The sequence below is a fragment of the Caballeronia sp. DA-9 genome (genome assembly GCF_051615025.1).
In the GTDB taxonomy this organism is placed as follows: Bacteria; Pseudomonadota; Gammaproteobacteria; order Burkholderiales; family Burkholderiaceae; genus Caballeronia; species Caballeronia sordidicola.
On the sequence record NZ_CP195131.1, the window covers coordinates 683,504 to 739,415 of the forward strand.

Genomic DNA, 55,912 nt, shown 5'->3' on the forward strand with positions numbered 1-55,912 from the left:
GCGCGGCAGGACGTCGAGAAGATGAAGTCGCGCGCGGATGCGCGCAGCGGACATGCGCCAGTCGCCGCTGCGGCAATGCGCTGGGGCGAACCCATCATCCAGAGCACGATTACGCGGATCTCGCCCGACGGGCCGATGTATCGAGGCGTCCTGGCCGTCGACCTGGCGCGCTCGGGCATCACGTTCGAGGAGGTTGCAGGGCTGCTGTGGAAAACCGGCGCGTCGGGCGCGCTCAACTGGCAGCCTTGCCAGCGCACGACGCGCTTCGCCGAAGCCTACGCGCGCAACGGTCTTGTCGATCCGCGCCGGGAGTTGTTGCGCTATCTCGCGGACATCGTCCTGCGTTTCGGCGACGAACATCTGCGCAACGCAGTCGATCCGGGAGCGCAACTGGCCGAGTCGAGCCGGATGATCGCGACCATGGCGCAATGCATCGCGCACCTCAAGCGTCAGCCGGCCTCCACTTCCACTTCCGCGCAGAGCCAGCGTGGCTGCGGCATTGCCGAGCGGCTGCTCGTTGCGCTCGGTGGCGACCCAAGCGCGCAGCATGTGGCCGCGCTCGACGCGGCGCTCGTGCTCTGTGCGGACCATGAGCTGGCCCAGGCGACTTTTGTCGCGCGGATCGCCGCATCGGCGGGGGCGGACATTGGCGAATGCATTGCCGCAGCGGTTCTGACGCAAACGGGACTGACATCCGCGCGCTCGTATCAAAGCGCCGAGGATCTGCTGCGCGCCTGCCGTACCCCGGCGCAGACGCAGCGGCTTTTCGACGCCGAATACGCCGCGCATCGCAACCTGCCGGGTTTCAATCACCCGCTTTATCCGGACGGCGATCCGCGCGCCCGTTATCTCATCGATATGGTTCGAGGTCTTGGCGGCAGGCAGTCCGTCGTGGCGCCTCTGCATGCGGCCCTCGCCATGGCGGCGCAACACGGCTGCCTGCCGAGCCTCGAAATCGGGCTGACAATGCTTGCAATCGTCATGGGCTTGCCGCGCCGCAGCGCCTACGCGCTTTTCATCATTGCGCGATGCGCAGGGTGGATAGCGCACATTATCGAGCAGCGCGAGTCGGGTGCGTTGATTCGTCCGCGTGCCGACTATTCGCCGGGCGCACAGCCGGAACCACGGCCCGGCTCTCAGCTCTTGCCCTTGCCGCCGATCACGGCCGGCAAGCCGGCTGTCAGCGTGAGACGCATCACCTTGTCGCGCTTCATTACGGGTAATCGCTGACCCGCACCGGCTCGCATCATCCGCCATGCATCCACCGGTCAAGTTGATTCAACGATCAACTATTGTGGGCCGTTCTGCCCGTCGCTAGACTGATTTCAAGGTCAATGGGCAATGCGCGCGCAATGCGATCAGGCAAACCCTGCAAAGCCGATCATAAGCATCCCTATATTTATAAAGTTCCACGGACCGTGTTTGCAGAAATGGTGCCGACGCGCATGGGGACGACCAGGAGGAAGACAACGATGAGCTATTTTGGCAGGACGATTGCCGCGGACCTGACAGCACTTAGGGCCGACGAGGCGCATCACATGGCGCCGCCTATCACCGCCGGGCTCGTCACGGCGCGATTCGACCGGTTGCCCATGACGGCGACGCTCTGGAAGCTGCTGACGCTCGTCGCACTGGGAGGCTTCTTCGAACTGTACGATGTTTATTTCGCCGGCTATATTGCGCCCGGATTGTTTCACTCCGGCATCCTCACGCCCACCACCAAAAGTTTCTTCGCCATGAACGGCCTCGCGGGCTTCCTCGCGTCGCTGTTCATCGGGCTCTTCATTGGGACAATCGTGTTCGGCGGTCTCGCCGACCGCTTCGGCAGAAGGCGGGTGTTCGCCGCGTCGATGCTGTGGTACTGCGTCGCAACGGTCGTGATCGCGTTTCAGGACACGGCGCTCGGCCTGAACATCTGGCGGCTTGTCTGCGGGATCGGCGTTGGCGTGCAGTACGTGACGATTGACTCATACGTGTCCGAACTCACTCCCAGGCGCGCGCGCGGGATGGCGTTCGGTCTCGTGTATGGCATCGCCCAGATCTGCGCGCCGTTGATCGCGTTTCTTGCCTGGGTGCTCGTGCCGATGTCGCCGCTTGGCTTCGACGGCTGGCGCTGGGTGATCCTGATCGGGTCGAGCGGCGCGCTCTTCGTGTGGTTTCTGCAATTGCGCTTGCCAGAGTCGCCGCGCTGGCTCGTGCAGAAAGGCCGTCTGGAGGAAGCCGAGCGCGTCATGCACGATCTGGAGACGCGCGTTGCCCGCGAGTATGGCCAGGCTCTGCCGCCGCCTGAGGAGAGCGCCGCGGCCAACGAGGGATCGGGCACACTGCGCGAGTTGTTCGGTCCGGTTTATCGCAGCCGCACGATCATGCTGATGGTGGTCAATTTTTTCCAGACCATCGGGTACTACGGCTTTGTTAGCTGGATTCCCACCTTGCTGATAGCCAAGGGCATCATGATTACGCGCAGCCTGGAATATACGTTTCTCATCGTGTTGCTTTATCCCATTGCGCCGTTCATCGTGATGCTTGTTGCCGACCGTTTTGAGCGCAAGTGGCAACTGGTCTGGAGCGCGATCTCCGTCGCGGTCATTGGCGTCGTATTTTCGATGTTGAAGCTGCCGGGATGGCTGGTCGCGGTCGGTATCGTGCAGACGCTTGTCGTCAACTGGCTGTCGACCATCGTGCACACCTATCAGGCCGAGTTGTTCCCGACGCGTATCCGGTCGGGCGCGGTGGGCTTCGTCTATTCGTGGAGCCGGCTGTCGTCCATCTTTGTTGGTTTCTTCATCGCGTTCTTCTTGCGGGAATTCGGCGTGGAGGGCGTGTTCATGTTCATTGGCGGTGCGATGGCGATCGTGGTCGTTGCAGTTGCATTGTTTGGCCCGCGCACTACGGGTCTGGCACTCGACGACATCGCACGTTAGATATTGAAAGGATGGATCGGTACTATCCGCTTCAGCAAGTCATCGTGCACGGGCCAGCGCTCTTTGTGCGACGTGACTTGCAGGCGCGGGCCTCGCTTAAAGCGCCACCTCACATTATTCAAGGTTGCGTATGAGCACTTACGTGTTGTTGGCTTGCGGGTTCGGAATAGGCCTGGCGATAGCGATCTGGGGTGTACTCGATACCCGGAAGCATTCCCGCCACGAAGCGGCGGAAAATCAACGCCGCCGCTAGGACGTTGATGCTGCCCGGTCATTCAGCGGCAGCAGTACGCCGCGATTACAAAGCCCTTGTTCAACGCCTCATTCGCTAAAACATGACGAGCTTGTCATTTTCGCGTCAGCTTGAGGTCAGCACGCGTCCGTCAAAATGAGCGCAGGGTTATCGTGCGTTGCAAGCCAATAACAACTGTGGGCTGCATTTTTCGCATAAAGGCGGACCATCATGAAAGCACTGATCTTCGCCACGCTGGCCGTCGCCTGGGCGGCGCCCGCCGTGTCGTTTGCACAAACGGCAGAGCCGGTGACGCGCGCTGAAGTGCAGGCGGATCTGGTTCAACTGGAAAATGCGGGGTATCGCCCGATTTCCGAGGACGCTTTCTATCCTTCAGACATCCAAGCCGCTGAAGCGCGCGTGCATGCTGGCCATGGCGGTACCAGTGCATATGGCGGCGTGACGGATACAGGAACATCCATGTCCGCGGCGCCCGTTGCCAGCCCTCCCGGCAATCAATAGCCACCGACCCGCGCGAAGCCTGCGGCGAATCGCTTACCTGTACGACGGGATCAGGACGCGTCGGCCCAAACCTTTGCGGCGTTCACAGCGCGATGCCAGCCATGCATATGGCGCTCGACGTCTTCGGCGGAGAGCGCCGCCGAGAAACGCCGGTCCAGTTTCCATTGGCTTTGCAGTTCATTCACGTCTTTCCAGTAACCCACGGCGAGTCCAGCCAGATACGCCGCACCGAGCGCGGTTGTCTCGCTGACTTGCGGGCGCACCACGTCAACGCCCAGCATATCGGCCTGGAACTGCATCAGCAGATCGTTGGCCACCGCACCGCCGTCCACGCGCAACTCGCCGATGCGCATGCCGGAATCGGCTTCCATTGCCTTCAACACGTCGATGGATTGATACGCGATGCTTTCCAGCGCCGCGCGCGCGAGGTGCGCGGAGGTCGTGCCGCGCGTCACGCCGAACAATGTGCCGCGAGCGCGGGCATTCCAGTGCGGCGCGCCGAGACCGGCAAACGCGGGCACGAGATACACGCCGTCGCTATGTGGAACGCTGCGAGCGAGCGTCTCGATTTCGTTTGCAGTCTTGATGATGCCGAGTCCGTCGCGCAGCCATTGCACCACGGCGCCGCCAATGAAAATGCTGCCTTCCAGCGCATAGTTGACCGTGTCGCCGATCTGCCAGGCGATGGTCGTGACAAGATTATTGCTTGATTCAATCGGCTTCTCGCCAGTGTTCATCACGAGGAAACAACCGGTTCCGTAGGTGTTCTTCACCATGCCGGACTGCGTGCACATCTGTCCGAACAGGGCTGCGTGCTGGTCGCCGGCAATGCCGCCAAGCGGTATCTTCGATGCAAACACCGTGGTCTTGGTCGGCCCATAGACTTCCGACGACGGCCGCACTTCCGGCAGCATGCTGCGCGGAATGTCGAGGGCATCGAGCAGTTCGCCGTCCCACTCGAGCGTATGGATATTGAACAGCATGGTTCGCGATGCGTTGGTCACATCGGTGATATGCATGCTGTGTTTCGTAAAATTCCAGACGAGCCAGCTATCCACCGTGCCGAACGCGAGCCGCCCATTTTTGGCTTTTTCGCGTGCGCCTTCCACGTTGTCGAGGATCCAGCGGATCTTGGTCGCCGAGAAGTACGAGTCAACAGGCAACCCGGTCTTGGCGCGCACCTTCTCTTCAAGCCCTTGCGCCTTGAGCTGATCGCAGAAGTCGGCGGTGCGGCGATCTTGCCAGACGATCGCGTTATAGATCGGATGACCGGTCTCGCGATCCCAGACGATCGTTGTCTCACGCTGGTTAGTGATGCCAATGGATGCAATCGATGCGCCGTTCAACCCGGCGCGCGTCACGGCTTCCGCTGCGACGCCAGCCTGTGTAGACCAGATTTCCTGCGGGTCATGTTCGACCCAGCCCGGCTGCGGATAGATCTGCGCGAATTCCTTCTGCGCCACCGATACCACGTTGCCCTGCCGGTCGAACACCATGGCGCGCGAACTGGTCGTACCTTGATCGAGCGCGAGGATGTATTGCTCCTGCATTGTCTTCTCCACTGTCTTGGACCATCGCCGGGTCTTGTGCCGCGATCTTAACGCCTTGTTGTTTTGCCTATCGATTCGCTCCTGCCTGTCGAGGCGCTGAATTCCACGGCGCGTGTCGGCAAAAGAAAACTTGGAAAGCCAATAATGTTCGCATTCGAATGCTAATGAACATATTCGAAAATGTAAAGCCGCTTCCAATTGCCCTTGAGTGAACCCGGCGACGAAGCAAAAACGCCGGCCGCATGCTGGGCATGCGGGCCGACGTTAGCCAGGAAGAGGGTGAACCGGTTCAGCAACCGGGCGTTATTCATCTATTGTTTTACCTGATGCATGATGGATGACCAATTGAAGAACAGGCCAAAGCTGATTACCCGGAAGCCGCGTCTGAATAGGCGGCCCGCAATGCGGCGATGTCGAACTTAACCATCTTTATCATGGCGTCAGCAACGCGGTTTGCTTTTGCCTTGTCGGGGTCCGTCATCATGTTGATGAGATCGTCTGGAACGATTTGCCATGAGACGCCGAAGCGGTCTTTAAGCCAGCCGCACGCCACCGGCGAACCGCCGCCCGCAAGAAGCGCGTTCCAATAAGGGTCGAGTTCTTCCTGATCACCACAGCTCACCATGAGGGACACCGCGGGGTTGAACGGCTCGGGCTTTCCGGAACTCATGGCAATGAACGACTGCCCAAAGAGAACGAATTCGACAATGGTGGTGGAACCGTCGCTTAGCACCGCGGTGACCCGCGTGATGCGCGAGTCGGGAAAAATATCGGTATAAAACGCGGCGGCTTCTTCGGCTTGCGTGGAATACCAGAGAAAGGGCGTGATCTTCTGGATTGTCATGGCGAATCTCCTGTCAATGTTCGAACAATGCGGGGAGCGAACCGCGTCGCACTATGGGGACGACGAAGGACAGCCATCGAAATCGACACGCCCGAAAGAAAAGGATTCGTTTTGTCTCGAAGTGGGTGATCGACCCGCATCACATCACGACCTCTCAGCTTACAGGTGGAAAGATGAAAATCGAAGGCCATTGTCACTGCGGTGCAATCGCATATGAAGCCACCGTCGATCCGCAAAAGGCGGCCTTGTGCCATTGCACCGATTGCCAGACACTCTCCGGTGCGCCTTTTCGCGCAAGCGTTCCGGCCTTGGCGGACGACTTCCGCATTCTGCGCGGCCATCCGAAGGTGTACATCAAGACAGCGGAATCCGGCGCTCGACGCGCTCAGGCATTCTGCGCCGATTGCGGCACGCCAATCTACGCCGCAGCCGCCGACAACCCGGCTCAGTTCAATCTTCGCCTCGGCGCGATCGCGCAGCGCGCCGAGATCCCCGCGCTCAGGCAGGGCTGGTGCAGCTCGGCGCTTGCATGGGCGCGCAATATAGAAGCGCTGCCGGAATCACGGCAGCGCTGACGGTCGAATCGCTCTTTCCACGCGCGGCGAACCCGGCGGTGTTCAGTCCTGGCGCGCCAACCGCAGCGCATACGTGAACCGGTCGGCGGGAAATACGCTGATGGTCGCCTCGAACACGAGACCGCGCTGATCGACGTAATGACGCACGATCTCGAGCGCGTGAGAATCGGGTGCGGCGGCAAGCGTCCCGGCAACACGTTCCGGTACGCCAACCGCGCGAATTTCCTGGCGGACTTCCTGGACCGCTCGCCCACAACGCTCTTCCACCATCTCGCAGATCAGACCAGTGTTCTTGCGCAGTTCGCGCCGGATGGCTGCGCCGGCAACCGGATCCAGATACACGTCGGTCCAGCAGATCGGCCGGTCGGCCTTGGCGGGATCGACCCGCAGCATTTCAATGCGCAACCATCGCGAGCCGGTTTCCACGCCAATTCGCGCCGCAAGCGCGGGACTCGCCGAAATCTCGCCGATGGACTGGACGTGCCGCTCGGTGAGGACGGCGAACTGCATCAGGTCCTCGACATTCGACATGGACTGCTCGAAAGCGAGGCGCGGCTTCGACGCCTCCACGCGAATGCCCGCGCGTTTGCGCCGGGAGATCAGCCCCAGGTCCTGCACCTTCTGCAACGCTGAGCGCACGGTCGCGCGACTGACGCCGTATTGTGTGGAGAGATCCATTTCGCTCGGCAGCGCGGCGCCGATGGCAAACGTCCCGTTGCCAATCGCTTCGATCAATTGATCTGCCAGTTCCACGTACCGCGGTTTCATAAACCTTTCCTGTTTTTCCTATTGTTCGACGTATGGCTGCGAAGCTGAGCGCGACATCGTATCTTGGCTCGTGCCGGGTTGCCAAGGCATCTCGGCCGGAACGCCGGAAACGCGACGGAAGCATCGCGTAAACCCGAAGTTGACGCGTTTGCGTTACCTTTAATATAGTCCGTACATATTGAAAATGTACGGACTTAATAGGCGGATTGAACGCGCGTGTTGAAATGCGTCCGATCCGTACAAAACGGAGACCGAAATGGCGGTTCAAACGAATATGTCGCATCCCGCAGACGACGGAACGTCGGAGGCCAGGCCCCGTCAGCCGTTCTATGCGCGGCTGGGTTTCCAGATTGTCGTGGGGATCGTGCTTGGTCTCGCGCTGGGGTTCATTGCGCCGCATCTCGCGGTGCAAATGAAGATTCTCGGCGATATCTTCCTGCGGCTCATCAAGATGATTGTCGCGCCGCTCGTGTTCCTGAACGTCGTGCTGGGCATCGCCGCGGCCGGCGACCTGAAGAATGTCGGGCGCATCGGCTTGCGCGCGCTGATCTACTTCGAGATTGTCTCGACTATCGCGCTCATTATCAGCATGGTGATCGCCAACCTCTCGGGCGTCGGCGCGGGCATGCATCTGGTGCAGAGCCCGGAAGCTGCGGCGGCGGCGCACGAGACGTATGGCAAGGCTGCGTCGGTATCGTTCGAACACTTCCTGCTCACGTTGTTCCCCGACAACTTCATCGGCGCGTTTGCCAACGGGTCGCTCTTGCAGGTGCTTGTGATCTCGATCGGTTTTGGCGCCGCCGTGCTCATGCTCAACACGGAGCAGCGCGCGAGCGTGGAACATGCGCTGTCGCGGATGTCCGACTGCTTCTTCAAGTTCGTCGACGTGATCATGAAGTTCGCCCCGCTCGGCGCATTCGGTTCGATCGCGTTTGCAATCGGCAGCAGCGGCATGAGCGCGGTGATTTCTTTGGGCTATCTGCTGATCGTGATGTATCTGTCGCTGGCGTTCTTCGTGGTCGTGGTGCTTGGCCTCGTGCTGCGTCTTTATGGCTTCAACGTGTTCCGCTTCCTGCGTTATTTCAAGGAAGAAATCTTCCTGTTGTTCGCCACGGCGTCGTCGGAAAGCGCATTGCCGCGACTCTTCGAGAAACTCGAACGGCTTGGCTGCTCGCGTCAGTCGGTCGGATTGATCCTGCCTACAGGCTATGCGTTCAATCTCGACGGCACCGCCGTGTACATGTCGCTGTGTGTGATGTTTCTCGCAAACGCCTATGGTGTGCCGCTCGACTTGCATCAGCAGTTTGGCTTGCTGTTGCTGATGCTCCTGACATCGAAGGGCGCGGCGACCGTTTCTGGCGGCACGTTCATTGTGTTTGCCGCGACGGTCACGGCGTCGGGCCTCTTGCCCATAGAAGGATTGCCGATCCTGTTCGGCATCAACCGCTTCACTTCGCAGGCGGTGTCGATCTGCAACTCCATGGGCAACAGCGTGGCGACGCTCGTTATCGCAAGGTCGACCGGCGAGTTCGACGAAAGCGCCGCACGCAGCGAGTATCGGCGCGTGTTTGGATCGAGCGACGGCAAGGTCATCTAAAGTCATCCTAAGGAATAGTCATGCGTATTACCGCCATCAGGGAAATCTCCGTTCCGCTGGAAGGAAACGTAGCGAACGCGCTGGTCAGCTTCGCCGAGCACGATGTGTCGCTTGTCGCGCTCGAAACGGATGTGATCAGGAATGGCCGGCCTGTTACCGGCTATGCGTTCGATTCCATCGGCCGGTATGCGCAAGGCGGCATCCTGCGCGAGCGGATCATTCCGCGCCTCAAGGCTGCGTCGGCCACGGCGCCCGAGTCGCTGCTCGACGCGTCGGGCGATAGCTTCGATGCCGCCAAAGTCTTGCGAACGATTCTGCGCAACGAGAAGCCCGGCGGCCATGGCGACCGCGCGGCAGCGGCAGGCGCGATCGAGCTCGCGGTATGGGACCTCAATGCCAAGCTCGCCGATGAACCCGCGCATGTCACCATTTCGAGGCACTTCGGACGGCAGGGCAAGCATGAAGGCGTAAACGTGTACGCGGCCGGAGGCTATTACTACCCGGACGAAAGCACGGAGCGTCTCGCCGATGAATTCCGCGCTTATCGCGAACTCGGTTTCGACGCCTTCAAGATGAAGATAGGCGGTGCGACGCTCGCGCAGGACACGGCGCGCATCGAGGCCGCGTTGAAGGTTGCGGGCGAGGGTCAGCGTCTCGCGGTCGATGCCAACGGACGTTTCGACCTGAGCACGGCGCTCGCTTACGCCGAGGCTATCGCGCCATACGATTTGCGCTGGTACGAAGAGATTGGCGACCCGCTCGACTACGACCTGAATCGGCAAGTAGCGCAGGCCTATGAAGGACGTATCGCAACCGGAGAAAACCTGTTCTCGGTACAGGATGTAAACAATCTGATCCGCTTTGGCGGCATGCGAAAGGACAAGGACATCTTTCAGATGGACGCCGGTCTCGCTTACGGACTGACCGAATACGCGCGGATGATCGACGCAATGGAAAGCCAGGGTTTCGATCGCGCTCAAGCGTTTCCTCACGGCGGCCATCTGATCAATCTGCACATAGCGGTCGGCCTCGAACTTGGCGGATGCGAGGCCTATCCCGGCGTATTCCAGCCGTTTGGCGGTTATCCAGCCGGCTGCGGCGTGGGCGGCGGCCTCGTGCGCCCGACCGATGCGGCAGGCTTTGGACTCGAAGAAAAAGAAGCGGTGCGGCCGTGGCTCGCGCGCCTGGATCATTAAAAGGAACCCTTGATGTCTACCACCGTATTCGATTCCGCTCTTTTTCGCGACATGTTCGGCACGCCGGAAATGCGCGAGGTGTTCTCTGACACCGCGTATCTTGCACGCTGTATCGATACTGAAACGGCGCTCGCGCGCGCGCAGGCCAAAGCGGGTTTGATTCCCGCGGAAGCCGCGCGCGAGATTACTGCCCGCGCCGATTTTTCGCGGCTCGATCTGGAGGCGCTGCGTCACGAAACGGAGATCGTTGGTTATCCTATCTTGCCGCTGGTCAAGCAGGTCAGCGCCATGTGCGGTGATGCCGGCGGCTATCTGCACTGGGGCGCGACCACGCAGGACATCATGGATACCGCGACCGTGCTGCAATGCGCGAAGGGCGTGGCGATCATCGAACGTCAGCTCGACGAAGTGCGCGGCGCACTACGCGATCTCGCCAGCAAACACGCCGATACAGTGACGGCCGGCCGTACGCATTTGCAACACGCGTTGCCGGTCACTTTCGGCTTTCGTGCAGCAGTCTGGCTCTCTGCGTTGAACCGCCATGCCGAGCGTCTGGCTCAGGCGAAACCGCGGGCGCTGATGGTGCAGTTTGGCGGCGCGGCGGGAACGCTTGCGTCGCTCAACGACCCTGAGCGTGCGCTCGAAACGCGTCGCCTGTTCGCCGAAGAACTGGGTCTTCGCGATCCGGAAATCACCTGGCACGTCGCGCGCGACGGGCTCAGTGAACTGGTCTCGCTGTTGGCGAGCATCGGCGGCTCGCTGGGGAAAATCGCGCTCGACGTGATGATGATGGCGGCATCGGAATTCGGCGAAGTAGCCGAGCCCTTCGTGCCGGGACGCGGCGCAAGTTCGACCATGCCGCAAAAGCGCAATCCGATCTCAAGCGAACTGATGTTCGCCGCCGCGAAAATGCTGCGCGAGCGCGCGGCGTTGATGCTTGACGGCATGATGCACGATTTCGAACGCGCGACGGGTCCATGGCATCTTGAATGGAGCGCGGTGCCCGAGAGCTTTTTGCTGTGCGCCAGCGCGTTGCATCAGGCGAACTTCATGCTGCGCGGCCTCGTGGTCGACGCCGCGAAGATGCGCAAGAACCTGGATCTCACGGGCGGCCTGATCGTGGCCGAAGCCGTGATGATGGGCTTGGCTCCGAGCATCGGGCGGCAGCACGCGCACGATGTGGTCTACGACGCGTGCCGCATCGCAATCGAGAACAACCGTACGTTGTTCGACGTGCTGATGGAGAACGCGAAGATTCGCGATGCATTTGGCGAAGCCCGGCTGCGTGAACTTACCGATCCGGCAAACTATCTGGGTGCTGCCGCGATAATGGCGCGCTCGGTTGCGAATGCCACGAATGTGTAAGGCACGGGATTTTGTGATCCGGACCTTTCTTGCAAGGCATATGCGCGAGTCGTATGTGGCGAGGTAATGCGGAATAATAAAGCGCGTTCGCCCGTTTAATCCATGTAAGCCCGGCACGAGCGGCATATGCTGAAGCGCCATCGAGGCGCTTGTTAACCGTTCGTTACCCGTCGGGTTCCTTGCTGGAGACAACGATCATGCGTAAAGCGTTTTGCCTTGGAATGGTGCTGGCGTGCGCGAGTTTAGCCGCGTCGGCGCCGGTATTTGCACAAAGTTGCTGACCTATCCGGTTGCGCAATATCCGTATGTCGACCCTTGGTACGTGGGTCCGCCACTCTTCATTGGCGCGGGCGTGAGCTTTATTTTTGTCGACCGTTTTCACCACTTCCATCGATACAACCATTTCAATCAAATGGGCCACTATCACGTTGGCGGTTCGTATGCCGGCGGCTTTCATGGTGGCTTTCACGGCGGCGGCCATATGCATGGATACGGTGGAATGGGGCATCGTTGAGCGAATGTATCGCAGTTTTCGTGCGCTATTTTTCTTTGGCCAGAAAATAGCGCACGATGATCCACGCAAACGCTCAAACCTCAGTACAAAGCCATTAACGATTCCACCCCGCGCAAAGTATTGCGTTGACGCCACTGCAATGAATCCAGATTGGTGATGCGCAATGCCGGCAGCCGTGAAACGAGTGTGCCAAGGCCGGTTTCCAGTTCGAGTGTTGCAAGCCGCGCGCCGAGGCAATGGTGAATGCCCGCTGCAAAGGACAATAGCTTGCCCTGCGCCGGACGTTCTATATCCAGTTGATCCGGCTTGCTGAACTGCCCGGGATCGCGATTGGCCGAACCCACCATCATGAACACAATCGTGCCTTGCGCAATCGTCACGCCTGCCGCCTCCACGTCTTCGAGCGCCGTGCGCACGATCATCTGCACGGAACTGTCGAACCGCAGGCATTCGCTCACAGCGTTGGGCACCAACAACGGATCACGTTGAAGCAGCGCAAGTTGCTCTGGTTGCCGATGCAATGAAATCAGCGCGTTGCCGAGCATGTTCGATGTCGTTTCGTGGCCGGCCACAAACAGCAGCAGCACGTTCGAAATGATTTCATCGTTGGAAAGCGACTCGCCGGCTTCCTCTGCACGAACCAGAGCGGAGACCAGATCATCGCCGGGTTTCGTGCGCCGTTGCTCGACCACGCCCGCGAAATAGTGCTGCAATGTGAGCGTGGCTTCGTTTGCCGCCGCGAGACGTTCGGCGTCCATGGGTGCGCTGTCAAGTGCATTACCTAGAAGGCTTGCCGCAGAGCCTAACCTCACACCGTCTTCCACGGGTACGTCGAGCAAGCGGCAGATGATGTTCACCGGTAAAGGCAACAGATAGTCGCTGACGAGATCGAACTCCACGCCGGGATTGAGCGAGTCGACCAGCGTATTCGCGGTGCCTTGCGCAATGTCGCGGAGCAAACCGATCTGCCGTGCGTTGAACGCCTTCATCAACAAACCCCGCAAGCGCGTGTGCATGGGAGGGTTCATCATCAGGAACATACGGCTTAGCGCCTGGAATACAGGCTGTTCGCGGCCGCTTTCGCCGTACCGGGCGACCACGCTCTGCATGTAGGTCTTGCCCATGCGCCGGTCGTGCAGCATCGCTTCGATGATCGCGTAGCGCCCCGTTAACACAACGTTGGGCGCCAGCGGAACCAGCGCGCCCTCGGCGCGAAGTTGTTCGTAGAACGGGTAAGGGTTTTCGAAGAAGGCGGGGGAAGAAAGGTCGCTGAATTTCATGTGGAATGGTGATGAGTGTGGGGAAGGCATACGCCTTGACAACACCCGTAATGCGGATTTATTCCGTTCCGAGATCATTTGGTGCCGCGTGTCGGGGCCGTTTCATCCTGGGCCTGCGCGCAGCCACGCCCTGACGATAAACAGCAGGCGTATCGTCCATTTTTGCGGCTTCCGACCGGCGCATACGCGCCTCTTCCCGAAGGCTCTCGACCAGCGCACGCGTGGTCGCGCGATCAAGTACGGCCTTCCTGACGAGCAGGCCGAGCTTGCGATTCACCGGCTGACCCGGCAGCGCCATGCGTTGAACCAATGGTACGTGTTGCAGCATCAAAAGGTCTCCCGGTACGACCGACCAACCGAGTTCCTCAGCGACCATCTGCACAATCACGGCAGGTTCGTCGAGTTCTATGCCTTCGCGCACCACCAGTTTCTGCCGGCGCAAGAACGTATTGACGAGTCCACCGCCATAAGAGCGCCGATCATAGCGAATGAAGGGCAAGTCGAGTGCCCATTCCCTTAGCGAACCTGTTGCCGCTTTCGGCGCAATCGCGACGTACACATCGTCCAGTAGCGGAATCCAGACGAGATTGGCGGGAATACCGAAATTCGGCTTGATCATGGCGGCAATATCGAGCTCACCGGCATCGACTTGCGCGAGCAATTGAATAGAGGTGCCCGGCGTGACCTGGATATTCGTGGCCGGGCAACTTTCGGCGAAACCGCGTAGAGCCTTGGGCAACAAGCCGGATTGAACGGTGGAAATCGCGCCGAGAGTGAGGGTCGACGCCTGTGGCACCGCGCCGGCTTTCATGTCGTCGTAGCGCGCGACGAGCTCGCGGGCATGACTGACCAGCGCCCGTCCACGCTCGCTGAGTTGCACGGCTTTGCCGCTGCGCTCGAACAACATGCATCCGAGATCCGATTCCAGCCGCTTGATCTGCATGCTGACCGCCGACTGCGTCAGGCCGAGCCGCTCTCCCGCGCTGGAAAACGAGCCCGTTTCAGCTGCGGTGAGGAAAGTGGCGAGGTAGCGGAGCATAATGAAATTAATTGATGCCTAGGCTAAAAAATATGCGTTTCTCATTCGTTATTTTTATCTTAGCATCATGGTCATTGCCTGAATTTCCATACGACCCAATACACCTACCTGCAAGGCTCCCAAATGACTGCACCCGTGTTGTTTCACCTGGCATTTCCCGTCAACAGTATTGCCGGCGCACGGCAGTTCTACGGCGAACTCCTCGGCTGTCCCGAAGGGCGGAGTTCAGAGAGCTGGGTAGACTTCGATTTCTACGGGCACCAGATCGTGGCCCATCTTTCGCCGGAAGAGACCGGTCACAAATCGACGAGCGAAGTCGATGGTCATGACGTGCCCGTCCGTCATTTCGGCGCGATCCTGCCCATGCCCGAATGGAAAGCGCTGGCCGAGCGGCTTCGTGCGCAGGACGTCAAGTTCATCATTGAGCCGCAGATCCGTTTCCAGGGATTGCCGGGCGAACAGGCAACCATGTTTTTTCTCGATTCTTGTGGTGGAAATGCGCTTGAGTTCAAGGCGTTCGAAGACATGGGCCAGGTTTTTGCAAAATAAGCGCTGGTACGACAAGCCCATTTTATTTAGCGAAAATCCGTGTTTCTCCATTAATTTTCGATTTATTTAGCGGGCACCATAGGGTTGCCAAGCGGGCTAGGGCACGCGGCGCATCCTATGCAACAATGACAACAACCGCAAGAAAGCCACTGATCCCCGCATTGACCGGCGTTCGCTTTCTGGCGGCCTTGAGCGTTGCGCTCTATCACTTGTCGGAAAACATCGCCGCGACGCTTGCGATCTCGCCCAAGCATTTTTATGAAAACGCCGGCGATCCCGTGGAATTGTTCTTCATTCTCTCGGGATTTATCCTGACCTACACCCACCCGGAAGTGAATGGCGCGCAACGCCCCGCCATACGACAGTTTTATTTTTCCCGATTCGCGAAGATCTACCCGATCTATTTGCTTGGCTGGATTGTGTTTGCGCCGCTGATTTATTCCAATCTCGTGGCCTTGCATGGACACGGCGCCGGCACTTACGCGCGGCTCGCGTTTTATGGACTGGTTTCGCTGACGCTTTTGCAAGCATGGACCACGACCACCGCCAATGCGTGGAATACGCCAGGATGGTCGCTGTCGGCGGAGGCCGTGTTTTATGCGGCCTTTCCATTCCTGTTCACTTATTTGAGGAACCGGCGCGTCGCCGTGCTTTCCGGCTTGATCGCCGTGTGCTGGGTGATTTCCGTCGTTCCGACCTTGACGCTTTCATTCTTGCCGCCGGCGTTGCAAAACGAGCATTGGCCCAAGGAACTCGTCAATTTCATCCCGGCGCTTCGCATCGGAGAATTTATCGCCGGAATTTGTCTGGCGCGATTGTTCCTGAGAAACGCTAAAGAGAAAACGTTGGCCTTCGATCTGGGTGCGCTTGGCGCTTTGGCGGTTTCGGCAGCCGTGATCGTTGTATCGAATCATCTGCATGCGAAGGTGTTGCTGTTTCCCGCGTTCATGCTGCTGCTCTACTGCCTCGCTTGCGCCAAAGGGCCGCTTAGCGCTCTGCTGGGCAGCAAGCCGATGGTGTTACTGGGCGAGGCGAGCTTTGCGTTCTACATATTGCACGTACCGCTATTCAGATACGCGAGGATGGTGTTCCCTGATGTAGCCACGTCGCCTTTGCAATTCGCGGCGTTTCTTATTGGGCTCACCGCCATATCGATCATCTGTTTCCTGTCGATAGAAAAGCCGCTTTGCGCATACCTGCGCAAAGCCTACAGGACGTCGCGTTCGCCAAGTGCGAGAGGCCAGCCTGAACATGCGCACTGAGCTCAGGCGGCCTTAGGCATCTCGTTTACTCAGTTGCGCTTCAAGGCAGCGTCACTGGCACGGGCCGCGTCAGCAGGTCGATATATAGATTGAAGAAGCGGTTGTTGTCGAACTGCGTCACGTAAGTGATCTTTTGCGGAGACGCCCCCGCGACAGGGTTTTGATAAACCTTCACCTGACCCTGGGTTTCGCCGCTGCTGGTATCGATGTCGAGGTATGCGCTCTTTGTCTGCGTTGCGTAAGTCGGATCGGTAAAGTAGGCGATCGTCAGCGTATCGAAGATATCGGTGTTGGTACTGAATGCGTTTGCGTTGGCTATTGCATATGCTCGGGTGACCGCGGTCTGCTTGTTCGGATTGTTTGCGATCTGGTCGTAGACGCTTTCAGTGAGCGGCACGGTGTCGGTGACATCGAGCGGAATCACGGATTGGGGAATCGACGTCTGCAACACGGTGCGCACCGCAAGCGGATCGAACCACCAGTTCAGCTCGCCTACGGCGTTGGCGTTGCCCGGTACAGCCATCGCGCCGCCCATGTAGACAATCTGCTTGATCAAGGACGCGATTTCCGGCGCTTTCTGCAAGGCGAGCGCGAGATTGGTCGGCGGGCCCACTTCGAGAATGGTGACCTGATTGGGATACTTCTTGACCGTGTCGATTATGTAGTCGGACGCATTCTCTGCTTGCAGCTTCGTGCTGGTTGCGAAGCCATCTGGCGGAGCGGTCAACTGCGACGCCTGAGTCGGTTCTGGCCGCATCCACGCGCCGAAATATCCGTTCGGATTCGCCGCTTGCTGCGCCCGGATGCTGGCAACATTGTATTGCAGCGGATAGTTCGCACCAGCGTAAACGCCCACCGTGTTCTGCACGCCCATGCGCTCGACCGCCTTGAGTGCATCTGCCTGTTCCTGCAGCAGCCAGTCATTTCCGGTCACGACCGTGAGGCCCAGCAAGTTGACCTTGCCTTGCGCCATCAATTGCGTGGTCATGGCGAAAAGCTGGCCATCGTCGCCCATGGTGTTGAAATCCGAATCCATGATCACCTTGGGCGCGTTCGATAAAGGTGAGGAATTCGAATTGTCGTTGTTGCCGCCGCATGCGGCGAGCGCCATGGATGTCATGAGGATTGCTATAGACTTTGAGTGCATTGCTGTTCCCATTCGAGTTGGTGGATAACGAACAACGACTGCAACATGGCGCCATGCGGCAGCTTCGCATTTCACGTGTGCTGCCTGCTCAGGCAGGCGGCACACGTCCGGCGTTTGATCTACATCTATACCAAGCGCTTGCTGACAAGAATCGGGTTGCGTCAGGATGCGCTGTCTACTTCCTGGCGCGTGGGAATGGACGGTTGAGCGCCCGCGCGCGTCACCGAAATAGCAGCGGCGCGCTGCGCCAGATCAATTGCGGCTTCCACCGGCTGGCGCGCTGCCAGTTGTGCGGCGAATACCCCAATGAACGTATCGCCTGCGGCGGTCGTGTCCACTGCGTCGACCTTGGGCGCGGGGAAATGCGTGCCTTCGCCGCCTTCCGGCAACAAATACGCGCCTTGCGAACCCAGCGTGACGATCACGTTGCGCGCGCCGGCGCGTTGCAGTTCCTTTGCCGCGCGCCGTGCGCCGCTTTGCGATTCGACTGGCAATCCCGCGAGGATCGCCGCCTCGACTTCGTTCGGAACCAGATAGTCGACAAGCGGCAGCCACTCGGCCGGCAGCGGGCCGGTCGCGGGCGCCGGGTTCAGCACGGTCAGCTTGCCGAAGCGCTTGGCGCTCACCAGCGTTGCATACACCGAATCCCAGGGGATCTCGAGCTGGCACACCACGACATCGGCTGACTTGATGACCGCTTCGTGCCGCTTGACCATTTCAGGCGTGACTTGTCCGTTGCTGCCCGCGACCACCACAATGGTGTTCTGGCCATCGTCCGCAACGGTCACCATCGCAACGCCGGTGGGCAGCGACGGATCGATCTCGATCGCGCCGCAGTCGATGCCTTCCGTTTCAAGTCCCGCAAGCCGCACCTTTCCGTTTGCATCGGCGCCGACACAGCCCGCCATGGCCACGCGCCCGCCAATGCGAGCGGCCGCGACCGCCTGATTACCGCCCTTGCCGCCGGAATGTTCGGAAAACTCATGGCCGCCAATGGTTTCGCCCGGTCGCGGCAGATGAGGGGAGCGCGCCACGAGGTCGGTATTGATACTGCCGACAATAAGGATCAGCCCTTGCTTTGTTTCTTTCGACATCGACTTGTTCTCCTGCCCGCGTCACAAGACGCGGCGTTTGCTGCGATACGTATCCAGCACGACGGCGACGACGATCACCGCGCCCGTGATGATCCGCTTGGTCGGCTCGTTTGCGCCGATCTGCGCAAGACCCGCGGCAAGCACGGAAATGATCAGGACGCCAAAGAAGGTGCTGATGACCGAACCGCGCCCACCCATCAGGCTCGTTCCGCCAATCACGACCGCCGCGATCACCTGCAGTTCGATACCCGAGCCAGCGTTGGGATCGGCGGCTTCGAGGCGGGAAATCTGGAACAATGCCGCGAGGCCGGAGAGTAGCCCCATGAGCGCGAACACGATGATCTTGTAAGGGCGCGGATTGACGCCCGCGAGCCGCACCGCTTCTTCGTTCGTGCCAATGCCGACCAGATAGCGGCCGAACACGGTGCGCGTCAGCACCAGTTGCGCCACGACCATCACGACTATGGCAATCAGGAACGAAGGCGAAATGCCGAAGGCGATCGGGTTCGACAGGAAGTCGAAGGCATCACCAATGTACGCGGTGCGCGAATTCGTCATTTGATACGCAAGACCGCGTGCGGCCTCGAGCACGCCGAGCGAAACAATGAACGAAGGAATGCGCCAGCCCACGGTGACCGCGCCGGTCACGCAACCGGTCAGCGTGGCGCCCGCCATGCCGAGCAAGGCTGCGGGCAGCGCCGGCCAGTGCCATTGCAGCGCGGCGACGCTGGTCAGGGCCGCGCCGAGCGCCAGCACCGAGCCCACTGACAAGTCGATGCCCGCAATGATCAGCACGAAGGTCATGCCCACTGACATCACCACAAGATCGGGAATCTGGTTCGCGATAGTGCTGAAGGTGTCGTAAGTGAGGAAGTGCGAACTCAGCACCGAGAAAAGCGCGATCATCGCAATCAGCGCGCCGAGCAGGCCAAGGTAATTCGAAAACCCGAGGCGCGTGCCGATCGGCTTTGCGCTTTTGGGCGGCTCCGTCTGCGTCTTCGGTGTGGTGGTCTGAGTGGTCATGCTAATGCTCCGTAATATGTGCTTCTGGCGTTCTGGTGTCTGGCTCGGCAGGTTCGGTGAGAATTTTATCGCGGCCTGCATACCCCGCGAATGCCGCGGCTAGCAGTGCATCCTGCGACCAGTCATCGCGCTCGAAGATGCCCGTCATGCGTCCCGCCGACATTACTCCTATGCGGTCGCAAATGAGCATTAATTCGCGCAGATCGCTCGATACCACGACCAGCGCGCGGCCCTCGCGCGCCTGCGCGCCCATCAATGCATAGATGTCGAACTTCGCGCCAACGTCGATACCGCGCGTGGGTTCGTCGAAGAGCAACACGGTGCAGTCGCGCGCGAGCCAGCGCCCGATCACAACCTTCTGTTGATTGCCGCCCGACAGTTCGGACACAGGTTGCGCCGCGCTCGACGTGCGTATGCGCATTGCCGTGATCTGCTTTTGCGCCAGTGCGTTTTCGCGCCGCGCGTCGACCACGCCATGCTTCGATACCGCGCCGACATTGCCAAGCGAAATGTTCGCGGCAATAGGCTGCGGCAGTAACAAACCTTCGCCCTTGCGGTCTTCGGTAATCAACGCAATGCCCTGGCCGACCGCATCCGAAGGCGATTTCACATTGACCTTCGCGAGCGCGCCGCCGTGGCGCGCAACGAACACCTCGCCGCTATCCGCGCGGTCTGCGCCATAAATCAGCCGCATGAGTTCGGTGCGCCCGGCGCCGATCAACCCGCTGATGCCGAAAATTTCCCCGGCCTTCACTTCGAACGATACGTCGCGCACCACGTGGCCGCGCGTCATGCCCCGGACCTTGAACGCAGTCGCGCCGATCCGGCGTTCGCCCAGATCGATGCGTTCGCCAATGTCGCGCCCAACCATCAGTGTGACGAGTTTATCGCTCGTCAGATTGTGCATTGCGTCAACATGCACGAGGCGGCCGTCGCGCAGCACCGCTGCACGCTCTGCAATGCGCGCCAGTTCTTCGAGCCGGTGCGAGATATAAACCAGCGCAACGCCACGCGACTTCAAACGCTCGACCTGCTCGAACAGCAGATCGACTTCGCGCGCGGTCAGCATGGCCGTGGGTTCGTCGAGGATCAGCACGCGGCAATCGCCAATCAGGTTGCGCGCGATTTCGACCATCTGCTGATGACCTATGCCAAGCTCGCCAACGAGCGTATCCGGGGCGATTGCATCGAGGCCGACTTGCGCCATGGCATGACGCGCGTCTTCACGCAGCTTCGCGCGATCGATCCAGCCAAGACCGCGTTGAGGCAAGCGGTTGAGAAAGAGGTTTTCCGCCACCGATAACGTGGGCAAGAGGTTCAGCTCCTGCATCACCATGCGCACGCCGAGCGCTTCGGCGTCGCTGCGGGTCGCGGGTGCATAGGCGGCGCCTGCAAGTTGCATTGAGCCGGTAGTGGGCGTGACCAGGCCGCTGATGATCTTCGACAGGGTGCTTTTACCGGCGCCATTCTCGCCGGTCAGCGCGAGCGCTTCGCCGGGACGCAGATGCAGCGACACATCCATGAGTACCGGTTCGACATAAGTCTTGCCTATGCCATGGATGGTCAGCACCGGAGATGCATCGGCGCCATTGGCAGCATTGGCATTAGGGGCGGTTGAACTTGGCATCGCTTTGGAAAGACCGGAAGGTGCTTGAGGGTGAACGTTGAAGCGTGCGGTCATGCCGCAGGACGTCGGATCGTCCTGCGGCCCGCCATGTTGGCGGTGATACTTTTGCGTGGCGCTTACTTCTTGCCCGTCACGAGATCCACAGGCGTCTCAACAACGCTCGACAACGCCGACTGCTTCTGATGCGCTGCAAGCGCCTTCAACGCGGTATCGATACCGAAAACCGCCTGCTTTGCAGCGTACTGGTCGGCGGTGGCGAGCACGCGGCCGTCGGCGAGCATCGGCTTGATGGCGTTGATGTTGTCGTAGCCCACGACCTGCACCTTGCCCGCTTTGCCCGCGGCGCGCACAGCCGATACCGCGCCGATCGCCATGTTGTCGTTGCCGCACAGCAGCGCCTTCACGTTGGGATTCGCGTTCAGGATCTGCGAGGCCACCGCATTGCCCTTGTCGATTTCCCAATCGCCCGATTGCAGCGCCACCACCTTCATGCCGCCAGCTTGCATGGCTTGCTTGAAACCCGCCGTGCGCTGCTGCGCATTGGTCGTGGTCGAGACGCCTTCGATAATGCCCACCTCATCGCCGGACTTGAGTTTCTTCGCCAGATATTCGCCCACCTGACGCGCGCCCTTTGCATTGTCCGGGCCGACAAACGGCACGTTCAGGTCTTTCGACTTGAGCACGTCCGAGTCGAGCTTATTGTCGATATTCACCACGATGATCCCGGCGTCGACCGCTTTCTTGATGACCGGAACCAGCGCCTTGGAATCCGCCGGCGCGATCACGAGGGCCTCGACCTTCGAGACGATCATCTGCTCGACAATGCGGATCTGGTTCGCGGTATCGGTTTCGTCCTTGATGCCGTTCGTGATGAGGGTGAACTTGTCGGTGTTATGCGCCTGATAATCCTTCGCGCCGGTTTCCATGGTCAGGAAGAACTCGTTCGCGAGCGACTTCATCACGAGCGCGACGGTGGGTTTTTTCGCCGTCTGAGCGAATGCCGATGAAACGGGCAGGAGCGAAGCTGCAGCAAATACTGCGGTTGCGGCGAGCACGCGGCGTCGGGCTTGATTGGGTTTGCGGGTCATGGAGTCTCCGGAGTCCGCTCTTCGGTCCGCCGTGCGGCAGCCGCGAGTCGTTTGGTCGTTAAATCGTTAATCGCTGGATCGCGAGATTTGCTCATTCGCCAACTTATTCGCCGCTTCAGGCGAGCACGCGGAACAAGCAATCTGAAAGGAAACCCAGGGTGGCATTTCCTTTGCCGCGAAGTGTCTGAAAGACCTTGGTCAAGCCATGAAGAGAAGAGGCAAGGACGGTCTATCGAGGTCTAATGCTATCCTCGCGAATCGCGATATGCTACCTCTAAAATTGAAAGCGGGCGTTTCGAAAATGGAACACGTTGACTGGGACGATCTGCGCATCCTGCTTGCCATTGCGCGGGAAGGAACCATGCGGGCCGCAGCTTTGGCGTGCGACCTGAGCGCCGCCACGCTCTCGCGCCGGCTCACCGAACTCGAACGAAGATTAGGTGAACCCCTGATTGACCGCGTGCCGTCCGGCTGCACTGTGACGGCGTTCGGGCAGCAGGTCGTGACGTGGGCGGCGCAAATGGAAACCCTGGCGCATCAGATTGAACGCGCTGGCGACGTGACCGGTTCGCATGGACTTGAAGGGACGGTGAGGATCAATGCCGTCGAATGGATGTCTTATATCCTGATGAAGCTGCTGGGCTCATTTCAGGAGCGGTTTCCGGGACTGGCAATCGAGGTGCTCACGTCGCAGCGCCCTTATAACCTTGCGCGTCGTGAAGCGGATATTGCAATCTGGTCGGAATGCCCGGACGAAGGCGATCTCTATGTGCGGCGCATTGGCAAGGTGCGCTTCGGGCTGTATGCATCGCGTGATTATTATTTGCGCCACAAGGTCGCGATCAAGAAGAGGGAGTGGAACAAGCTGTCGTTCGTGGGTTACGACGAGCGACGTGACGACCATCCCGCGGCGCGATGGCTGAAGAGCTTGCCAGGCGCACCCGAGCCGACTCTCAGATGCAGCTATCTCCTTGGCGTATTCGACGGCGTGCTGGGAGGCTCGGGCCTGGGCGTGCTCGCGCAACTCGCCGGCGATACAACCAGCGACCTAGTCTGCGTCGAACCGCATATCCGCGAACTCGATCAGGACGTGTGGATGGTGCTGCATCCGGCGCTTCGCGGGAGCGAGCGCATACGGGCGGTATCGAATCTGGTTGCGGATATTTTTCGATGATCTAGGCAACCGCCTTCTGCACCGCCTTGCCGCCCACAAGGCAAACAACCAGCGTTGCGATGACGAGCGCGCACAACGCAAGCCGCAAGCCGAGAAAACCTGCTGCAAAGCCGATCAACGGCGGTCCGACCAGGAACCCGGCGTAACCAGCGGTTGCCGCCATCGACACGCCTACAGCCGGCGTGGAAGTCGAGCGTCCGGCTGCGCTGAAGATAACCGGCACGATGTTCGCAAGGCCAATGCCCACGAGCGCGAAACCCACGCAAGCGCTCACCACGTTCGGATAACCCAGCACCAGCGCCAGCCCGAGCGCCGCGATCAAACCGCCGATTGCCACCACGACGCTTGACCCGAGCCGGCGCACGGAGACATCGCCGACCACCCGGCACGCCGCCATCGCGAACGCAAACGACGAATAACCGAGCGCCGCGGCGCTTGCCTGTGTGTCGAGTGCGGAGCGCAGGAACACCGCGCTCCAGTCGGCGACCGCGCCTTCGACCAGCATGCAGAGAAACGCAAGGCCGGCGAGCTTCATGACGGCGCCGCTGGGCAGGATAAAACCGCTGACCGCTTCTTTCACGCGAGGTCCGATATCCCTGAGCGCGAAGAGGGCGCCGCTCAAAATCAGCACCGCGATCACCGCGTCGGGAATCAGGAGGCCGCCAGCCGTACCTACGCCGTTGGCCTGAAGCGCCGCGCCGGATGCCGCGCCGAGCAGGCCACCCACGCTCCACGCAGCGTGAAACGACGACATGATCGGTGCATGCCATTCGCTTTCTATGGCGCTGGCGTGTCCGTTCATCGATACATCGAGTGCGCCGTTTGCCGCGCCCAGTACAAAGAGCACCGCGCATAACAACGCGAAGTCCGGCACGAATGCGGGCAAGGGTAGCGCGATCACGAATGCCACGCCAAGCAGCGCGGTCACGCGGCCACTGCCAAAGCGCGGCGCAAGGCGGCCCGCCAGCGGCATGGCGACAATCGCGCCCAGGGCAAACGCGAACAATGCGAGGCCGACCGCGGTATCACTCAGGGACAAGGCTTCCTTGATACGGGGAACCTCGACGGCCCACGCGCCTATTCCCAGTCCATTGGCAAGAAACACTGCTGTAGTGGCGACGCGTTCGGAGACAGGTTTCACGATGGTTTTCATGAGCGCGCCACCATCACGTTGCCGCACAGGCTTTCAAATGCGCCAACGCGTTCGGCGGGTGCATCGGCTTCCAGAATCAGGTAGTCGATACCCGACGCGGGCGCGACAAAGTAGGGTGCTGCAGTCATCAGTTTCTCCGATGTCAGGGCGATGGCGACCTGTCCGCTCGACTTCACCATGGCGCGTTTTAGTTCGGCTTCCTCAGCGTCGAATGCGGCGACGCCTTCCGATGGTTCCATTGCGCAGGCGCCCAGGAAGCATAGATCGGCCTTGATCTGCTGGACCTGCAGCAAAGCGGTGGAACCGGTCGATCCCGCGCCGCGCGGATTCATGCGTCCGCCGATCAGGATGACGTCGATACCCTCGCGATCCATCAGCCGCGAGCAGGCGTCGGGCGAGTTCGTCACGACCGTGAGGCTGGCGTCATTGGGAAGTGCGGCGGCTATTGCCACGTTGGTCGAGCCGGCGTCGAGTAGGATGATCTGCCCCGCCCGGACAATGCTTGCAGCCGTTGCCGCGAGCAGCGCCTTGCGGTCGCTAGCTTCGCGCATGCGCGTGGACGATGCGGGCGACACGAGCAGCGCGCCGCCATAGACGCGCTTGCAATGGCCGGCGTCGGCGAGGTCGCGCAAGTGGCGGCGAATGGTGTGTTCCGATGTGCCGAATTCCGCGGCCAGATCCGCGGCAAGCACGCGGCCGTGCGAACGCAGCCGCTCCAGTATCAGGCTGGCGCGTTCGTCGGGGAGAAGGGTGTCGGTGGCGTCGCGGCGGGTTCTTTGCATCGTTTGCTCGGTGTTTGCTCGTTCGATCTAATCGATCGCAAATGAGCATAATGTATCGTAAACGAGCAGAAGAGTACAAATTTTTTTGAGATTGAAATACCACCCGGCCTCGGGAATGGCCAGGCCGCGCGCCTGTCGGGGTTAATTCCGGCGCGCGCCCGGCAGACGGGATTGCCCTCAGGCAGAAGCGCGCAGCGTCCGGGCGGCCGCCACCATGTTCGTCAGCGCCGGAATGACCTCTTCCCACTGGCGCGTTTTCAGCCCGCAGTCCGGATTCACCCACAACCGCCGCGCCGGAATGCGCTCGGCGGCCTTCTTCATCAGTTGCACAATGTGCTCCTGTGTCGGAATGTTCGGCGAGTGAATGTCATATACGCCAGGCCCGATCTCGTTCGGATAGTTGAAGTTGTCGAACGCGTCCAGCAACTCCATGTCCGAGCGCGAGGTCTCGATGGTGATCACATCGGCGTCCATGCCGGCAATCGACGCAATGATGTCGTTGAACTCCGAATAGCACATGTGCGTGTGGATCTGTGTCTCGTCCTCCACGCCATTGGCCGTGATGCGGAAAGACTGCACAGCCCAGTCGAGATATTCCTGCCACTCGGACTTGCGCAGCGGCAGGCCTTCGCGCAACGCGGCTTCGTCGATCTGGATCACGCGCACGCCGGCCTTTTCCAGGTCCAGCACTTCTTCGCGGATAGCGAGTGCAAGCTGATAGCACGAGACCGAACGCGGCTGATCGTCGCGCACGAAGGACCAGTTCAGGATAGTGACCGGGCCGGTGAGCATGCCTTTCATCGGCTTGCTGGTGAGCGATTGCGCGTATTTGATCCAGTCGACGGTCATGGCCTTCGGCCGGCTGATGTCGCCAAAGAGGATGGGCGGCTTGACGCAACGCGAGCCGTACGACTGCACCCAGCCGAACTGGCTGAACGCATAGCCGTCGAGCTGTTCGCCGAAGTATTCGACCATGTCGTTGCGTTCGGCTTCGCCGTGCACCAGCACGTCCAGCCCCAGGGATTCCTGTTCACGCACGCTGCGCTCGATCTCGGCTTGCATGGCGGCTTTGTAGCCAGCTTCATCGAGCGCGCCGTTCTTGAAACGGTTGCGCGCGTGGCGGATCTCGCTGGTTTGCGGAAACGAGCCGATGGTCGTCGTGGGATAAGCCGGCAGGTTCAGCAAGAGCGCCTGCTTGCCGGCGCGCGCCGTATAGGCGTTCTTGCGTTGACCCAAGGCCGGACTGATCTTCGCAAGCGCCGCCTTGACTGCCGGATTGTTCACGCGAGGTGAAGCGCGGCGTTCGGCAATGGCGGCGGCATTGACGGCCAACTCGGCCTTGACGGCGTCACGGCCGCGATTCAGCGCGGTTGCCAGCAGCTTCAGTTCACCCAGTTTTTGCAATGCGAAGGCGAGCCACGAACGGACTTCCGCATCCAGCTTCCGTTCGCTGTCGAGATCCACCGGCACATGCAAAAGCGAGCAGGACGGTGCAATCCACAGGCGTTCGCCGAGTTGCTTCGCGACCGGTTCGAGCCAGTCGAGCACGCTCGAAAGATCCGTTTTCCAGATGTTGCGGCCGTTGATCACGCCAAGCGACAGCACGCGGTCTTGCGGCAATTGTTCGATGACCGCATCGACTTCGGCACGCGCATTGATCGCGTCGAGATGCAGGCCTTGTACGGGCAGCTTGCAGGCGAGGGACAGATTGTCGAGCAACTGGCCAAAGTAGGTGGCGAGCAGCAGTTTGACCCGGCCTCGGGCAAGCGCCTGATATGCGGTGACATAGGCTTGCTGCCACTCGGCGGAAAGTTCGGTCACGAGGATGGGTTCATCGACCTGAACCCATTCGACTCCGTGCTCGGCCAGCGTGGCGAGCAATTCGGCATAGACCGGAAGCAGGCGCGGCAGCAGGGCGAGCTTGTCGGAATCGTCCTTGGCCTTGCCGAGCGCCAGATAGGTCACCGGACCAATGATTACGGGCTTCGCCTTGACGCCTTGAGCCCTCGCTTCGCCCAGTTGTTCCAGCAGGCGCGCCGGATCGAGCTTGAATTCCGTGTTCGCGCTGAACTCGGAGACGATGTAGTGATAGTTCGTATCGAACCATTTGGTCATCTCACCCGCCGCGACGCCGCCGCAGCACGCGCCGTGGTCTTCAGCGTTCCTGGCCGAGCGGCCGCGCGCCACGCGGAAGTAATTATCGAGGCTGTCGCCGTGAAAACCGTGGACGCGTTCCGGCAGGTGGCCCAGCGTGAAACTCATGTCCAGCACCTGGTCATAGAAGGCGAAGTCGCCCACCGGCACGAGGTCGAGATTCGACTGGTCCTGCCAATGGCGGCGACGCAACGCGGCGCCCCGCAGTTTCAGTTCTTCAAGCGGGGACTCGCCTTTCCAGTAGGACTCGAGTGCGAATTTAAGCTCGCGCATCGCGCCGATGCGAGGGAAACCCAGGTTGTGTGTCGTGACCATTGATATGCCGCTCCTGAAATGAACGGCCCGATCATAGTTCGCACGGTCCATGAAATATAATGGTCTTTTCTCATCGATCGATTAGTTCCTTTCATGGATTCCGTATGCTCGACCGAACCCATCTAGCCATCATCCGGGAAGTGGACCGCCAGGGCTCGCTCACCGCTGCCGCGAACGTGCTGTGCCTGACACAGTCGGCGCTCAGCCACACGGTCAAGAAGATGGAGCAGCAACTCGGCACAGCTGTATGGAGCCGCGATGGACGAAACCTGCGGCTGACGCAGGCCGGGCAATACCTGCTCGCCCTTGCGAACCGCGTGCTGCCGCAGATGGAACACGCGGAAGAACGCATGAAGCAATTCGCGCTGGGACAGCGCGGCACGCTGCGCATCGGCATGGAATGCCACCCGTGTTATCAGTGGTTGCTCAAGGTTGTGTCGCCTTATCTCGCGCGCTGGCCCGATGTCGATGTCGACGTGAAACAGAAATTCCAGTTTGGCGGCATTGGCGCGTTGTTTGGCTATGACATCGACATACTGGTTACGCCCGACCCCTTGCGAAAACCCGGCTTGCGCTTCGAACCGGTGTTCGACTACGAGCAGGTGCTGGTGGTGGGACGGCAGCACCGGCTGGCCGGCGCGCCGTTCATCCTCGCCGATGAACTGGCGGACGAGGTCCTGATCACCTATCCGGTCGAGACAGACCGCCTGGATATCTACAACCAGTTCCTGATGCCGGCGAATGTCGTGCCGAAACGGCACAAGGTCATAGAGACCACCGACATCATGTTGCAGATGGTCGCGAGCGGACGCGGGGTGGCGGCGTTGCCGCGATGGCTCGTCGAGGAATATGCGGACAAGGTCGCGGTCAGCGCCGTTCGGCTCGGCGCAAAAGGCATTGCCAAGCAGATTTTCCTGGGCGTCCGGGAAACGGATACGGCCATTGATTACCTGACGGCGTTCGTGGAACTGGCGCGCGAGTCCGACTGGAACGCAACGGACATCGCACGGGCATAAAGCGACGCATGCGTGAAATGGACACGCAATGCAAGTCCTTCATTTCACGCCGCCGCAATGCGTTCATTGCGTTCCGGCCGTCCAAGAAAGAATCCTTGCGCGCTCGTGCATCCGCATTTGCGCACGAACGCCAGTTGCTCGTCGGTTTCGATGCCTTCAGCCGTCGTGGGAATGCCGATCTCGCGCGCGAGCGCGACGATGCCGCGCACGACAGCCGCCGATTCCCGCCGGTGCACGGACTCGCGCACGAAGGAGCTATCGATCTTGAGGGTATCGAAGGAAAAGCGGCACAAGTTCGATAACGTCGAAAACCCCGTGCCGAAGTCATCGAGCGCGAGACCGATGCCCATTGCGCGCAGCCGTTCCACGTTGCGTCGCGTTGGTCCATCGTCGCTCATCAGCACGGTTTCCGTCACCTCTATATTCAGCCGCGAAGGCGGTAAGCCGTATTCGCGAAGTACCGAGGCCACGGTGTCCGCGAACGATTCCTCGCGCAACTGAACCGGCGAGACGTTCACCGCGACGACCACCGGTTCGCGCCATCTCGCGGCTTCCTCGCAAGAGCGCCGCAGCACCCAGTCGCCAAGCGGCAGGATCAGTCCCGTGCGCTCGGCAATGGGAACGAACGTGGCGGGAGCCAGCTCGCCGCGCGTGGGATGGGTCCATCGGACGAGGGCTTCGCGGCCAGTCGTGATGCCGCTCGCGAGATTGACGATTGCCTGGTACTCCATGCGCAAGCCGCTGCCAAAGGCCTGAAGCGCGCCTTCCAGGTCGCTGCGCAGGAGGCTCAGGCTGTCGTCGGACGCGTGCGCCTGGGCATCGAACACGGCAAACGCGCTTTTGCCGCTGCGCTTCACCGCATAGAGCGCGCGGTCCGCGCAGATCAGCAACTGCGGCCCAGTGTCGCCATGCTCGGGATACTGCGAAATGCCGACGCTCGCGCCAATGCGCACGAGCGCGTCATTGAGCACGAAAGGCCGGGCAAGCGTCTTGACGATCTGGTCCGCGAGCAGTCGGATTTCCTCGCTCAGCGAGGCATCGTTTGCGATGGCGACAAATTCGTCTCCCGCCAGACGCCCGACAATATCGCCCTTGCGCAGGACCGCCCGCAAGCGCCTGGCCGATTCCTGCAGCACGAGGTCGCCTGCGGCGTGGCCAAGGCTGTCGTTGATCGCCTTGAAGCCGTCGAGATCGATCAGCAACACGGCAAACGACCCAGGGCGCAGCGCCGGTTCGGCATCGGTACGGTTGATCAGCAGTTCGCTGATGCGCGCGCGGTTGGGCAGGCCCGTGAGGCTGTCGTGGCGCGCCAGCCGATTGCTGGTTTCCTGCGCGCGCAGCATGGCGACCGTGTCCTTGTTGCTGCGTACTGCCACGGTGAAGAATCCCGCCGCGCAAAACGGCGCCTGGAGCAGCAGCACGATTTTTCCCGTGCCGGGCGAGAGCGCCGCGCCGAGGCCGAGCAACGCGAAGATGATCGATATCTGGATCATCACGAGCCGCGGCGTGCCGGCATTGCGCCCGGCCAGTCCGCCGACCACACCCACCGCGCAGACGTTGCCCAGCAGAAAGAGCGTCTGGTCGCCGCTGATATTGCAGAGCAGCGCGCCAATTCCAAGGAGCACGCTCCACAAAATGCTCGCGGCCAGGAAAAACGATGTGGGCGTCGGCTCGTTGTGCTCGCTGCGCCGGCAGCAGACGGCGATCAGCGACAGGCGCAAGGCCAGCACCACGAGCACCGCGAGTGTCCATGCCAGGTAGCGTGCGCCCGGATGGAGATATAAGGCCGTCACGCAGACACTGAGCTCGCAGATCGATGCCATGACAATCGAGGTTGTCCTGGTAAAAAGATTCGAAAGCAGGATCTGCCGGTTTTCAGTGCTCAGGTCTTGAGCCGATCCCACGAGCCATTTGAAGAATGGCGACCTCGGTTCGCTAAACGCCATGGAGTGCGCAATATGAGTGGTTATATGGTTAGCGGCGCGTCTGGCTTTTTCTGATGTCGATTATCCCGTGGATTACAGGTTGCGCTTAATAAAAATCTATTCTGACGTTTGCGTAAGGTGCGGGGCGCCGCGCAGTCCGGGCAGCGATATACAGGTGGATCGACGGCGAAGGTACTATGTGCGGCAGGGCAATGGCAAGCACATGTGCGGTGTTGGCGGCGAACGTAATGCATGCATTTTTTTACTCAAGGATAAGAAAATGAAGCAAGGCATTGGCTTACTCGTTGCACTGGGCTTGACGCTCTTGACATCAGGCGCCGCAATGGCGTTCGACGAAGACGCGTCCTATAACCAGTGTGTGTTGCAAAGCCTGAAAGGGGTGAGAAGCAACTATGCAACGGACCTGATCACCGCGTCGTGCCGCAAGCTTTATAAAGAAAGCGCGTTCCTCAACAACAACGAGAAGAACTATCGCGTTTGTCTGTTGCAGAACCTGCAAGGCGCCGAGAACGATTACGCGTCGCAGCAGATCATGGCGGCTTGCGGACGGCAAAACGGCCGTTGATGGATAGCCGTTTTTTGCCAGAAATACTACGGGGCGTTCGTGTCAGTGCCCGTCAACCGACATCACGCCCAGATAGGACTCCAGTCTCAGTGCGCGGTCGCGCGTGAGGGACATGCCTTCTTCTTCCTGCATCGGTACGTACATCGTGCCCTGGCGCGTCGCGAAGATCGCCGATTGAGTCGATAGTTCGGTGTCGCGAAAAGTCAGCCAGCTTCGTTGCGACGCCTTCAGCTTTTGTGCGGGAACGGTGGGAAGTGTCTTCAACAGGCTTTGATACGCAACGTTCAGCCTGCGATCAAAAGCCTTGTAGGCGACCGAATAACACTCCGACATGTCCGCGGTGGATACGGTCTTCGGATTGTTGAGGCAGGCGTCCAACGCCTCGGAGGTCTTGTCGCGGGGTTCTGCCGGCGCAGCGAATGCGGATGCCGCCGCGCACATGCCCGAGATCAGGACCAGCGGCGCGAGCCATCGGCTGGTTTTATGCAAGAGCGTGGTGATCATCCGGGAAAAATAGGGTGACGTGAGGAATCGTTATTTTGCCCTTAAAACCGGCATTGGATATGACATGCAAACTGGCTGCCAATATCCGCCGTAGCGCATTCCAGGCGATGATAGATTTACGCACACCCTGGAACCCCACTGGACTGACGGACAAGTTGCATGCGACCTTATCTTCCTCTGAATGCGCTGCGGGCGTTCGAATCGTCCGCGCGGCACCTGAGTTTCACGCGGGCGGCGCTCGAACTGAACGTGACGCAGGCTGCGGTCAGCCAGCAGGTCAGATCGCTGGAAGAACGGCTTGGCACGGCGCTTTTCAAGCGTTTGCCGCGTGGACTCGGCATGACGGACGAAGGCCTCGCGCTACGCCCCGTGCTGACCGATGCGTTCGACCGGATCGAAGCCGTGCTCAAGCAGTTCGATGGCGGCCATTTCCACGAAGTGCTTACGGTGGGCGCGGTCGGCACCTTTGCGGTCGGATGGCTGATGCCGCGGCTCAAGTCGTTCCGCGCCGCGCATCCTTTCATTGAATTGAGGCTGCTCACGCATAACAATCTGGTCGATCTGGCCACCGAAGGACTCGACTTCGCGATCCGGTTTGGCGACGGCACGTGGCCCGGTTCGGTCTCGACCAAACTGCTTGACGCGCCGCTCGCCATCCTGTGCTCGGCGGACATCGCCGCACGGCTGGACAAGCCCGAGGCCCTCGCCAACGAGACCTTGCTGCGTTCGTACCGGGTCGATGACTGGACACGCTGGTTCGCCGCCGCCGGCATTGCGCCGCGAACACTGCGCGGCCCGGTATTCGATTCATCGCGATTGATGGTGGAAGCGGCCATGCAGGGCGCGGGCGTCGCGCTCGCGCCCGCAGCCATGTTCGAGCGGGAACTGAACACAGGCGCGCTGGTTCGCCCGTTCGACATCGAGGTCAACGCGGGCAGTTACTGGCTTACATCGATGAGAGGAAAAGGCACGACACCCGCCATGGCGTCCTTCAACAACTGGATTGCCGCCGAGGTCACGGCAGCCCGCTCATAGGAAGCCCATGCCCGACGCCTTGAGCGTGGCGGCGGCGCGCGTCGAACATTCGAGCTTGCGGAATACGCTTTCCACGTGCGTGCGCACCGTGCTCGGACTCAGTTCCAGTTCGCGCGCGGCTTCCTTGTTGCTCGCGCCGCGGCTGATGGAGCGCAAGACATCGATTTCGCGTGCGGACAAACGCACCGCTTGCGGCCGCGCGTCATAACGCGGGCGTCGAGGCTGCGCTGGACCCGACGCAAGCAGTGCATCAACCACTGTGGCGTCGAAGCGTCCTTGTGCCGTTTCGGCGCGCATGAGTTCGGCGGCGGCGCCCGGACTCATGGCTTCCCGCCACGGACGCGGCGAGCGCAGCGCGACCCATGCCGCCGCTGCCGCCAGCACGCGTGCTTCGAGCGGCAGCGCCGCATTGCCCGCGCTGCGAAAATAGCCCGTGCCGTCGAGCCGTTCATAGGCGAACGAGGCCAGCTCGGCCGCCTGTTCGAGCGTGCCCGTCTGCTTGCCGGCCCGCGAGGTCCAGTACGGCACGAGCCTCACTTTCTCCCACGCCGATGCCGACAGCCGCCCCGGCATGTTCCAGAGCGCGTTGGGCACGGCCGCGCGCCCGATGCCATGGATCAGCCCCGCGCGGTAGACGCGCTCTTGCGCGTCGTTATCGAGAGAAAGACGCGCGCAGCAAGTTGCGGCCGTCGCAGCGACTTCGCGCGAGAAGCCCGTCATCCACGGCAGTTTCAGGTCGATCACATCCGCGATGAGTTCTGGCGACGTGACCTGCTGCATCTGCGGCGTCAGCAGCGCTTCGTCAATCTCGCCGGGTTGCAGTGCATCGAGCGCGTTCAGCCAGGTCCCGGCATGCCTGGACACAAGCGCGGCAAGCCGGGCGGGATACCGGATGTCAGCCCGATGCGCAATCAGGGCAAGCGCGCGTTCGAGCCCGTACACGCGGCTGAAGATTTCGATATCGCCTGCCAGCGCCACCATGAACACCGGCGCGGGAACCTGCGGTCCCGCCATTCGTGCCGGCAGGCCCTGGCCGTCCCACGCTTCGAAGATGTGGCGCAGCGTGGTCTCGGTTTCGTGCGCGAGGCCGAGCATGCGCGCGACCTCGCCGGAGACTTCGCAATGAATCTGCGCAAGCGGCTGAATGGTGGCGCCCAGACCGCCCGGTTGCGCATGCAGCGGCTCATCCCAGTCGGGACGATTCGCGAGCATGGCTTCGCGGCCGGCGATGTCGTCGCCGAGCGCATCGGCGAAACCGGATGCGTTGGCCGTGCAGCCCGACCATCGGAGCAACGACGCCTCGCGCGCGGTGGCGCAACCGGCGGCGTCCGTTCCTGCCGCCTGCGCGAGTTGCAGCGCAAGCCACGCCGTGCGCAGCGAGTGGTCGGTCGGCTGTCCCATGCTGAGATCGCCGATAAAGGCGAGCGCCTTGACGGCGTCGAATGCGCGGATGTCAGAACGCGCGGAACGGTCGCTCTGCATGAGTTCGATGTCTCCGGAGATAAGGCGCACAAGGGCGGAACTTCAGGCCGTCACTATACGCGAGGCTTTCAGGGTCGGTCATTCAACCGATACCGCCCGCCGCCTTCGTCTGGGAAAGTAACGGCTCATACCGACCCACACAAGGAAATGACATCATGAACAATCTTCTTAAGAAAGTCCTCGCATCCGCCATGCTGCTCGGCAGCCTGTTTGCAGTGCCCGCGGTCCACGCTGCTCCCGTGCAGGACCTGAAGGGCACGAACGTGGTGCTGGTGCACGGCGCATTCGCCGATGGCTCCAGCTGGAACAAGGTGATCCCGCTGCTCGAAGCGCGCGGCCTGCATGTGGTCGCGGTCCAGAACCCGCTGAGCTCGCTCGCCGACGACGCCGCCGCGACCCAGCGCGCAATCGAGCAGCAAAATGGGCCGGTCGTGCTGGTCGGTCATTCGTGGGGCGGCGTGGTGATCACGCAGGCCGGCAACGACGACAAGGTCAAGGCCTTGGTCTACGTCGCCGCTTTCGCGCCCGACAACAATACGTCGATCAACGACATGCTCAAGGGCAAGCCGGCGCCGGCATGGGCGAGCCAGTTGCAGAAGGACTCCGGCAATTACTTGACGCTTTCCACCGACGCCGTCATTCATCAGTTCGCGCAGGATCTGCCGGTGCCGCAGGCGCGCCTGATCGCCGCCACGCAAGGTCCGTGGGCCGCGAGCGCGACGGACGACAAGGTGAGCACCGCCGCGTGGCACTCGAAGCCGTCGTGGTTTGTCATCGCCGATAAAGACCACATGATCGATCCGCATCTGCAAGCGGCCATGGCCGCGCAGATTGGCGCCACGGTCACGCACGTGAATTCGAGCCATGTGGCGATGGTGAGCCAGCCGAACGCGGTGGCGGCGGCGATCATCGCGGCGGCAACCAAGGTGCATTGATTGCATTGGATGGGCCAGGGTCGCACGATGCGGTTTGATGCGTAGTGGGAATTTTTTCGACGGCGCGGGTGGAATTTTCCCGCGATCCAGGGCGTTATCCGAACGAACCGCAGCAAGGCGGGAACCATCGGAGCCTGGAATGTTTGACTATCGGCGCATCCTGACGTGCTACGACGGCACGGCGGAGATGACGGCGGCGTTGCATCACGCAACGTCGCTGGGAAAATCCCTGGCGGCTGAATTGCACGTGCTGGTTGTCATCGATACCGCCGCCATGGTGGCGTCCACACTCGGCATGCCGTCCGAAGGCGCTTATCTGAACATCGAGCATGCGGCGCGCGAGACGCTCAGGCGCGGACTCGATCTCGCCGAGGAACGCGGCATGGACGCGCACGGGCACATTGCGATCGGCAATATTGCGGACAACGTGCAGCATTATGCGCAAGCGTTGCACGCTGATTTTGTGGTGCTGGGGCACAGGCGGCGCTCGGCGTTTGCGCGCATTTGGCACGGCCCTGCACCGCATCAGACGCTGATAGGGCGGTGTGGGGCAAGTGCTGTGATTACAGTAACGGTTTAAAAAAGCGGCGGCCCTGGCGTGGGCGCGCCGCTTTTTTACGCGTGCGTACTACGTCAATCAGAACCGGTGAATGATGCCCACGCCCGCCGCAAACTGACTCGGCGACGAAGATGGCGCGGACTGGAAGCCATCGCCAATCGCCGACGTTGCATTGATGATGCTTACGCCGTTGGTGCCCAGCGTCTTGCCGTTCGCGCGCTGATAGGCCTGCAATGCATAGAGGCCAGTGCGCTTGGACAACGAATAGTACTCGGACAAGTTGAACTGCTGGTATTGCGCCGAACTCGTAATGCCGTTGGCCTTCGTCGCGCGCGTGTAGCTGTAGCCCGCCGCAAGGTCGATGAGGGTAACCGGCTTCCAGTGCAGCACCGCGCCGCCCGTGTTGAAAATGGTCGTTGTCTTGAAGCTCGAATTGATCCCGGGAATGTATTGCACGTTCGAATACGAGAACGTGATATCGAAAGCCGGCGTGAAGGTATAGCCGCCAGCCACGGCAATGCGCTGCTGCGCCTGCGCAGTCTGGTACCCGTTGGTCACCGCCGATACACCCGATTGTCCCGCCGAGTTCGTGGTGGAATCCACGCCGAATGCGCCGCCGCCCGGCGTCGAGTTGTTGATGCGCGTGATGCCCGCCGCAATGCCGAACGGGCCAGTGGCATATTGCACCGCGCCGCTCCACGTCGAGCCCTGGTTCACGCTGCCCGGAACGCCCGCGAACGAATAGGAGCCGCTGATCGTGACGCCATAGAATTTCGGCGACGTGTAGACCAGCGAATTATTCGCGCGATAAATGGTATCGAGTTCATCCAGGTCGCCCGGATGCGCGCCGAACGCGCCTGTCAGCCACGTGGTCGGGCTATAGGGCGCAAGGAGCGTGTAGTAAGACGTGTACTGGCGGCCTGCCGTAAACGTACCGTAGACAGGGTTCGTCAAGCCGACCCACGCCTGGCGGCCGAACATGGCGTTAGTGTACTGCTGGCCGCCTGTCGCCGAGTTGAAACCCGACTCGAGCTGGAAGATGGCCTTGTTGCCGCCGCCCAGGTCTTCGGCACCCTTGAGGCCGAAGCGGCTGCCTGCCCAGACGCCCGGAAGCATCTTGACGTTGGAGCGTCCGCCGGAGTTCGACCCAAGCGACGCCTGGCTGCTCTGATACGTGATCGAGTCGTCGATAATGCCGTACAGCGTCACGCTGTTCTGCGCAAAGACCGGTGAGGCGAGGGTGGCAAGGCCGATGAGAACGGCTTTGCTGGCGTGGCGTGACTGCATGGAATCTCCTCTTTTTATATCGATGATTGCGGCTTGGCCAGCAGTGTCGCGGACCATTTTTTTGCTACCTACTCTCATAGCAATCCTGAATATCCGCACTCCGGCATGCCACATATGCCAGGCCGCACCGCGAGCAGATGACCGTCGAGTTCGCTGGCGCCGGTCGCCGGGCGTATAGACGTAATGAAAAGCGTGTCGAGGTCGCGGCCGCCAAAGGCGCACATCGAAGGCTTGCTGACCGGTAATGGCAGCGTGCGGTCGAGCGCGCCATCGGGCGTGAAGCGAAGCAGAACGCCCGCGTCGTTGGCGCAGGTCCAATAGCAGCCGTCGGCATCGATCGCAGCGCCATCAGGACGGCCGGTGAAACGGTTTAGATCGGCGAAGACGCGGCGATTGTGGGGTTCGCCCGTGTCCGTGTCGTAGTCGAACGCCCATACGAGGCGACGCGACGCATGCGAGTCGGAGAGGTACATGGTCGTGCCTTCAGGTGACCATGCGAGTCCGTTCTGCACGATCAGATCGCGCACCACGGGCGCTGACAATGTACCGCTCGCGTCGTATCTATATAAACTGCCCGCCGGGTTGGACGCTGCCATGTCCTGCACCATCGTGCCAGCCCAGAAGCGGCCCTGGCGATCACAACGGCCGTCGTTGAAACGCATGCCGGGAAAGGGGAAATCGGGTGCGGCGAGCCGCTCGAACGTCATTGCCCCTGCACTCGATAAATTGACCGCAAAGAGCCCCGTCTCGCAGCCGGCCAACACCGTGCCGTTACGATCGAACGTGATGCATGACACCTGTTCCGGCAATACCCAGTTCGTGCGCGTGCCGGTTTCCACGTGCACGCGGGCAATCGTGCGCGCGGGGATGTCGACCCAGTACAACGCTTGGTCGGCTTCATGCCATACCGGACTCTCGCCGACTTGCGCCGGAGTTTGACCGTCTGCCTCGACACGTTCCACGCGCGCTGTGTTCATCGATGCATTGCTACGCATTGGCCGGACGCGTGACCGTTGCGTCGGCGGGGCGATTGACGAGCGCCGGGCGAACCAGGGTCCACAACAGCACCACGCCGATCAGATCGCCAAATCCAAGCGCCACGAAAAACGGCGCATAGCCAATGGTCGAGACCAACGCGCCGATCACGAGCGTGAAGCTCAGGTTGCCAATCCCCGCCGATAACCCCGCAAACCCCGTCACGGTAGCCACTTCGCGGCGCGGGAACAGGTCGGCCGACATTGATATGACGGTGACCGACAACGTCTGGTGCGCGAAGCCGCCAAGGCAAAGAAGGAAGATCGCCGTGGCCGGCTCCTTCACATACCCCACGCCTGCCATTGCCGTCATAACAAGCGCACCCAGCGTGAAGACCATGCGCTTGCCGTTGATCACCGAGACGTTGAAGCGCTTGTTCAGGAACATGGAGATCGTTCCGCCCATCAGGCAGCCGATATCCGCTGCGACGAACGGCAACCATGCCGTCATGGCTATGGCCTTCAGGTCGAAGCCGCGCGCCTGATGCAGGTAGAGCGGCATCCAGAACACTAGCGTGCCCCACACCGGGTCGGCGAAGAAACGCGGCAACGCGATGCCCCAGAAATTGCGCTGGCTGAAGATCTGGCGCAGGTTGGTTTTGCGCCGTTATCGGAGAGTTCGGCGTGTTCGCCTTCCACTATGTAAGCCGCTTCCTTCTGCGTGAGCGACTTGTGTTCGTTAGGATGACGATAGAACATGATCCAGAGCGCGGCCCACACGAGGCCGAGGCATCCCGCGATCACGAAAGCCATTTCCCAGTTGTACTTGAGGATCGACCATGCGATGAGCGGCGGTGCGGCAATGGCGCCTACCGATGTACCAATGTTGAAGATTCCCGCTGCAAGCGCGCGTTCGCGTGCCGGGAACCAGAACGCCGCCATGCGCATGCCAGCCGGGATAAACGATGCTTCCGCAAGTCCGAGCAAGCCGCGCAGCACGAACAGCCCGACCCAGCCGCTGGCAAAGCCATGACCGATGCACACGATGGACCACATGACGCCGCATAGCAGAAAGCCGAAGCGCAGGCCGACGCGGTCCATGAGATAGCCGGTGACCGGCGCGCCGATGGGGTACATCACGAGAAAGGCGCCGGTGATCCAGCCGTATTGAGCGGTGGTGATATGAAGGTCGGCCATGACCGTGGGAGCGGCGACGCTCAGGGAACTGCGCGCGAGGTAGTTCATGACCGTGCCGAGCGTGAGCAGGCCGATCATCCACCAGCGCAGGCCTTTTAGTTCTATTGCCATGTCGGTGTCTCCGTGTCGTTGTTGTCTGACCAGACATTGCGTGGACGTAAGGTACGTTACGTAATGTGAACGCATCGTATGTCAGATGACTTGGCACGCGCAACAGGGAGGGACTCAGCGTTTACGCCAGCGATATTTAACGAAAATCTGGCACGAGAATGGCGAAAATGTTGGTAAAGCCAGGAGAGGCGGAGGTCTAAGGCGTTTTAAGGCCAGTGCAGTTAGTTAGCAATATGAAATGACGTCATACAAGTAAGGGAAACCGATAAGTACCGTTAGGACAGTTCCGGCGTCCGACCCGCTTGATTGCGAGTTGCAGGATCGACGGACGCCAGGCACCGCATCATTTGGCCCCGTTTTGGCGATGCTAACATGCACGCTGCTAGGACATCAGATGTCATCACAGACTCGATTTGGATTAACGGCCAACCCGCGTGTACCGGTCAATGATGCGCAACGACCGGACACTCCAATGCAATTCAATAAGCGTGTTTCGATATTTTGTTACAGAAAGTATCGCTTGGCCGCAATCACGCGCGTTGTGATCAGAATATGATTTGAATCACCCTCGCGAGGGTGAAGTTTGCCATTCAAAATGGACACAGGATGAAAAAAGCATTTGTCAGTGGATTATCCAGATTCAAGCGCCTGCTTGTTGGCCTGTCGCTGAAGGCGGATAACGTTGGTTATGAAAGTCCGCCGGTCTTTTCGGGAAAATGGCCGAAAATCACGAATAAAGGGCGTATTTATATTGCCCGGAATTGCTCTTTCCGTTCGTTCCGCACACGCCAGCACATCACGGTGACCAAGGACGCAATACTGGAAATCGGACGAAACACGTTCATGAACGACGGTGCGAATCTTTGCGCCACCCTGTCTGTCAAGATCGGCAGGAATTGCAAGATCGGCGATATGGCTTATATCTTCGACACCGATTTTCATCAGGTTTCGCCGCAACATCCAACCAAGCGCGCGCCTATATCAATCGGCAATAACGTCTGGATTGGCGCGCGCTCCACCATATTGGCCGGCGCGGATATTGGCGATCACGCTGTCATCGCGGCTGGTTCCACGGTCGTGGGAGAAATCCCGGCAAAGACGCTTGCCGGCGGCTCTCCGGCGAAAGTAATCCGGGCGCTGGATGTTCCGGACGATTGGGTCAGAGATTAATGGTCCGAATGACTTATTACCACTAGTCAAAATCGGCCATTATCCAGACAGAAAGGCGCTTATCTCGAAGTAGAATAAAAACTGGTATTTTCGGGAGCACGCCTTCAAACAATAAAGGGAAATTCGATTTCCGGCAGTGGATCACCGTGCTTGTATCTGCTCATTAGTTCCGGATAAGGCGGCGACGTTTCACCACCGCGATCAACAAAACGCGCGCCATCGCCCAGCCATCTGAACGACACCACCCGGCGCGACTGCTGTCCCGCCAGATTGCCGGGCGCGCCGTGCACGGTGTGGAAGTTGAATGCAATGGCGTCGCCCGGTTCCAGATTCCAGCCGAGAATCTGATAATCGCCACGGTTTGCATCGATATCCGGCAACTCCTCGAGCCGCTCCGACTTGTGATCGTAGGCAACTCCGCTGAACTTGCGCGGCCGGAACAACTTGCCCCACTTGTGCGATCCCGCCACGAACTCCACGCACGTTTCGCGCGGTACGGGATCAAGCGGAATCCACAGGCTCACGGCCTGATCCGCGCTCACGCAGTAGTAGGGTTCGTCGTGATGCCACGGCGTGAGCTTGGCCGCGCCCGCTTCCTTCACGAGCACATGTTCATGGAAGATGCGAGCGCGCTGCGAGCCCATCAACGCCTGCGCAACAGAGGCGGCCGTGCTGTGCTCGACAAAATCCCTGAACGGCTCGATGCGCTGCCAGTTGCAGTAATCGCCGAAGAAACGGCCTGAGGTTTTCTCGGGCGTGTAGTTCCTGAACGATGGTCCCGGATGCGTTGCGTTGTATTCCACGCCTTCGCGCAACGCTTCCATCCAGTCTGTGAACAACCCGCGCAACACAACCGCGCCGTCACGATCAAACGCTTCACGTTCTGCCGCCAGCATGGTGTTCTCCTTTGACGTTGATGGGCTTTCCCTCGAATCACGCGCCCGGCAGCGCGGCTGCGGCGCCGCGTCCGCGCAGCCAGTTGATGCTGCTGAAGAGCGCAACCGCGAACAGGATCAGCATGGTCGCGACCGCGAGAATCGAGGGATCAATGGAATCGCGAATGCCGCTCCACATCTGCCGTGGCACGGTCCGCTGATCCGGGCCGCCAATGAACAGGATCACGATGACTTCATCAAAGGAAGTCGCGAAAGCGAACACGCTGCCCGTCGCCACGGCCGGGAGAATCAGCGGCAAGGTCACGCGGCGAAACGCGGTCCATGGCGTGGCGCCAAGGCCTGACGCTGCGCGAATGAGACTTTGATCGAACGAAAGCAGGGAAGCCGTGACGGTGATCACCACGAAGGGCGTGCCGAGCGCCGCGTGCGCCAGCACCACGCCAACGTACGAATTCACCAGCCCCAGCGGCGCGAACACGAGATAAAACCCGGCAGCCACGACCACGATGGGAATGATCATCGGCGAGATGAGCAGCGGCATGATGACCGCGCGAAACGGAAAGTTGGAGCGGCTCAGCCCGAGCGCGGCAAGCGTGCCGAGGCACGTTGCCAGCAGCGTGGACGCCGCCCCGATGCCAATGCTGTTCACAAACGCGCGCTGCCAGTCGCTGCTGCCTAGCGCCTTCGAATACCAGTGCAGCGAGAAGCCCTGCATGGGATACGAGAAGTACGCGCCCGAGTTGAACGACAGCGGCACGATTGCAAGAATCGGCGCGATCAGGAAGAACAAAATCAGCGCGCAATGCAGGCGCAACCACCTGGACGCAATGCGCTCGGATAGCACGAGATGTCGCTGGCTTTGCATGATGACGTCTTCCCTGGTACTAGCCAAAGCGCAACCGGTCGATACCGACAAGCCGGTTGAACACGAAATAGAACACGGCCGTGAAGATCACGAGATACGCCGACAACGCGCCCGCCAGGCCCCAGTTGAGTTGCTCGTTGGTTTGCGCGGCGATGAGCTGGCTGATCATTTCGTCGCCCGCGCCGCCGAGCAGCGCGGGCGTGATGTAGTACCCGAGCGCCAGCACGAAGACCAGAAAGCAACCCGCGCCGACACCCGGCAGCGTCTGCGGCATGTAGATGCGAACGAACGCCGTCACCGGATGCGCGCCAAGCGATTGCGCCGCGCGCATGTAGACCGGAGACACGCCTTTCATGACTGAGTAGATGGCGAGGATCATGTAGGGCAGCAGGATATGCGTCATGCCGATCAAGACGCCCGTGCGGTTGAAAAGCAGCGGCAGGGGATGACTGACGATTCCCGAACTCACCAGCAGGCTGTTGATCACGCCGCTCGGTTGTAGCAACACGTACCACGCGGTCGTACGCACGAGCAGCGAGGTCCAGAACGGCACGATCACCAGCAGCATCAGGCGGTTGCTTTTCGCGGGCGGCAGCGTGGCGAGCAGATACGCGACCGGATAACCGAGCACAAGGCACAGCAATGTCACGGAGGCGCTGATCCACACCGTGCGCGCAAACGCGCTCAGGTAGACAGAGCTGTCTGCGGGAAGAGATTTGATCGCGCCGCCGGACGTGACTTCGGAATCCACGGCGGTCAGCAGGTAATCGGGTGTTGGAGAAACCGCCGAGCGCTTCAGATAACGCCATATGTCATGCGTGCCCCAACGTGCATCGAGTTCGATCAACGCAGGTTTCCATGCGGGTGGTGCGGTCTCCGGCAGCTGACGGGCGGTCTTCATCAGCAGGCTGCGAAACTCGGGCAGGTAGAAATTCATGCGCCGCGCGACCGGGCCGAGCTGGCCTTCCTGAGACGCCCGCCGCATGTCGGCGGCGAGCAGGGCGAAGGTGCGTTCGTCGGGCACGCCTTCGCCGTTCCATGCATTGAGCGCCTGCGACAGCGCTGGCAAATTCGCCGGCACTTCGTGGTTCACCACGCTCCTTGAAAGCAGGATCGCAATAGGCGCAATGAACGTGGCGAGCAGGAACAGCAGCAGCGGCAGCGCGAGCAGGAGTGCTTGGGCCGACGCTCGCCGGCGCGTCCTGTCATAAGCTGCGCGGCCGCCCGCACCGGGGTCGGCGCCGGCATCGGCCCCGGTGCGCGCAACGCCTGCTTCAGCCGGTTCCCGCAGATTGCTAGTCACAGTCACGGTCACGGTTCGCCTTGCCAAATTATTTACTGGGTCAGCCAGACCTGGAAGCGCTTGTTGATCTGGTCGGCGTTATCGGCCCAGAAACTCGCATTGATCTGCACGGCGCGCTTGAAGTTGGCGGGCGCGGTCGGCAAGTCGTTCAGCCGGGCTTTATCGATAAGCGGGATCGAGTCCTTGCGCGGCGGCGCGTAGGCAATGTACTTCGTCAGGTCGGCATAGCTTTTTGCAGTCGATGCGGACACGATGAACTTCGCCGCGGCGTCGGCGTTCTTCGCGCCTGCCGGAATGCCCCACCATTCGAAGTCGTAGACCTGGCCGTCCCACACCGATTCGAACGGCTTGTGATCCTTGTGCACGGCGTCGTCAATGCGGCCGTTATACGCCTGCGTCATCACCACCGCGCCGTCCGAAAGCAGTTGCGGCGGCTGCGCGCCGGCTTCCCACCAGACAATGCTCGACTTGATGGTATCGAGCTTCTTGAATGCACGATCCACGCCGGCGGGCGTGCCGAGCACCTTGTAGACATCGGCGGGTTTGACGCCGTCGGCAAGCAGCGCCCATTCCAGTGTCACCTTCGGCGATTTGCGCAGGCCGCGCTTGCCGGGGTACTTCTTCAGGTCGAAGAAATCGTTGATTGAGGTCGGCGCGGTCTTGAGCTTGGTCGTGTCGTAAGCGTAGACCGTGGACCACACCATGGCGGCGACCGCGCAATCCATGATCGAACCGGGAATGAATGCGCTGGTATTGCCCAGCGATTTCTTGTCGATTTTTTGCAGCAAACCTTCGTCGCAACCGGTGATCGCGTCGTTTGATTCGAGGTCGATCAGATCCCACGTCGGGTTCTTCGCCTGCTCCATGGCGGACAATTTGGCGAGGCCTCCATCGTACGATTCGGTCGAAAAGCCGATGCCCGTAGCCGCCGTGAACGGCTCGAAGAACGCCTTCTTCGCGGCGGCTTCATACGCGCCGCCGAAGGTCACGACCGAGATTGTTTCGGCTGCAAGCGCGCTGGCCGAAAACAGCACGGCCGTCGACAGTACAAGCCCGGCGATGCCCGTCATACCGGTTCGGATAAGTTTGGTTTTCATGTCAGTGGACTTTTGCGGTGAGGGACGGAGCGAGGCCGTGGCTTGCGGTTACGGCCGTTGCGAGGATCTTGCAGTCGTCGTGGCGCCATGCCACGGCGGTTGCACTGCCAAGAGACGGAAGATCGTGATGCTGCGTATTGGGTACTTTGACAATCAGGCTGTCGCCTGTGCCCTGTTTCCCAAGTTTCAGGTGAACGCGGTGGTGGTCGCCGCAATACACGAGTTCTTCCACGCGCGCGGTCACCGTGTTGGTGCCGGTATTCGCACGCGACATGCTCTGAATGTCTTCTCCCGATGCAATGTGCGCGCGCTCCGGGCGCAGCGCCAGCATTGCTTCCTCGCCGTTGCGCAAGCCGCGTCCGCAACGTCCGCGAATCACCGCGCCATCGGGCAATATGAGGGTGGCCCACTCCGGGTCCTGATCAAGCACGCGTCCCATCAAGCCGTTGTTCTCACCCACAAAGTTCGCGACGAACGCGTTGTGCGCGTTCTCATACAGTTCCGTTGGCGTTGCTGCCTGCTGAATGCGGCCATCGGAGAAAACGGCCACGCGATCCGACATGGTCAGCGCTTCCGCCTGGTCGTGGGTCACGTAGACCACGGTCAAACCGAGCTCGCGATGCAGCCGCATGATCTCGTATTGCATGGTTTCGCGCAGGCGCTTGTCGAGCGCGCCGAGCGGCTCGTCCATCAGCACCACGCTCGGCTCGAATACGAGCGCGCGGGCCAGCGCCACGCGTTGCTGCTGGCCGCCGGATAACTGCGACGGACGGCGCGCCGCGAGGTGCGGCAACTCGACCATATCCAGCGCGCGCTTTACACGCGCCTTCTGCTGGGTCTTGTCCATGCGCCGCACGGACAGGGGAAACGCGACGTTCTGCTCGATCGTCAAATGTGGAAACAGCGCGTAGTTCTGGAACACCATGCCAATGTCGCGCTGGTGCGGCGGCTTGTCGTCGAGACGTTTCCCGTTCAGGCGAATCTCGCCCTGCGTCGCCGACTCGAATCCCGCAAGCATCATCAGCGTAGTGGTCTTGCCAGATCCGGACGGCCCGAGCAACGAGACGAACTCGCCCTTGGCGACATCGAGGTCGAGGCCTTCCACGACGTAATGAACGCCGTCATATGTCTTGCTCACGCCCGCGAAGGAGATGAAGGAGTGCGTTGACATCGTGTCGTGCCGTGAGAGTGTTGAGGATCAGGCGAACGGTTGCGCGACGTGTTGGGCCAGATACCGCGCGAAATCGTAATTGGGCCTTTCCAGATGACTCAGGTGTCCCGGCCTGGCAAGCGGCGCGCCCACACCGCGAAACACGGCCTGCACGCCGCGCCGGTCTTCTTCGTTGACCGCATCGAGCAATGCCTTGAGCGTGGTCATGTATTCGGCCGCCTTTGGATCCGCGATGAACTCGGGCGCAAGGCCGCCGCCAAAGCGGATATGAACGCGCCCGGTGCCGACCGGCTGCAGCACGAGATACCAGAAGTAGCCCGGCGTGAGCGTAACGAGGTGCGTCGGATAGATCGCGAGCAGCGCGGTCGTCTTGCGCCAGTGACCTTCAAGCCGGCGATTGTCAGGATGCGCCTGGCCAATGGGCAACGACGCTTCCTTCGTGATCCAGTGATAGTTGAACGCGTCGCTGCCGGGCGGGCATTCCATTTCTTCCAGGCGTGAATGCGGTCCGACGGTCGCCCGGTGCAGCATGGGCAGGTGATAGCTCTCCATGAAGTTTTCGGCGAGGATTTTCCAGTTGGTCTCCCACACATGTTCTTCGTAAAACGTTTCCTTATAGTCGGCCATGCCGTAGCTGGAAATCAACTCGGTAAGACCCGCAAGTTTTTCGGCGACCGGCGGCGCGCCGGCGTTGAGCGTCACGTAGATCCAGCCTTCCCAGACCTCGCACCGGACCGATGGCAAACGATAGTTCTCCTTGCAGAACCCGCTTTGCCGATCCATCATTGGCGCACCGCTCAATGCGCCGTCAAGCGTGTAGTTCCATGCATGATAGGGACAGACAATTCGGCGTGTGTTGCCGCGGCCTTCGAGCAGCACCGACATGCGATGCAGGCAGACATTGGAAAACGCCTTCAATTTCAGCTTCTCGTCGCGCAAGACCACGATCGGCTGGCCATCGATATCCGCCGTGAGATAGTCGCCCGTTTCGGCAATCGCACTCGCCCGGCCAACGCACAGCCATTCGCTGCGGAAAATATTGGCTTGCTCGAGCGCGAGAAAATCCGCCGAAGTGTAGACGGCGGGCGGCATGGAACGCGCGTCGCTGAAGGGACGTTCGCAACTGGCCTGCAACTGGCGGACAATCTCGAACCCCGCGCTCGACGCTGCCGTTGAAGATTCCATCGCGCCTCCCTGTCTATTCAGTGGATGCTACAGCCGGCGCAAAGTCCGCCAGGCTGCTCGCTGCATGGACATCAATCTATCAAGTCAAATTACCAGCCAAAATATTGTTTTCGCATGTAGAACCAAGTTTTTTCCTATCCAGGAAGGGTGGCCTCAGCGCGGCCGTTCGCGCTTGATTTCCTCTTCACAGAACGCGGCGAAGCGCTGAACGACTTGCCGGGACTTCATGCTGCGGGATTGCGCAATCCCGAGCGTGGTCGCATTGACTTCGTCCCTGAACTGCTTGATCACGAAATCCTCGCCGTCCACCGTGCGGCTCGATTTCAGCGGAAAATTAAGGATGCTGTAGCCCAGGCCATTGGCGACCATTCCTCGCACCACTTCCGGCTGCGATGACCGGAATGCCGCAATCGGACGGCCGCCAACCGCATCGAAAAGACCGGCGAAATACTCGCGGCTATGGGGAAGATCGAGCATTACATAAGGTTCGTCGCGCAGGTCGGCGAGCGCCACCGTGCGCTGCCGCGCGAGCCTGTGGTTCTTCGGCAGGATCACATAAGGCGGCAGGGACAGCAGCGGCGTGAATGCTATTTCGTCGGTCAGGTCGAGGTTATAGGTCAGCGCGATATCGAGCGATCCGTCGTGCAGGCCACGCAGCAAATCGTCCTGATGCGCTTCCAGCGTGCGGAATGCAATGCCCGCATGACTCGCTATGAAGCGGCTCATCATGGCGGGCATGAGCGGCGGCGCAAGCGAAACCAGACAGCCGAGCGTGATCGCGCCGGACATGCCGCCGTCCATTTCCTTCGCCGCGCTCTGGAGGTCTTCCGCGTTCTTCAACAGGTCGCGTGCGCGGCCGAGCATCTCGCGCCCGGCTTGCGTCAGGGATAAGCCGCTTGCGTGATGCCGGATGAAAAGCTGAACGCCGAACGACACTTCGAGGTCCGCGAGCGCCGTGGAAATCGATGGCTGCGAGATATGCAGCAACTTCGCCGCAGCCGTAAACGACAACACCTCCGCGGTCACCACGAAATACCTCAACTGCCTTAGCGAATAGCGTAATTGCGCAGGTTCCATGGGCCGCCCCGATCTTGTATCGAGCCTATTGTGCGTGGACATAAATAAGCTTGCATAGCCAAAACCAATGATTTGCATTTTTGAAATATGTTTTTCGGATGCGCAGCCTGAGCGTAGATTTTGCGAAAGATCAGTGCAAACGCGAGGGGCGGTATGCAAACAGAGCAACGAGACAATGCCTTGATGGAAGCAGCGCACGAGTTGGATCACGATTTGCGCGCCGCATTTCTCGATTCGATGGCGTCCAATTCCACGTCGGTTCATGTAGTGACAACGGGCGCTGGCAACGAACGTTTCGGGGTGACTGTCAGCGCCTGCAGTTCGGTTTGCGCGGATCCACCCACGTTGCTGGTGTGCATCAATACACGCAGCCCCGCCAACGCTGCGATCGCGGCGAACGGCGTGTTCGCGGTCAACCTGCTCAACGTGGCGCAGCGGGGCATTGCCGACACTTTCGCCGGACGCTCGGCCACTGCCAGACCTTTCGACTTTTCATGCTGCACGGTGACGGCCGGAATGCTGGACGTGCCGCTTATCGATGGCGCGGTTGCGGCAATCGAATGCAGGCTTGTCGCGCGGCAGACCATTGGCACGCACACGGTGTTTTTTGGCGAAGTCGCCGCCATCAAGCGCGCGGCCGCGGCACATATGCCTTTGCTTTACTGCAAGCGCGACTATGGCCGGTTCCTGGCTTTCTAGGCGAGTTTAAAACACGCTATTTCCCAACGGATCGAGGCACAGCAATGATCAGAACAGGCGAGCAATATCGCGACTCCATTCGCGACGGACGACAGGTCTGGATCAATGGCGAACGCGTGAAAGACGTGACCACGCATCCCATGTTCAAGCCGATCGTGGATATCCGCGCGCGCATTTATGACATGGCGCATGAGAAGGCGACGCAGGACGTGATGAGCTATGTCGATGAAAAGACAGGCGAGCGCAACGCGGTCGGCCTGAAGCTGCCCTATACGCAGCAGGACTGGCACGACAAGCGCCTCGCCGTCGATACGGTGCTCGACGATATCGGCGGAATCGCAACCCGTGTTGGCGATGAAACCATCGGCGAGATGTGGTCGCTGTACGATGGCAAGGATGTGCTCAACGAAGTCGATCCGCGTTTTGCCGAGAACATTGAGCGGCACATCCATCGCGCGCTGCATGAAGATCCGTTCCATGTCTCGGCCAATACCGATCCGAAGGGGGACCGCTCAAAGCCGCCTCAGGAGCAGGATCCCGACATGCTGCTGCATGTGGTGAAAGAGACTGATGCGGGCATTGTGGTTCGGGGTGCGAAGTATGAAACGGCTGCGGCGTATGCGAACCAGGCGTTCGTGAAGCCGACCATCGCGAACTGGGGTGACGCAAAACTTTCCGACTATGCGGTGGGGTTTGTCGTCAACATGTCGGCGCCGGGACTCAAGTTTATTTGTCGTACAGGCTTTGCGGGCCGCGCGAATGCGGAGGATTATCCGCTGTCGAATCGTTGCGATGAAGTCGACACACTGCTGATTTTCGACAACGTGCTGATCCCCTGGGAAGACGTGCTGTTTTATCAGCACACGAAAGCGGCCACGTTTATCCGCTCCACGTTGCATCGGTATAGCGCGTTCGCGTTTGTCCAGCGCAACCTGCGGCTCGCGGACCTGATGATCGGCGCGGCGTTGTTCAACGCGCGGCAAACCGGACTCGAAAAACAGCAGGCGGTGCAGGAAAAACTGTCGACGCTCGCCGTGTATCGCGAGACCATCAATGCACATCTGACGGCGTCGATTGCATGCGGCGAACGCAGTCCCGCAGGCCTGATGATGCCCAATCAATCGCTGCTATATACGGGCCGCGTGCAAGCCTGTTCGCGTCTTCACGAGATGATGCATCTTGCACGCGAACTCTGCGGCGGCCAGATTTGCGTGACGCCGGATTCGGCGTCGTTCGCGAACCCGGAGATCAGCGGCTGGCTCGACAAGTTCTACACAGTCAACGACAACTGGGTCTCCGACGATCGCCGGAAGCTGCTTGCCTTCGCGCGTGACCTGCTGAATTCGGACTACGCCGGGCACCGGCTCACGTTCCAGCTGTTTGCGCAGTCGCCGCCGTTCGCGCACCTCGGCGCGGTGTTCCGCAACTTCGACTTCGACAGCACGCTTGGCTACGTGAAGAAAGCCGCGAACCTGTCTGACCGTGTCGATCAATCCAGCGCGGAGCCGCGGCTCAAGCGCGTTGTGTGAGGTGTCCATGAGCCATACCCGTATCCGCAAGTTCAACACGCGTGAAACCTATCCCGAGCAGAAGCTCGATAACGACTTGTGTCAGGCGGTGGTCGCCAACGGCACGGTTTATCTGCGCGGCCAGATCGGCCAGGATCTGGAGACGCGCGAATCGGTGGGCGTTGGCGACGTCGGCGCGCAAGCCGAAAAAGCGATGGCCAATATCGCGATGCTGCTTGGCGAGGCTGGAAGCAAGCTGGAAGATATCTGCAAGATCACCATCTATCTCGTCGATGTGCGGTATCGGGAGGCGGTGTACACGGTGGTCGGAAAATGGTTGAAAGGCGTCTATCCGGTATCGACGGGTATTGTAGTTTCAGCGCTCGCGCGGCCCGAGTGGCTTGTCGAGATCGACGTGATCGCCGTCATTCCAAATAGCTAGAGGAGATACGCATGACCTTTTCACTGGCGGGCCGATGCGAGCGTACAGGCATGGTCGGCGGCATTGTGTGCAGTTCGAGCATCGCGGTGCCCAGCCGTTGTTTATGGGCGAGTCCGCATGGTGTCGTGCTCAGTCAGAACGTGACCGACCCGCGTCTTGGCGTGCTGGGTTTGCAGTTGCTCGCACAAGGCTTTGGCGCGGAAAGCACCTTGCAGCAGTTGCGGCATGGCCGGCCTTATGCGGAGTGGCGCCAGCTTGTGGTACTCGATGCGGACGGCTCGTGCGGCGCCGCGACGGGGGAAAAAGGGCTGGGTATAATCGCGACGAAACCGGGGCGCGACTGCGTTGCGGCGGGCAATCTGCTGGCGCATGACGGCATACCGGCCGCCATGGTCGAAGCCTTCGAAGCGGCGCATGCGAGCACGCTGGCCGAGCGTCTGCTCGTCGCGCTCGAAGCGGGCGCGGCGGCGGGCGGTGAAGCTGGGCCCGTGCATTCCGCGGGATTCTGCGTGTATGGAAGAGAGGTCTGGCCGCTCGCGGAGTTGCGCGTGGACTGGTCCGATCAACCCATCGTGGACTTGCGTGCGCTCTGGCAGCGCTACGAACCGCAGATGAACGACTACGCAATCCGCGCGAAACGCCCCGAGCAGGCACCCTCGTATGGAGTACCCGGAGATCTCTAGTCAATGACGCACGCTTTGCTCGACAGCACGCTCGATCTGCTGAACAACCTGATCGCCTTCGATACCCGCAGTTCGGAATCGAATCTCGAACTGATCGAATATATCCAGCAGTATCTCAAGCAGCACGGCGTCGAATCGTCCCTCGTATTCGATGAAACCGGCCGCAAGGCGAATCTCTATGCGACCATCGGCCCGAAGGACAGGGCAGGTTTGTGTTTGTCGGGCCACACCGATGTCGTGCCTGCCGCCGGTCAGCCCTGGACCGTGCCGCCGTTCGAAATGACACGCGGCGGCGACCGCGTGTTCGGGCGTGGCACGGCGGATATGAAGGGGTTCATTGCGGCGGTGCTCGCGAGCGTGCCGCACTTCGTTGCGACCTGCAAGCAAGTGCCCATTCATCTCGCGTTCAGCTACGACGAGGAAGTCGGCTGCCGTGGCGTGCGTGGCTTGTTGCGCGAACTGGCGGCAGCGCCGGTGAAGCCGCTCGCGTGCATTATCGGCGAGCCGACCAGCATGCAGGTCGCGGTGGCGCACAAGGGCAAGAAGGCCTACCGATGCTGTGTGAAAGGTCTTGCCGGACATTCGGCGCTGACGCATCTCGGTGTGAATGCGGTGGATTTCGCGGCGGAACTCGTCACGTTCCTGCGTCGTACGCAGCGGGGCCTGATGCAGCAAACAACGCTCGACCACGACTTCGATCCGCCGTACACGACCATTCATACGGGACGCCTGAATGGAGGCATCGCGTTGAATGTGATCCCCGATCATGCGCAAGTGGAATTCGAAATCCGCAATCTGCCCGCCGATAATGCAGATGCCATTGTGAAAGCCATCGCGCAGTATGCCGATACCGAACTGGTCGAAACCATGCGCGAAACGTTCGAGCAAAGTGGTATCGATTGGGAACAACTGGTGGATTATCCGGCGCTGTCGGATCAGGCCGCGGCTAGCTGGCTGCGCGACCTGGCGTGCGCGGCGGCTGAACGCGAGGACGTTCGCACGCTTGCGTTCGGCACCGAGGGCGGCCTGTTTCAGTCGATAGGCATTCCAACGGTCGTATGCGGACCGGGTTCCATCGAGCAGGGACACAAGGCCGATGAATACGTCGGACTTGAACAGTTGTCCCGGTGCCTGAGTTTTCTCGGCAAACTCTCGACGAGTTTGCCGGAGATGATTACAGCGAATGACGCCTGAGCGCAATTGACGCGCGGCCTGGCGGTGTCAGTTATATCCGAGAATGGCCACGGCCGTGACGTCGGCGCGGTCCGATACGTTGCAGGCAAGAACGGTCATGGGCGCCTGAAGCATCGACACATACGAGGACTGCTGCTTTTCTACCTTGGCTCCTGCTTTGGATACCTTGCTACGGCTGCCGGCGAACGTCGAAGACTTGGCGTTGAGATGATTAAACGTGTTCATGTTGGACACCACTTCAGTTGTTATGGCGAAAACAATTGCTTGTTCACTCACTAATCCCGCTGAATCATGATCTGGCGGGTGTGCTTTCAGTAAGCGCCAACCGAAGGCTTCCTGACATAGGTACTGTTACCAATACGTCTGCGCCGCAGCCTTCTGGCTGGGGCTTTGCGGTAAGAGCGTATGTTTGTGGCAACACTATTTGCGTGTTTTATTGAATGCGGCTGCCGTGCATTCATGAGCTGAAGTCTTGAATTGATCGACCACGTGAAAAGCGATGCGGCGGTGCGCGCGATGCAAAACGTGGTTCATGACCGAAATCCGCTACGACCGTTGAACCTATTCCGCTAGCGGGCGATCGGACGTTGTGTCCGGCTCTTCGCCAAAACCTGTTTCCTTGTCGTCAGCGGCGTTCTCGGAAAGACTTCCCGATGACAATTGCTGGCGCGCTTTTTCCCAATACTCGTCGGCCCGTCCTTCCGGGCTGCCGTCCTGTTCCCAAAGATGGAACGCAAGCGTGCGAATCTGCTCTTCTGACAATTGGACATCCATGATTTGCCCCGTCGAGGTTGAACACTGATCGCAAGGCGCGATCGTTTCGGGCTCCTTTGAGCCTGCGTACGAGGCAGCAATTTCCGTGACACTGTCAGAATGTCTGGACGTCAACGGAAAAAAGGCGCGCGTTGTACCGCGCGCCTTAAGGTCATTCAACGTGCCTCGGCGCCTCGATGCTCAAGCCAGCCGCGCCGCGATCGCCTCGCCGACTTCCGTTGTGCTTGCCTTGCCGCCAAGGTCGCCGGTGCGCGGACCTTCCCTGAGCGTTGCTTCAATCGCCGCAAGAATCGCGTCGTGCGCATCGCGTTCCGGGCCTTTGGCGTCGCCGAGGAATTCGAGCATCATCGCGGCGGACCAGATCATGGCGACTGGATTGGCGATATTCTTGCCCGAGATATCCGGCGCCGAACCGTGCACCGGCTCGAACAGCGACGGAAACTTGCGATCCGGATTCAGGTTGCCCGAGGGCGCGAGGCCGATCGTGCCCGTGCAGGCCGGGCCGAGGTCGGAAAGAATATCGCCGAAAAGATTGGTCGCCACGACCACGTCGAAGCGATCCGGATTCAGGACGAAACGCGCGCACAGGATGTCGATGTGCTGCTTGTCCCACTTCACCTCGGGATAAAGCGCGGCCACTTCGGCGGCGCGGTTATCCCACCACGGCATGCTGATCGCAATGCCGTTGCTCTTGGTGGCGACCGTGATCTTTTTCTTCTCGCGGCGCTGCGCGAGATCGAACGCGAACTTCAATACCCGTTCGCTGCCATGACGCGTAAAGACGGACTCCTGCAGTACGAATTCGCGATCCGTGCCTTCGAACATCACGCCGCCAACCGACGAATATTCGCCCTCGGTGTTTTCACGGACGATCCAGAAATCGATGTCGCCAGCCTTGCGGTTCGCGAGCGGCGAAGGCACGCCTTCGAACAGGCGCGCCGGGCGCAGATTGATGTATTGATCGAATTCGCGCCGGAATTTCAGCAGCGAACCCCATAGCGAGATGTGGTCGGGCACGGTGTCGGGCCAGCCGACAGCGCCAAAAAGAATGGCGTCGGCGTCCTGCAGTTGAGCCTTCCAGTCGTCCGGCATCATCTGGCCGTGCTGCTGATAATAGGCGCAGCTTGCCCATTCAATATGCCGGTATTCGATTGCAATGCCGAAGCGTTTGGTGGCGGCGTCGAGTACACGCAAGGCTTCGGGCATGACTTCCGTGCCGATACCGTCGCCGGGTATGACTGCGATCTTGTAGGTTTTGGTCATGAGGGAATGTCTCCGGGTTTGATGTGGACCAGTTGAGGGTAGCGTTCGCTTTGGGATTTTGCGGCCGGAAGCGAATTCCGTGCGATTGATATGCAACTATTCTATTGCGCCGTGTACGGCTTAGAATCGGCTTTTCGGTTAAGCCACTCTGCACGAAGCGTGAATAATGAAAACACCGCTTTCCCCGAATCTCGACGACCTGCGTGTGTTTTGCATGGTCGCCCGCAAGTCCAGCTTTAGCGCGGCGGCGGAGGCGCTGTCGGTATCGGCGGCTTATGTGAGCAAAAGAGTCGGCGTGCTGGAAAGCGATCTGGGTACGCGCTTGTTGCATCGATCCACGCGCCGGGTGGCGATCACTGAGGCCGGGGAACGCGTCTATGCATGGGCCGAAAAGATCCTTGATGACGTCGATCAGCTTGTCGAGGACGTGTCCACTACGCGGCGCATTCCACGCGGGACGCTGCGCATATCGAGCAGTTTTGGCTTTGGCCGGCATATCGTGGCGCCGGCGCTCGCGCGTCTTTCCGACCACCATCCGCAGCTCAGCGTAAGGCTCGATTTGTTCGACCGGCTCGTCGATGTCGCGGGCGAAGGCTTCGACCTGGATATCCGTATTGGCGACGAAATCGCTTCGCATCTCATCGCGAGGCGGCTGGCATCGAACCATCGCGTGTTATGTGCGTCGCCCGAGTATCTCGAGCGCCACGGCGCGCCGAAACAGCTCGCCGACCTGACTATCCATGCGTGCCTCGCGATCAAGGAGCGGGATCATCCGTTTGGTTTATGGCGTCTGCATGTTCGCGGCGAAGCCGTGTCGATCAAGGTGACGGGGCCGCTTTCGACCAATCACGGCGAGGTGGCCGTGCAATGGGCGCTGGCCGGCCGAGGAATCGTGCTGCGTTCGTTATGGGACGTCCAGCCGTTGCTGGAAGGAGGGCAACTCGTGCAGATCCTCCCCGACGTTACGCAGCCCGCTAATGTCTGGGCGGTGTATCCGGCGCGGCTGGCGGCATCGGCGAAGGTGAGGGTGTGCGTGGACTTTCTTGCCGAGGAGTTCGCCCAATGGAGCGCTCCACCGCGCTGAGAGAAAAGCGTCAGGCCAGCTTCAACCCTGACCGGGAGAAAACAGGCTTTCCAGCGGGTAATGGCGCTTCATGACCGGCGATTTGATGATGACAAAACTGAAGTATTTCTCAATGC

General features: G+C 60.5%; 54 protein-coding genes (2 of these 54 cut by a window edge). 22 read left to right on the plus strand and 32 right to left on the minus strand.

What is annotated here, in order from left to right:
• The 3 genes from ACRWA7_RS03130 to ACRWA7_RS03140 all read left to right on the plus strand — a co-directional run.
• On the plus strand, positions 1-1,230 hold the 3' portion of the coding sequence (locus ACRWA7_RS03130) for a citrate/2-methylcitrate synthase (protein WP_438391009.1). Its footprint begins 174 nt before the window's first position; only the last 1,230 of its 1,404 coding nucleotides appear in the window; its start codon lies beyond the left edge, outside the window; the stop codon is at positions 1,228-1,230.
• Positions 1,231-1,472: 242 nt separating this feature from the next.
• Entirely contained in the window at positions 1,473-2,924 is a 1,452-nt protein-coding gene (locus tag ACRWA7_RS03135; RefSeq protein ID WP_438391010.1) for an MFS transporter, read from the plus strand.
• A gap of 463 nt (positions 2,925-3,387) precedes the next feature.
• Entirely contained in the window at positions 3,388-3,678 is a 291-nt protein-coding gene (locus ACRWA7_RS03140) for a DUF4148 domain-containing protein (RefSeq protein ID WP_060858150.1), read from the plus strand.
• 50 nt (positions 3,679-3,728) lie between these two features.
• Here ACRWA7_RS03140 and glpK read toward each other — a convergent pair whose 3' ends face one another.
• Positions 3,729-5,228, minus strand: coding sequence for a glycerol kinase GlpK (gene glpK, locus ACRWA7_RS03145; RefSeq protein WP_438391011.1), 1,500 nt, complete (start codon positions 5,226-5,228; stop codon positions 3,729-3,731).
• Between the two features lie 367 nt (positions 5,229-5,595).
• Complete coding sequence (locus ACRWA7_RS03150) at positions 5,596-6,072, minus strand: VOC family protein (protein ID WP_438391012.1); 477 nt, start codon at positions 6,070-6,072, stop codon at positions 5,596-5,598.
• Positions 6,073-6,245: 173 nt separating this feature from the next.
• On the opposite strand from ACRWA7_RS03150, the gene ACRWA7_RS03155 reads away from it, so the two are divergent.
• The gene (locus ACRWA7_RS03155) at positions 6,246-6,647 is read left to right on the plus strand and encodes a GFA family protein (protein WP_060858153.1); all 402 of its coding nucleotides are present in this window, start codon (positions 6,246-6,248) and stop codon (positions 6,645-6,647) included.
• A 42-nt stretch (positions 6,648-6,689) separates the two neighbouring features.
• Here the strand turns inward: ACRWA7_RS03155 and ACRWA7_RS03160 are convergent, their stop codons facing one another.
• A complete protein-coding gene (locus ACRWA7_RS03160) occupies positions 6,690-7,415 on the minus strand; it encodes a GntR family transcriptional regulator (protein WP_438391013.1) in 726 nt (241 codons plus the stop codon).
• 256 nt (positions 7,416-7,671) lie between these two features.
• Here ACRWA7_RS03160 and ACRWA7_RS03165 point away from each other — a divergent pair, with 256 nt between their 5' ends.
• Genes ACRWA7_RS03165 through ACRWA7_RS03175 form a run of 3 tightly spaced genes read left to right on the plus strand, consistent with a single transcriptional unit; the run spans position 7,672 to position 11,573 of the window.
• Entirely contained in the window at positions 7,672-9,012 is a 1,341-nt protein-coding gene (locus ACRWA7_RS03165; protein WP_244164203.1) for a cation:dicarboxylate symporter family transporter, read from the plus strand.
• Positions 9,013-9,032: 20 nt separating this feature from the next.
• Complete coding sequence (locus ACRWA7_RS03170) at positions 9,033-10,208, plus strand: enolase C-terminal domain-like protein (protein WP_438391014.1); 1,176 nt, start codon at positions 9,033-9,035, stop codon at positions 10,206-10,208.
• A 12-nt stretch (positions 10,209-10,220) separates the two neighbouring features.
• On the plus strand, positions 10,221-11,573 hold the full coding sequence (locus ACRWA7_RS03175) for a class-II fumarase/aspartase family protein (protein WP_438391015.1): 1,353 nt from the start codon (positions 10,221-10,223) through the stop codon (positions 11,571-11,573).
• A 163-nt stretch (positions 11,574-11,736) separates the two neighbouring features.
• Here the strand turns inward: ACRWA7_RS03175 and ACRWA7_RS03180 are convergent, their stop codons facing one another.
• From ACRWA7_RS03180 to ACRWA7_RS03190, 3 genes are all read right to left on the minus strand, one after another.
• Positions 11,737-12,081: a hypothetical protein gene (locus tag ACRWA7_RS03180; RefSeq protein ID WP_438390031.1), complete on the minus strand. Its 345-nt coding sequence runs from the start codon at positions 12,079-12,081 to the stop codon at positions 11,737-11,739.
• Positions 12,082-12,167: 86 nt separating this feature from the next.
• On the minus strand, positions 12,168-13,367 hold the full coding sequence (locus tag ACRWA7_RS03185) for a cytochrome P450 (RefSeq protein ID WP_438390032.1): 1,200 nt from the start codon (positions 13,365-13,367) through the stop codon (positions 12,168-12,170).
• Positions 13,368-13,425: 58 nt separating this feature from the next.
• Positions 13,426-14,406: a LysR family transcriptional regulator gene (locus ACRWA7_RS03190; RefSeq protein ID WP_438390033.1), complete on the minus strand. Its 981-nt coding sequence runs from the start codon at positions 14,404-14,406 to the stop codon at positions 13,426-13,428.
• Positions 14,407-14,529: 123 nt separating this feature from the next.
• Between ACRWA7_RS03190 and ACRWA7_RS03195 the strand changes: the two genes are divergently transcribed.
• Both ACRWA7_RS03195 and ACRWA7_RS03200 read left to right on the plus strand, forming a co-directional pair.
• Entirely contained in the window at positions 14,530-14,955 is a 426-nt protein-coding gene (locus tag ACRWA7_RS03195) for a VOC family protein (protein WP_438390034.1), read from the plus strand.
• Positions 14,956-15,080: 125 nt separating this feature from the next.
• Positions 15,081-16,217 (plus strand): acyltransferase family protein, encoded by a 1,137-nt coding sequence (locus tag ACRWA7_RS03200; protein ID WP_438390035.1) that lies wholly within the window; start codon positions 15,081-15,083, stop codon positions 16,215-16,217.
• A 40-nt stretch (positions 16,218-16,257) separates the two neighbouring features.
• Here the strand turns inward: ACRWA7_RS03200 and ACRWA7_RS03205 are convergent, their stop codons facing one another.
• The 5 genes from ACRWA7_RS03205 to ACRWA7_RS03225 form a co-directional block, all read right to left on the minus strand.
• Positions 16,258-17,364, minus strand: coding sequence for a nucleoside hydrolase (locus ACRWA7_RS03205; RefSeq protein ID WP_438390036.1), 1,107 nt, complete (start codon positions 17,362-17,364; stop codon positions 16,258-16,260).
• A 161-nt stretch (positions 17,365-17,525) separates the two neighbouring features.
• Positions 17,526-18,458 carry a ribokinase gene (rbsK, locus tag ACRWA7_RS03210; RefSeq protein WP_438390037.1) on the minus strand — a complete coding sequence of 311 codons (933 nt, stop codon included), beginning with the start codon at positions 18,456-18,458 and terminating at the stop codon, positions 17,526-17,528.
• Between the two features lie 21 nt (positions 18,459-18,479).
• A complete protein-coding gene (locus ACRWA7_RS03215; RefSeq protein WP_060858163.1) occupies positions 18,480-19,481 on the minus strand; it encodes an ABC transporter permease in 1,002 nt (333 codons plus the stop codon).
• 1 nt (position 19,482) lies between these two features.
• Entirely contained in the window at positions 19,483-21,108 is a 1,626-nt protein-coding gene (locus tag ACRWA7_RS03220; protein ID WP_438390038.1) for a sugar ABC transporter ATP-binding protein, read from the minus strand.
• A 116-nt stretch (positions 21,109-21,224) separates the two neighbouring features.
• Positions 21,225-22,196 (minus strand): sugar ABC transporter substrate-binding protein, encoded by a 972-nt coding sequence (locus tag ACRWA7_RS03225; RefSeq protein WP_438390039.1) that lies wholly within the window; start codon positions 22,194-22,196, stop codon positions 21,225-21,227.
• Between the two features lie 301 nt (positions 22,197-22,497).
• Here ACRWA7_RS03225 and ACRWA7_RS03230 point away from each other — a divergent pair, with 301 nt between their 5' ends.
• Positions 22,498-23,370: a LysR family transcriptional regulator gene (locus ACRWA7_RS03230; RefSeq protein ID WP_060858733.1), complete on the plus strand. Its 873-nt coding sequence runs from the start codon at positions 22,498-22,500 to the stop codon at positions 23,368-23,370.
• Between the two features lies 1 nt (position 23,371).
• Here ACRWA7_RS03230 and ACRWA7_RS03235 read toward each other — a convergent pair whose 3' ends face one another.
• The 3 genes from ACRWA7_RS03235 to metE form a co-directional block, all read right to left on the minus strand.
• Entirely contained in the window at positions 23,372-24,523 is a 1,152-nt protein-coding gene (locus ACRWA7_RS03235) for an MFS transporter (protein ID WP_438390040.1), read from the minus strand.
• Entirely contained in the window at positions 24,520-25,305 is a 786-nt protein-coding gene (locus tag ACRWA7_RS03240) for a DeoR/GlpR family DNA-binding transcription regulator (protein WP_438390041.1), read from the minus strand. Before ACRWA7_RS03240 ends, ACRWA7_RS03235 begins: the two co-directional genes overlap by 4 nt.
• Positions 25,306-25,482: 177 nt before the next feature.
• The gene (metE, locus tag ACRWA7_RS03245; protein ID WP_438390042.1) at positions 25,483-27,774 is read right to left on the minus strand and encodes a 5-methyltetrahydropteroyltriglutamate--homocysteine S-methyltransferase; all 2,292 of its coding nucleotides are present in this window, start codon (positions 27,772-27,774) and stop codon (positions 25,483-25,485) included.
• A 104-nt stretch (positions 27,775-27,878) separates the two neighbouring features.
• Between metE and ACRWA7_RS03250 the strand changes: the two genes are divergently transcribed.
• A complete protein-coding gene (locus ACRWA7_RS03250; protein ID WP_438390043.1) occupies positions 27,879-28,790 on the plus strand; it encodes a LysR family transcriptional regulator in 912 nt (303 codons plus the stop codon).
• A 44-nt stretch (positions 28,791-28,834) separates the two neighbouring features.
• Here the strand turns inward: ACRWA7_RS03250 and ACRWA7_RS03255 are convergent, their stop codons facing one another.
• On the minus strand, positions 28,835-30,736 hold the full coding sequence (locus tag ACRWA7_RS03255; protein ID WP_438390044.1) for a putative bifunctional diguanylate cyclase/phosphodiesterase: 1,902 nt from the start codon (positions 30,734-30,736) through the stop codon (positions 28,835-28,837).
• Between the two features lie 259 nt (positions 30,737-30,995).
• Between ACRWA7_RS03255 and ACRWA7_RS03260 the strand changes: the two genes are divergently transcribed.
• Complete coding sequence (locus tag ACRWA7_RS03260; protein ID WP_438390045.1) at positions 30,996-31,301, plus strand: VF_A0006 family four-cysteine protein; 306 nt, start codon at positions 30,996-30,998, stop codon at positions 31,299-31,301.
• Positions 31,302-31,343: 42 nt separating this feature from the next.
• Here ACRWA7_RS03260 and ACRWA7_RS03265 read toward each other — a convergent pair whose 3' ends face one another.
• Positions 31,344-31,790 carry a lysozyme inhibitor LprI family protein gene (locus ACRWA7_RS03265; RefSeq protein WP_438390046.1) on the minus strand — a complete coding sequence of 149 codons (447 nt, stop codon included), beginning with the start codon at positions 31,788-31,790 and terminating at the stop codon, positions 31,344-31,346.
• Between the two features lie 174 nt (positions 31,791-31,964).
• Between ACRWA7_RS03265 and ACRWA7_RS03270 the strand changes: the two genes are divergently transcribed.
• Entirely contained in the window at positions 31,965-32,840 is an 876-nt protein-coding gene (locus tag ACRWA7_RS03270; RefSeq protein ID WP_438390047.1) for a LysR family transcriptional regulator, read from the plus strand.
• Here ACRWA7_RS03270 and ACRWA7_RS03275 read toward each other — a convergent pair.
• On the minus strand, positions 32,835-34,322 hold the full coding sequence (locus ACRWA7_RS03275) for an HD domain-containing phosphohydrolase (RefSeq protein WP_438390048.1): 1,488 nt from the start codon (positions 34,320-34,322) through the stop codon (positions 32,835-32,837). The genes ACRWA7_RS03270 and ACRWA7_RS03275 overlap by 6 nt on opposite strands.
• 155 nt (positions 34,323-34,477) lie before the next feature.
• On the opposite strand from ACRWA7_RS03275, the gene ACRWA7_RS03280 reads away from it, so the two are divergent.
• Positions 34,478-35,257: an alpha/beta fold hydrolase gene (locus ACRWA7_RS03280; protein WP_060858723.1), complete on the plus strand. Its 780-nt coding sequence runs from the start codon at positions 34,478-34,480 to the stop codon at positions 35,255-35,257.
• Between the two features lie 139 nt (positions 35,258-35,396).
• Positions 35,397-35,837 (plus strand): universal stress protein, encoded by a 441-nt coding sequence (locus tag ACRWA7_RS03285; RefSeq protein WP_063493292.1) that lies wholly within the window; start codon positions 35,397-35,399, stop codon positions 35,835-35,837.
• Between the two features lie 57 nt (positions 35,838-35,894).
• Here ACRWA7_RS03285 and ACRWA7_RS03290 read toward each other — a convergent pair whose 3' ends face one another.
• From ACRWA7_RS03290 to ACRWA7_RS03305, 4 genes are all read right to left on the minus strand, one after another.
• Positions 35,895-37,103: a porin gene (locus ACRWA7_RS03290; protein ID WP_438390049.1), complete on the minus strand. Its 1,209-nt coding sequence runs from the start codon at positions 37,101-37,103 to the stop codon at positions 35,895-35,897.
• Positions 37,104-37,177: 74 nt separating this feature from the next.
• A complete protein-coding gene (locus ACRWA7_RS03295; RefSeq protein ID WP_438390050.1) occupies positions 37,178-38,080 on the minus strand; it encodes an SMP-30/gluconolactonase/LRE family protein in 903 nt (300 codons plus the stop codon).
• A gap of 10 nt (positions 38,081-38,090) precedes the next feature.
• On the minus strand, positions 38,091-38,687 hold the full coding sequence (locus ACRWA7_RS03300; protein ID WP_438390051.1) for an MFS transporter: 597 nt from the start codon (positions 38,685-38,687) through the stop codon (positions 38,091-38,093).
• A complete protein-coding gene (locus ACRWA7_RS03305; RefSeq protein ID WP_438390052.1) occupies positions 38,648-39,385 on the minus strand; it encodes an MFS transporter in 738 nt (245 codons plus the stop codon). Before ACRWA7_RS03305 ends, ACRWA7_RS03300 begins: the two co-directional genes overlap by 40 nt.
• Before the next feature lie 576 nt (positions 39,386-39,961).
• On the opposite strand from ACRWA7_RS03305, the gene ACRWA7_RS03310 reads away from it, so the two are divergent.
• Positions 39,962-40,555, plus strand: a complete 594-nt coding sequence (locus ACRWA7_RS03310; protein ID WP_438390053.1) for an acyltransferase — start codon at positions 39,962-39,964, stop codon at positions 40,553-40,555.
• A 104-nt stretch (positions 40,556-40,659) separates the two neighbouring features.
• On the opposite strand, the gene ACRWA7_RS03315 is transcribed toward ACRWA7_RS03310, so the two are convergent.
• The 7 genes from ACRWA7_RS03315 to ACRWA7_RS03345 form a co-directional block, all read right to left on the minus strand.
• Positions 40,660-41,451 carry a phytanoyl-CoA dioxygenase family protein gene (locus tag ACRWA7_RS03315; protein WP_438390054.1) on the minus strand — a complete coding sequence of 264 codons (792 nt, stop codon included), beginning with the start codon at positions 41,449-41,451 and terminating at the stop codon, positions 40,660-40,662.
• Positions 41,452-41,488: 37 nt separating this feature from the next.
• Positions 41,489-42,316 (minus strand): ABC transporter permease, encoded by an 828-nt coding sequence (locus ACRWA7_RS03320; protein ID WP_060858717.1) that lies wholly within the window; start codon positions 42,314-42,316, stop codon positions 41,489-41,491.
• Between the two features lie 19 nt (positions 42,317-42,335).
• Positions 42,336-43,619 carry an ABC transporter permease gene (locus tag ACRWA7_RS03325; RefSeq protein WP_438391040.1) on the minus strand — a complete coding sequence of 428 codons (1,284 nt, stop codon included), beginning with the start codon at positions 43,617-43,619 and terminating at the stop codon, positions 42,336-42,338.
• A gap of 32 nt (positions 43,620-43,651) precedes the next feature.
• The gene (locus ACRWA7_RS03330; RefSeq protein ID WP_438391041.1) at positions 43,652-44,689 is read right to left on the minus strand and encodes an ABC transporter substrate-binding protein; all 1,038 of its coding nucleotides are present in this window, start codon (positions 44,687-44,689) and stop codon (positions 43,652-43,654) included.
• A gap of 28 nt (positions 44,690-44,717) precedes the next feature.
• Complete coding sequence (locus ACRWA7_RS03335) at positions 44,718-45,887, minus strand: ABC transporter ATP-binding protein (protein WP_438390055.1); 1,170 nt, start codon at positions 45,885-45,887, stop codon at positions 44,718-44,720.
• Positions 45,888-45,914: 27 nt separating this feature from the next.
• On the minus strand, positions 45,915-47,072 hold the full coding sequence (locus tag ACRWA7_RS03340; RefSeq protein ID WP_438390056.1) for an SRPBCC family protein: 1,158 nt from the start codon (positions 47,070-47,072) through the stop codon (positions 45,915-45,917).
• A gap of 153 nt (positions 47,073-47,225) precedes the next feature.
• The gene (locus ACRWA7_RS03345; RefSeq protein WP_060858713.1) at positions 47,226-48,149 is read right to left on the minus strand and encodes a LysR family transcriptional regulator; all 924 of its coding nucleotides are present in this window, start codon (positions 48,147-48,149) and stop codon (positions 47,226-47,228) included.
• Between the two features lie 153 nt (positions 48,150-48,302).
• Here ACRWA7_RS03345 and ACRWA7_RS03350 point away from each other — a divergent pair, with 153 nt between their 5' ends.
• The 5 genes from ACRWA7_RS03350 to argE are packed head-to-tail and all read left to right on the plus strand — an operon-like array spanning position 48,303 to position 52,675.
• On the plus strand, positions 48,303-48,848 hold the full coding sequence (locus ACRWA7_RS03350) for a flavin reductase family protein (protein ID WP_438390057.1): 546 nt from the start codon (positions 48,303-48,305) through the stop codon (positions 48,846-48,848).
• A 44-nt stretch (positions 48,849-48,892) separates the two neighbouring features.
• The gene (locus tag ACRWA7_RS03355; protein ID WP_438390058.1) at positions 48,893-50,377 is read left to right on the plus strand and encodes a 4-hydroxyphenylacetate 3-hydroxylase family protein; all 1,485 of its coding nucleotides are present in this window, start codon (positions 48,893-48,895) and stop codon (positions 50,375-50,377) included.
• A 7-nt stretch (positions 50,378-50,384) separates the two neighbouring features.
• Positions 50,385-50,798: a RidA family protein gene (locus ACRWA7_RS03360; protein ID WP_438390059.1), complete on the plus strand. Its 414-nt coding sequence runs from the start codon at positions 50,385-50,387 to the stop codon at positions 50,796-50,798.
• An 11-nt stretch (positions 50,799-50,809) separates the two neighbouring features.
• On the plus strand, positions 50,810-51,481 hold the full coding sequence (locus tag ACRWA7_RS03365) for a DUF1028 domain-containing protein (protein ID WP_438390060.1): 672 nt from the start codon (positions 50,810-50,812) through the stop codon (positions 51,479-51,481).
• Between the two features lie 3 nt (positions 51,482-51,484).
• Positions 51,485-52,675 carry an acetylornithine deacetylase gene (argE, locus tag ACRWA7_RS03370; protein ID WP_438390061.1) on the plus strand — a complete coding sequence of 397 codons (1,191 nt, stop codon included), beginning with the start codon at positions 51,485-51,487 and terminating at the stop codon, positions 52,673-52,675.
• 27 nt (positions 52,676-52,702) lie between these two features.
• Here the strand turns inward: argE and ACRWA7_RS03375 are convergent, their stop codons facing one another.
• The 3 genes from ACRWA7_RS03375 to ACRWA7_RS03385 form a co-directional block, all read right to left on the minus strand.
• Positions 52,703-52,900, minus strand: coding sequence for a hypothetical protein (locus ACRWA7_RS03375; protein ID WP_060858707.1), 198 nt, complete (start codon positions 52,898-52,900; stop codon positions 52,703-52,705).
• A 336-nt stretch (positions 52,901-53,236) separates the two neighbouring features.
• Positions 53,237-53,449: a DUF2934 domain-containing protein gene (locus tag ACRWA7_RS03380; protein ID WP_060858706.1), complete on the minus strand. Its 213-nt coding sequence runs from the start codon at positions 53,447-53,449 to the stop codon at positions 53,237-53,239.
• A 180-nt stretch (positions 53,450-53,629) separates the two neighbouring features.
• Complete coding sequence (locus tag ACRWA7_RS03385; RefSeq protein ID WP_438390062.1) at positions 53,630-54,712, minus strand: tartrate dehydrogenase; 1,083 nt, start codon at positions 54,710-54,712, stop codon at positions 53,630-53,632.
• A 166-nt stretch (positions 54,713-54,878) separates the two neighbouring features.
• Between ACRWA7_RS03385 and ACRWA7_RS03390 the strand changes: the two genes are divergently transcribed.
• Positions 54,879-55,796, plus strand: coding sequence for a LysR substrate-binding domain-containing protein (locus tag ACRWA7_RS03390; RefSeq protein ID WP_438390063.1), 918 nt, complete (start codon positions 54,879-54,881; stop codon positions 55,794-55,796).
• Between the two features lie 21 nt (positions 55,797-55,817).
• On the opposite strand, the gene ACRWA7_RS03395 is transcribed toward ACRWA7_RS03390, so the two are convergent.
• On the minus strand, positions 55,818-55,912 hold the end of the coding sequence (locus tag ACRWA7_RS03395; protein ID WP_438391042.1) for an Lrp/AsnC family transcriptional regulator. Its footprint extends 403 nt past the window's final position; 95 of the gene's 498 nt are visible here — the last part of the coding sequence; its start codon lies off the right edge, out of view — the gene reads right to left on this strand; its stop codon occupies positions 55,818-55,820.

Bases quoted from the DNA above. Each gene is read 5' to 3' on its own strand.
- ACRWA7_RS03135 (WP_438391010.1), top strand. From the start codon at position 1,473: ATGAGCTATTTTGGCAGGACGATTGCCGCGGACCTGACAGCACTTAGG.
- ACRWA7_RS03140 (WP_060858150.1), top strand. From the start codon at position 3,388: ATGAAAGCACTGATCTTCGCCACGCTGGCCGTCGCCTGGGCGGCGCCC.
- glpK (WP_438391011.1), bottom strand. From the start codon at position 5,228: ATGCAGGAGCAATACATCCTCGCGCTCGATCAAGGTACGACCAGTTCG.
- ACRWA7_RS03150 (WP_438391012.1), bottom strand. From the start codon at position 6,072: ATGACAATCCAGAAGATCACGCCCTTTCTCTGGTATTCCACGCAAGCC.
- ACRWA7_RS03155 (WP_060858153.1), top strand. From the start codon at position 6,246: ATGAAAATCGAAGGCCATTGTCACTGCGGTGCAATCGCATATGAAGCC.
- ACRWA7_RS03160 (WP_438391013.1), bottom strand. From the start codon at position 7,415: ATGAAACCGCGGTACGTGGAACTGGCAGATCAATTGATCGAAGCGATT.
- ACRWA7_RS03165 (WP_244164203.1), top strand. From the start codon at position 7,672: ATGGCGGTTCAAACGAATATGTCGCATCCCGCAGACGACGGAACGTCG.
- ACRWA7_RS03170 (WP_438391014.1), top strand. From the start codon at position 9,033: ATGCGTATTACCGCCATCAGGGAAATCTCCGTTCCGCTGGAAGGAAAC.
- ACRWA7_RS03175 (WP_438391015.1), top strand. From the start codon at position 10,221: ATGTCTACCACCGTATTCGATTCCGCTCTTTTTCGCGACATGTTCGGC.
- ACRWA7_RS03180 (WP_438390031.1), bottom strand. From the start codon at position 12,081: ATGCCCCATTCCACCGTATCCATGCATATGGCCGCCGCCGTGAAAGCC.
- ACRWA7_RS03185 (WP_438390032.1), bottom strand. From the start codon at position 13,367: ATGAAATTCAGCGACCTTTCTTCCCCCGCCTTCTTCGAAAACCCTTAC.
- ACRWA7_RS03190 (WP_438390033.1), bottom strand. From the start codon at position 14,406: ATGCTCCGCTACCTCGCCACTTTCCTCACCGCAGCTGAAACGGGCTCG.
- ACRWA7_RS03195 (WP_438390034.1), top strand. From the start codon at position 14,530: ATGACTGCACCCGTGTTGTTTCACCTGGCATTTCCCGTCAACAGTATT.
- ACRWA7_RS03200 (WP_438390035.1), top strand. From the start codon at position 15,081: ATGACAACAACCGCAAGAAAGCCACTGATCCCCGCATTGACCGGCGTT.
- ACRWA7_RS03205 (WP_438390036.1), bottom strand. From the start codon at position 17,364: ATGCACTCAAAGTCTATAGCAATCCTCATGACATCCATGGCGCTCGCC.
- rbsK (WP_438390037.1), bottom strand. From the start codon at position 18,458: ATGTCGAAAGAAACAAAGCAAGGGCTGATCCTTATTGTCGGCAGTATC.
- ACRWA7_RS03215 (WP_060858163.1), bottom strand. From the start codon at position 19,481: ATGACCACTCAGACCACCACACCGAAGACGCAGACGGAGCCGCCCAAA.
- ACRWA7_RS03220 (WP_438390038.1), bottom strand. From the start codon at position 21,108: ATGCCAAGTTCAACCGCCCCTAATGCCAATGCTGCCAATGGCGCCGAT.
- ACRWA7_RS03225 (WP_438390039.1), bottom strand. From the start codon at position 22,196: ATGACCCGCAAACCCAATCAAGCCCGACGCCGCGTGCTCGCCGCAACC.
- ACRWA7_RS03230 (WP_060858733.1), top strand. From the start codon at position 22,498: ATGGAACACGTTGACTGGGACGATCTGCGCATCCTGCTTGCCATTGCG.
- ACRWA7_RS03235 (WP_438390040.1), bottom strand. From the start codon at position 24,523: ATGAAAACCATCGTGAAACCTGTCTCCGAACGCGTCGCCACTACAGCA.
- ACRWA7_RS03240 (WP_438390041.1), bottom strand. From the start codon at position 25,305: ATGCAAAGAACCCGCCGCGACGCCACCGACACCCTTCTCCCCGACGAA.
- metE (WP_438390042.1), bottom strand. From the start codon at position 27,774: ATGGTCACGACACACAACCTGGGTTTCCCTCGCATCGGCGCGATGCGC.
- ACRWA7_RS03250 (WP_438390043.1), top strand. From the start codon at position 27,879: ATGCTCGACCGAACCCATCTAGCCATCATCCGGGAAGTGGACCGCCAG.
- ACRWA7_RS03255 (WP_438390044.1), bottom strand. From the start codon at position 30,736: ATGGCGTTTAGCGAACCGAGGTCGCCATTCTTCAAATGGCTCGTGGGA.
- ACRWA7_RS03260 (WP_438390045.1), top strand. From the start codon at position 30,996: ATGAAGCAAGGCATTGGCTTACTCGTTGCACTGGGCTTGACGCTCTTG.
- ACRWA7_RS03270 (WP_438390047.1), top strand. From the start codon at position 31,965: ATGCGACCTTATCTTCCTCTGAATGCGCTGCGGGCGTTCGAATCGTCC.
- ACRWA7_RS03275 (WP_438390048.1), bottom strand. From the start codon at position 34,322: ATGCAGAGCGACCGTTCCGCGCGTTCTGACATCCGCGCATTCGACGCC.
- ACRWA7_RS03280 (WP_060858723.1), top strand. From the start codon at position 34,478: ATGAACAATCTTCTTAAGAAAGTCCTCGCATCCGCCATGCTGCTCGGC.
- ACRWA7_RS03285 (WP_063493292.1), top strand. From the start codon at position 35,397: ATGTTTGACTATCGGCGCATCCTGACGTGCTACGACGGCACGGCGGAG.
- ACRWA7_RS03290 (WP_438390049.1), bottom strand. From the start codon at position 37,103: ATGCAGTCACGCCACGCCAGCAAAGCCGTTCTCATCGGCCTTGCCACC.
- ACRWA7_RS03295 (WP_438390050.1), bottom strand. From the start codon at position 38,080: ATGAACACAGCGCGCGTGGAACGTGTCGAGGCAGACGGTCAAACTCCG.
- ACRWA7_RS03305 (WP_438390052.1), bottom strand. From the start codon at position 39,385: ATGGCAATAGAACTAAAAGGCCTGCGCTGGTGGATGATCGGCCTGCTC.
- ACRWA7_RS03315 (WP_438390054.1), bottom strand. From the start codon at position 41,451: ATGCTGGCGGCAGAACGTGAAGCGTTTGATCGTGACGGCGCGGTTGTG.
- ACRWA7_RS03320 (WP_060858717.1), bottom strand. From the start codon at position 42,316: ATGCAAAGCCAGCGACATCTCGTGCTATCCGAGCGCATTGCGTCCAGG.
- ACRWA7_RS03330 (WP_438391041.1), bottom strand. From the start codon at position 44,689: ATGACGGGCATCGCCGGGCTTGTACTGTCGACGGCCGTGCTGTTTTCG.
- ACRWA7_RS03335 (WP_438390055.1), bottom strand. From the start codon at position 45,887: ATGTCAACGCACTCCTTCATCTCCTTCGCGGGCGTGAGCAAGACATAT.
- ACRWA7_RS03340 (WP_438390056.1), bottom strand. From the start codon at position 47,072: ATGGAATCTTCAACGGCAGCGTCGAGCGCGGGGTTCGAGATTGTCCGC.
- ACRWA7_RS03345 (WP_060858713.1), bottom strand. From the start codon at position 48,149: ATGGAACCTGCGCAATTACGCTATTCGCTAAGGCAGTTGAGGTATTTC.
- ACRWA7_RS03350 (WP_438390057.1), top strand. From the start codon at position 48,303: ATGCAAACAGAGCAACGAGACAATGCCTTGATGGAAGCAGCGCACGAG.
- ACRWA7_RS03355 (WP_438390058.1), top strand. From the start codon at position 48,893: ATGATCAGAACAGGCGAGCAATATCGCGACTCCATTCGCGACGGACGA.
- ACRWA7_RS03360 (WP_438390059.1), top strand. From the start codon at position 50,385: ATGAGCCATACCCGTATCCGCAAGTTCAACACGCGTGAAACCTATCCC.
- ACRWA7_RS03365 (WP_438390060.1), top strand. From the start codon at position 50,810: ATGACCTTTTCACTGGCGGGCCGATGCGAGCGTACAGGCATGGTCGGC.
- argE (WP_438390061.1), top strand. From the start codon at position 51,485: ATGACGCACGCTTTGCTCGACAGCACGCTCGATCTGCTGAACAACCTG.
- ACRWA7_RS03375 (WP_060858707.1), bottom strand. From the start codon at position 52,900: ATGAACACGTTTAATCATCTCAACGCCAAGTCTTCGACGTTCGCCGGC.
- ACRWA7_RS03380 (WP_060858706.1), bottom strand. From the start codon at position 53,449: ATGGATGTCCAATTGTCAGAAGAGCAGATTCGCACGCTTGCGTTCCAT.
- ACRWA7_RS03385 (WP_438390062.1), bottom strand. From the start codon at position 54,712: ATGACCAAAACCTACAAGATCGCAGTCATACCCGGCGACGGTATCGGC.
- ACRWA7_RS03390 (WP_438390063.1), top strand. From the start codon at position 54,879: ATGAAAACACCGCTTTCCCCGAATCTCGACGACCTGCGTGTGTTTTGC.